Annotated in this window: 51 protein-coding genes and 1 tRNA gene (1 of these 52 cut by a window edge); 3 read left to right on the forward strand and 49 right to left on the reverse strand. The window is 64.0% G+C overall.

What is annotated here, in order from left to right:
• Window positions 1-142 precede the first annotated feature (142 nt).
• Window positions 143-982, forward strand: coding sequence for a class I SAM-dependent methyltransferase (locus JTF07_RS18775; RefSeq protein ID WP_198396260.1), 840 nt, complete (start codon window positions 143-145; stop codon window positions 980-982).
• Window positions 983-1244: 262 nt separating this feature from the next.
• Here JTF07_RS18775 and polA read toward each other — a convergent pair whose 3' ends face one another.
• The gene (gene polA, locus JTF07_RS18780) at window positions 1245-3911 is read right to left on the reverse strand and encodes a DNA polymerase I (protein WP_204235726.1); all 2667 of its coding nucleotides are present in this window, start codon (window positions 3909-3911) and stop codon (window positions 1245-1247) included.
• Between the two features lie 41 nt (window positions 3912-3952).
• Here polA and JTF07_RS18785 point away from each other — a divergent pair, with 41 nt between their 5' ends.
• Window positions 3953-4411, forward strand: coding sequence for a PaaI family thioesterase (locus tag JTF07_RS18785; RefSeq protein ID WP_204235727.1), 459 nt, complete (start codon window positions 3953-3955; stop codon window positions 4409-4411).
• 106 nt (window positions 4412-4517) lie between these two features.
• Here JTF07_RS18785 and JTF07_RS18790 read toward each other — a convergent pair whose 3' ends face one another.
• Window positions 4518-5138 (reverse strand): ANTAR domain-containing response regulator, encoded by a 621-nt coding sequence (locus JTF07_RS18790; RefSeq protein WP_374701013.1) that lies wholly within the window; start codon window positions 5136-5138, stop codon window positions 4518-4520.
• Window positions 5139-5298: 160 nt separating this feature from the next.
• Here JTF07_RS18790 and JTF07_RS18795 point away from each other — a divergent pair.
• A tRNA-Leu gene (locus JTF07_RS18795) sits at window positions 5299-5380 on the forward strand.
• A 212-nt stretch (window positions 5381-5592) separates the two neighbouring features.
• Here the strand turns inward: JTF07_RS18795 and JTF07_RS18800 are convergent.
• The 47 genes from JTF07_RS18800 to JTF07_RS21010 form a co-directional block, all read right to left on the reverse strand.
• Window positions 5593-6987, reverse strand: coding sequence for a dicarboxylate/amino acid:cation symporter (locus JTF07_RS18800; protein WP_204235728.1), 1395 nt, complete (start codon window positions 6985-6987; stop codon window positions 5593-5595).
• A gap of 249 nt (window positions 6988-7236) precedes the next feature.
• A complete protein-coding gene (gene pyk, locus JTF07_RS18805) occupies window positions 7237-8784 on the reverse strand; it encodes a pyruvate kinase (RefSeq protein WP_101618596.1) in 1548 nt (515 codons plus the stop codon).
• 123 nt (window positions 8785-8907) lie between these two features.
• Complete coding sequence (locus JTF07_RS18810) at window positions 8908-10362, reverse strand: glutamate synthase subunit beta (protein WP_101618595.1); 1455 nt, start codon at window positions 10360-10362, stop codon at window positions 8908-8910.
• Entirely contained in the window at window positions 10355-15055 is a 4701-nt protein-coding gene (gene gltB / locus JTF07_RS18815) for a glutamate synthase large subunit (RefSeq protein ID WP_204235729.1), read from the reverse strand. The genes JTF07_RS18810 and gltB overlap by 8 nt, the downstream gene beginning before the upstream one ends.
• A gap of 187 nt (window positions 15056-15242) precedes the next feature.
• Entirely contained in the window at window positions 15243-15548 is a 306-nt protein-coding gene (locus JTF07_RS18820; RefSeq protein WP_204235730.1) for a hypothetical protein, read from the reverse strand.
• Window positions 15545-16336: a tryptophan synthase subunit alpha gene (gene trpA, locus JTF07_RS18825; RefSeq protein ID WP_204235731.1), complete on the reverse strand. Its 792-nt coding sequence runs from the start codon at window positions 16334-16336 to the stop codon at window positions 15545-15547. Before trpA ends, JTF07_RS18820 begins: the two co-directional genes overlap by 4 nt.
• On the reverse strand, window positions 16333-17547 hold the full coding sequence (trpB, locus tag JTF07_RS18830; RefSeq protein WP_204235732.1) for a tryptophan synthase subunit beta: 1215 nt from the start codon (window positions 17545-17547) through the stop codon (window positions 16333-16335). The genes trpA and trpB overlap by 4 nt, the downstream gene beginning before the upstream one ends.
• 37 nt (window positions 17548-17584) lie before the next feature.
• Entirely contained in the window at window positions 17585-18388 is an 804-nt protein-coding gene (gene trpC / locus JTF07_RS18835) for an indole-3-glycerol phosphate synthase TrpC (protein WP_204235733.1), read from the reverse strand.
• Window positions 18385-18654 carry an HGxxPAAW family protein gene (locus JTF07_RS18840; RefSeq protein WP_143921771.1) on the reverse strand — a complete coding sequence of 90 codons (270 nt, stop codon included), beginning with the start codon at window positions 18652-18654 and terminating at the stop codon, window positions 18385-18387. Before JTF07_RS18840 ends, trpC begins: the two co-directional genes overlap by 4 nt.
• A 98-nt stretch (window positions 18655-18752) precedes the next feature.
• Window positions 18753-19280 carry a Trp biosynthesis-associated membrane protein gene (locus tag JTF07_RS18845; RefSeq protein ID WP_204235734.1) on the reverse strand — a complete coding sequence of 176 codons (528 nt, stop codon included), beginning with the start codon at window positions 19278-19280 and terminating at the stop codon, window positions 18753-18755.
• A 1-nt stretch (window position 19281) separates the two neighbouring features.
• Window positions 19282-20844: an anthranilate synthase component I gene (gene trpE, locus JTF07_RS18850; RefSeq protein ID WP_353844024.1), complete on the reverse strand. Its 1563-nt coding sequence runs from the start codon at window positions 20842-20844 to the stop codon at window positions 19282-19284.
• The gene (gene hisI, locus JTF07_RS18855) at window positions 20834-21205 is read right to left on the reverse strand and encodes a phosphoribosyl-AMP cyclohydrolase (protein ID WP_198396273.1); all 372 of its coding nucleotides are present in this window, start codon (window positions 21203-21205) and stop codon (window positions 20834-20836) included. The genes trpE and hisI overlap by 11 nt, the downstream gene beginning before the upstream one ends.
• The gene (hisF, locus tag JTF07_RS18860; protein WP_204235735.1) at window positions 21202-21966 is read right to left on the reverse strand and encodes an imidazole glycerol phosphate synthase subunit HisF; all 765 of its coding nucleotides are present in this window, start codon (window positions 21964-21966) and stop codon (window positions 21202-21204) included. Before hisF ends, hisI begins: the two co-directional genes overlap by 4 nt.
• Window positions 21967-21994: 28 nt before the next feature.
• Complete coding sequence (locus JTF07_RS18865) at window positions 21995-23497, reverse strand: carboxyl transferase domain-containing protein (protein ID WP_204235736.1); 1503 nt, start codon at window positions 23495-23497, stop codon at window positions 21995-21997.
• A 134-nt stretch (window positions 23498-23631) separates the two neighbouring features.
• Window positions 23632-24831: a CaiB/BaiF CoA transferase family protein gene (locus tag JTF07_RS18870; protein WP_204235737.1), complete on the reverse strand. Its 1200-nt coding sequence runs from the start codon at window positions 24829-24831 to the stop codon at window positions 23632-23634.
• 2 nt (window positions 24832-24833) lie between these two features.
• Entirely contained in the window at window positions 24834-25250 is a 417-nt protein-coding gene (locus JTF07_RS18875) for a PH domain-containing protein (protein WP_353844025.1), read from the reverse strand.
• A 25-nt stretch (window positions 25251-25275) separates the two neighbouring features.
• Window positions 25276-26115, reverse strand: coding sequence for an ATP phosphoribosyltransferase (gene hisG, locus JTF07_RS18880; RefSeq protein ID WP_143921779.1), 840 nt, complete (start codon window positions 26113-26115; stop codon window positions 25276-25278).
• 62 nt (window positions 26116-26177) lie between these two features.
• A complete protein-coding gene (locus JTF07_RS18885) occupies window positions 26178-26441 on the reverse strand; it encodes a phosphoribosyl-ATP diphosphatase (RefSeq protein ID WP_193095299.1) in 264 nt (87 codons plus the stop codon).
• An 80-nt stretch (window positions 26442-26521) separates the two neighbouring features.
• Window positions 26522-27187 carry a nicotinamide mononucleotide transporter family protein gene (locus tag JTF07_RS18890; protein WP_204235739.1) on the reverse strand — a complete coding sequence of 222 codons (666 nt, stop codon included), beginning with the start codon at window positions 27185-27187 and terminating at the stop codon, window positions 26522-26524.
• Between the two features lie 11 nt (window positions 27188-27198).
• On the reverse strand, window positions 27199-27861 hold the full coding sequence (gene rpe / locus JTF07_RS18895; RefSeq protein ID WP_204235740.1) for a ribulose-phosphate 3-epimerase: 663 nt from the start codon (window positions 27859-27861) through the stop codon (window positions 27199-27201).
• A gap of 1 nt (window position 27862) precedes the next feature.
• Complete coding sequence (locus JTF07_RS18900; protein ID WP_204235741.1) at window positions 27863-29347, reverse strand: RsmB/NOP family class I SAM-dependent RNA methyltransferase; 1485 nt, start codon at window positions 29345-29347, stop codon at window positions 27863-27865.
• Window positions 29348-29352: 5 nt separating this feature from the next.
• Window positions 29353-30312: a methionyl-tRNA formyltransferase gene (locus JTF07_RS21005; RefSeq protein ID WP_204235742.1), complete on the reverse strand. Its 960-nt coding sequence runs from the start codon at window positions 30310-30312 to the stop codon at window positions 29353-29355.
• Between the two features lie 54 nt (window positions 30313-30366).
• A complete protein-coding gene (locus tag JTF07_RS18910) occupies window positions 30367-32514 on the reverse strand; it encodes a primosomal protein N' family DNA-binding protein (protein WP_204235743.1) in 2148 nt (715 codons plus the stop codon).
• Window positions 32514-33716 carry a methionine adenosyltransferase gene (gene metK / locus JTF07_RS18915; protein ID WP_353844027.1) on the reverse strand — a complete coding sequence of 401 codons (1203 nt, stop codon included), beginning with the start codon at window positions 33714-33716 and terminating at the stop codon, window positions 32514-32516. The genes JTF07_RS18910 and metK overlap by 1 nt, the downstream gene beginning before the upstream one ends.
• Window positions 33713-34969, reverse strand: a complete 1257-nt coding sequence (coaBC, locus tag JTF07_RS18920) for a bifunctional phosphopantothenoylcysteine decarboxylase/phosphopantothenate--cysteine ligase CoaBC (RefSeq protein ID WP_204235745.1) — start codon at window positions 34967-34969, stop codon at window positions 33713-33715. Before coaBC ends, metK begins: the two co-directional genes overlap by 4 nt.
• Complete coding sequence (gene rpoZ, locus JTF07_RS18925) at window positions 34966-35298, reverse strand: DNA-directed RNA polymerase subunit omega (protein WP_204235746.1); 333 nt, start codon at window positions 35296-35298, stop codon at window positions 34966-34968. Before rpoZ ends, coaBC begins: the two co-directional genes overlap by 4 nt.
• Before the next feature lie 12 nt (window positions 35299-35310).
• Window positions 35311-35874 carry a guanylate kinase gene (gmk, locus tag JTF07_RS18930; RefSeq protein WP_204235747.1) on the reverse strand — a complete coding sequence of 188 codons (564 nt, stop codon included), beginning with the start codon at window positions 35872-35874 and terminating at the stop codon, window positions 35311-35313.
• A 19-nt stretch (window positions 35875-35893) separates the two neighbouring features.
• Entirely contained in the window at window positions 35894-36205 is a 312-nt protein-coding gene (mihF, locus tag JTF07_RS18935; protein ID WP_092108101.1) for an integration host factor, actinobacterial type, read from the reverse strand.
• Between the two features lie 244 nt (window positions 36206-36449).
• Window positions 36450-37307 (reverse strand): orotidine-5'-phosphate decarboxylase, encoded by an 858-nt coding sequence (gene pyrF / locus JTF07_RS18940; protein ID WP_204235910.1) that lies wholly within the window; start codon window positions 37305-37307, stop codon window positions 36450-36452.
• A complete protein-coding gene (gene carB, locus JTF07_RS18945; protein WP_204235748.1) occupies window positions 37307-40582 on the reverse strand; it encodes a carbamoyl-phosphate synthase large subunit in 3276 nt (1091 codons plus the stop codon). Before carB ends, pyrF begins: the two co-directional genes overlap by 1 nt.
• Before the next feature lie 9 nt (window positions 40583-40591).
• A complete protein-coding gene (gene carA / locus JTF07_RS18950; RefSeq protein ID WP_204235749.1) occupies window positions 40592-41743 on the reverse strand; it encodes a glutamine-hydrolyzing carbamoyl-phosphate synthase small subunit in 1152 nt (383 codons plus the stop codon).
• Window positions 41740-42234: a PH-like domain-containing protein gene (locus JTF07_RS18955; RefSeq protein WP_204235750.1), complete on the reverse strand. Its 495-nt coding sequence runs from the start codon at window positions 42232-42234 to the stop codon at window positions 41740-41742. The genes carA and JTF07_RS18955 overlap by 4 nt, the downstream gene beginning before the upstream one ends.
• On the reverse strand, window positions 42219-43538 hold the full coding sequence (locus JTF07_RS18960; protein ID WP_204235751.1) for a dihydroorotase: 1320 nt from the start codon (window positions 43536-43538) through the stop codon (window positions 42219-42221). The genes JTF07_RS18955 and JTF07_RS18960 overlap by 16 nt, the downstream gene beginning before the upstream one ends.
• A complete protein-coding gene (locus tag JTF07_RS18965; RefSeq protein WP_204235752.1) occupies window positions 43531-44511 on the reverse strand; it encodes an aspartate carbamoyltransferase catalytic subunit in 981 nt (326 codons plus the stop codon). Before JTF07_RS18965 ends, JTF07_RS18960 begins: the two co-directional genes overlap by 8 nt.
• The gene (pyrR, locus tag JTF07_RS18970) at window positions 44508-45059 is read right to left on the reverse strand and encodes a bifunctional pyr operon transcriptional regulator/uracil phosphoribosyltransferase PyrR (RefSeq protein WP_198396294.1); all 552 of its coding nucleotides are present in this window, start codon (window positions 45057-45059) and stop codon (window positions 44508-44510) included. The genes JTF07_RS18965 and pyrR overlap by 4 nt, the downstream gene beginning before the upstream one ends.
• A 110-nt stretch (window positions 45060-45169) precedes the next feature.
• On the reverse strand, window positions 45170-45577 hold the full coding sequence (gene nusB / locus JTF07_RS18975; protein ID WP_198396295.1) for a transcription antitermination factor NusB: 408 nt from the start codon (window positions 45575-45577) through the stop codon (window positions 45170-45172).
• Entirely contained in the window at window positions 45578-46138 is a 561-nt protein-coding gene (gene efp / locus JTF07_RS18980; protein ID WP_143921795.1) for an elongation factor P, read from the reverse strand.
• A 115-nt stretch (window positions 46139-46253) separates the two neighbouring features.
• A complete protein-coding gene (gene aroB, locus JTF07_RS18985; protein WP_204235753.1) occupies window positions 46254-47369 on the reverse strand; it encodes a 3-dehydroquinate synthase in 1116 nt (371 codons plus the stop codon).
• A 79-nt stretch (window positions 47370-47448) separates the two neighbouring features.
• Window positions 47449-48072 (reverse strand): shikimate kinase, encoded by a 624-nt coding sequence (locus JTF07_RS18990; protein WP_204235754.1) that lies wholly within the window; start codon window positions 48070-48072, stop codon window positions 47449-47451.
• A complete protein-coding gene (gene aroC, locus JTF07_RS18995; protein ID WP_204235755.1) occupies window positions 48069-49274 on the reverse strand; it encodes a chorismate synthase in 1206 nt (401 codons plus the stop codon). The genes JTF07_RS18990 and aroC overlap by 4 nt, the downstream gene beginning before the upstream one ends.
• Window positions 49275-49284: 10 nt before the next feature.
• Window positions 49285-50067: an A24 family peptidase gene (locus tag JTF07_RS19000; RefSeq protein ID WP_204235756.1), complete on the reverse strand. Its 783-nt coding sequence runs from the start codon at window positions 50065-50067 to the stop codon at window positions 49285-49287.
• A gap of 21 nt (window positions 50068-50088) precedes the next feature.
• Window positions 50089-51057: a shikimate dehydrogenase gene (locus JTF07_RS19005; protein WP_204235757.1), complete on the reverse strand. Its 969-nt coding sequence runs from the start codon at window positions 51055-51057 to the stop codon at window positions 50089-50091.
• A complete protein-coding gene (gene mltG / locus JTF07_RS19010) occupies window positions 51054-52196 on the reverse strand; it encodes an endolytic transglycosylase MltG (protein WP_204235758.1) in 1143 nt (380 codons plus the stop codon). Before mltG ends, JTF07_RS19005 begins: the two co-directional genes overlap by 4 nt.
• Window positions 52193-52669, reverse strand: a complete 477-nt coding sequence (ruvX, locus tag JTF07_RS19015; RefSeq protein WP_204235759.1) for a Holliday junction resolvase RuvX — start codon at window positions 52667-52669, stop codon at window positions 52193-52195. The genes mltG and ruvX overlap by 4 nt, the downstream gene beginning before the upstream one ends.
• Window positions 52666-55320, reverse strand: coding sequence for an alanine--tRNA ligase (gene alaS, locus JTF07_RS19020; protein WP_204235760.1), 2655 nt, complete (start codon window positions 55318-55320; stop codon window positions 52666-52668). Before alaS ends, ruvX begins: the two co-directional genes overlap by 4 nt.
• Window positions 55321-55495: 175 nt before the next feature.
• Window positions 55496-56095, reverse strand: a complete 600-nt coding sequence (rpsD, locus tag JTF07_RS19025; protein WP_186293019.1) for a 30S ribosomal protein S4 — start codon at window positions 56093-56095, stop codon at window positions 55496-55498.
• A gap of 324 nt (window positions 56096-56419) precedes the next feature.
• Window positions 56420-57671 carry the 3' portion of a cation:proton antiporter domain-containing protein gene (locus tag JTF07_RS21010; protein ID WP_353844030.1) on the reverse strand. Its footprint extends 362 nt past the window's final position, so 1252 of the gene's 1614 nt are visible here — the last part of the coding sequence; its start codon lies beyond the right edge, outside the window; its stop codon occupies window positions 56420-56422.

Here is a 57671-nt window from a genome sequence, read left to right on the forward strand (position 1 = left end):
CAGCCCGAGAACTGGATCCGGTCTCGATTACGATTTTGGACATGTATGCATACGCGCATACGGTTGTCAATACTAGCATCATCCATGGCGTGAATGCACGCCGAAGTCGGAAACAGAACATGGCGATCGCCACGGAGGAATGATGAGCGACGGAAGTTATCAGGCCGAGGTCATCAGCGGCGGCTATCTGCCCATCGATGAAGAGGCATCAGTCCGCGCCAACAGAGGCTATTGGGACAATTCTGCCGAGGATTACCTGGCCGAGCACGGCAGTGCGCTCGGCGATACGGATTTCATCTGGTGTCCGGAGGGAATCCGCGAATCCGATGTGAATCTGCTCGGCAATGTCGCTCGCAGGCAGATCCTCGAGGTCGGCTGCGGAGCCGGACAGTGCTCGCGCTGGCTGGCCGAGGAAGGCGCGATCGCAACCGGCGTCGACGTGTCCTCAGGCATGCTCGAGCAGGCCTCCAGGCTCCAGCGCGAACACCCGCTCAGCGATGATGCCACTCCCCCGACGTTCCTCCACGCCGATGCCCGACAGCTGCCGTTCGCGTCGAACAGCTTCGATGTCGGGTTCTCCTCCTACGGTGCGCTGCCCTTCGTGAAGGACGCCGATGTCGTCTTCTCCGAGGTCGCTCGTGTGCTTCGACCGGGCGGACGGTGGGCCTTCTCCACCACCCACCCGCTGCGCTGGATGTTTCCCGATGTGCCCGGCGAAGCGGGGCTGACCGTCGAGTACTCATACTTCGACCGCACGCCGTACGTGGAGATCTCAGCGGACGGGCAGCCGGTCTACGCCGAGCACCACCGGACCATGGGCGACTGGGTGAATCTGCTGGTCACGGCCGGCTTCACGATCGATTCGGTGACGGAGCCGGAATGGCCGGAGTCCAACCAGACCGCCTGGGGCGGCTGGTCTCCCCTACGCGGTTCGCTCATGCCCGGCACCGTCATCTTCTCCACCACTCTCAATAAGGACTGACTCCCGCACTGCGGCGCACCCGCCAGGGTCGCCGCGAACTGCAATGCGCAGCACAGCACCTCTTCACCTCATCGTCGACCTCAGTTCGCGCTGAACCCGCGTTCACTGTGCGATGACGGTCGCCCACACGAGCATTCTCGAACGTCATCGCACAATGAATTCCGGTTCACCTCCGCGTCAGGTTCACTTCCGCGTCAGGTTCACTTCCGCGTCCGGTTGAGTTTTGCGTCTGGTTCACTTCCGCGTGAGGTCGAGTTTTGCGTCAATGGGCTGCGTCGTGCCAGGAGACTCCGGTGCCGACGTTGACGTCGAGGGGCACGTCCAGTTCGAAGGCTGATCCCATCGCCTCGGTCACAATCGACGTTACGGAGTCGACCTCGTCAGGGTGGACGTCGACGATGATCTCGTCATGGACCTGGAGCAGGACGGTCGACTTGAGATCGCCGAGGCGGTCGCTGACCTTGAGCATCGCAATCTTCATGATGTCGGCGGCCGATCCCTGGATCGGGGCGTTGAGGGCCGCACGTTCGGCCATGTCCCGCAGCTGCCGCCGGTCGCTGTGCAGGGCCGGCAGGTATCGCCGGCGACCCATGATGGTCTCCGTGTAGCCGTTGGCTCGAGCCTGTTCGACGATCTCGTCGAGGTAGTCCTTGACCGCGCCGAAGCGCTCGAAGTACTGCTCCATGAGGTTCTTCGCCTCGTCCACACCGATCGCCAGCTGTCGGGACAGGCCATAGGCGGAGAGCCCATAGACCAGCCCGTAGGACATGGCCTTGACCTTCGACCGCATTGCGGAGTCCACGTCGTCGATGCCGACTCCGAAGACCTTCGAACCGACGTAGGAGTGCAGATCCTCGCCGTCCTTGAATGCCTGGATCAGTGCGGCATCGCCGGAAAGATGGGCCATGATGCGCATTTCGATCTGCGAATAGTCGGCTGTCAGGAGCCGAGAGTCTTCGATCTCCGGGTCGGAGATGAAGATCTCACGGATACGCCGCCCTGATTCTGTGCGGACCGGAATGTTCTGCAGATTCGGGTCGAGCGAGGACAGTCGGCCTGTCGCGGCGACGGTCTGCTGGTAGGTCGTGTGGATCCGACCGTCCTCGGCCACGGTCTTGAGCAGACCCACGACGGTCTGCTTGAGCTTCGTCGAATCACGGTAGGCCAGCAGATGCTGCAGGAACGGATGCTCGGTCTTGATGAACAGCTCCGCCAGCGCATCGGCGTCGGTGGTGTACCCGGTCTTCGTGCGTTTCGTTTTGGGCATGTCGAGTTCATCGAAGAGCACGGCCTGCAGCTGCTTGGGCGATCCGAGGTTGACCTCATGGCCGATCGCCTCATAGGCGAGCTTCGCGCTTTCCTCCGCCTGCTTGGTGAACTCATCGATGAGCCCGGACAGACCCGCTTCATCGACTGCGATGCCTGCCCGCTCCATCTTGGCCAGCACCGGAACCAACGGCAGTTCGATGTGGCGGTAGACCTGGCTCATGTTCGCTTCATCGATTGCCAGTGCCAGAATCTCGTGGACTTCAAGCAGCGCGGCAGCCCTATATCCGTGTGTCTGAGCGGCCTGGTCCGAGTCGAGGTCGAGTGCCAGCTGTCCGCTGTCACCTCCGGGCTCGCTCAGTTCGATTCCGGCACGCTCGAGCGCAATCTGCGGCAGCTCGTAGCTGCGTTGATCGGGCACCAGGAGGTAGGCGGCCAGAGCCGTGTCACCGGCGACGTCATCGACCTCGAGGCCCAGAGAGCGCCACGCCTTGATCTGCGTCTTCGCACTGTGCAGGATGAGGGTCTTCGTCCGCAGCGCAGAACTCAGATTCGCAACGGCTGTCTCCCCCGCCTCGGCGAGGTCGACGACCCAGGCTTCCTCCGGAGTGCCGGAAACAGCGAGGACTCGAACATCGCCGTGCCCGAGTTCGTACCGCGCGTCGGAATCAAGAGCGAGCACATCGGAATCAGCTATCTTCTCGAGAAGGCCGGGAACATCAAGAGTCTCAACGGAGACTTCGCGAGCGGGTCCGGCAGCTTCCTCTGGTACGGCTTCCTCACCGAAGATCGCACTCAGCCGCTTGCCGAGAGCCTGGAATTCGAGCTGGTCGAACAGGCTCGAAAGTTCACTCGGGTCACCCTCGCCCCATTTCAGGTCGGCGTAGGTCAGGCCCAGGTCCACATCGTCGAGGAGTCGATTGAGCCTGAAGTTGCGTTCGACCTCAGAGACGTGGTCGCGAAGCTTCTCACCGACTTTGCCTTTGATCGATTCGGCATTCTCAAGCACTCCGGGCAGGTCACCGTAAGACGTCAGCCACTTCGCCGCGGTCTTGTCACCGACCCCGGGCACTCCGGGAAGGTTGTCGGCCTTCTCCCCCACCAGAGCAGCGAGTCCACGGTAGTTCGCGGGAGTCACCGCGTACTTCTCCTCGATCGCGGCCGGGGTCATGCGATTGAGGTCGCTGACGCCGCGCTTGGGGTAGAGGATCGTCACGGACTCATTGGAGAGCTGGAACGAGTCCTTGTCTCCGGACATCACCTCGACGCTGGCTCCAGCTTCGGTGCCCATGCGGGCCATCGTCGCCAGCGCATCGTCGGCTTCGAAGCCCTCTTTGGTCACCACAGTGATCCCCATCGCGATGACGATGTCCTTGATCAGATCGATCTGGGGGTGGAACTCCGGTGGTGTCTTGGCACGTCCAGCCTTGTACTCCGGATACTCTTCGAGGCGGAACGTCTGACGGCCCAGGTCGAAGGCCACGGCCACATGACTGGGCGACTCGTCCCTGAGGACATTGATGAGCATCGAGATGAAGCCGTAGATGGCGTTCGTCGACTGGCCGGTGCTGGTGGCGAAGTTCTCCACCGGCAGGGCGTGGAATGCCCGGTAGGCCAGAGAGTGTCCATCGATGAGCAGGAGGGATTCGTTTACTTGAGTCACATGGCATAGCCTATCGTTCAAAACTGACATGAAGGAGAACGATGTTCAGACCGGACGCTTCACTGACTGCTGAGACCACCGGAGAGCAGTGCAGGCAGCTGCTCGGCCAGCTCAACGCCCCCGACGCAGTCGGTGATCTGGCGGCGAAGATGGGGATCGAGTTCACAGAGCTGACCCACGACCACGTCACGGGCACCGCACCGGTGGCGGGCAACACGCAGCCCATGGGCCTCTTCCACGGCGGCGGCCATGTCGTACTCGCCGAATCCCTGGCCTCGATGCATTCGTTCCTCATCTCCGGCGGCAAGAATGTCGTCGGCGTCGACCTCAATGCCACTCATCTGCGTGCGGCGAGGGACGGCACAGTGACCGGCCGCGCCGAGGTGCTCCACCAGGGACGCACGATCGTGTCTCACGAGGTGAAGATGACCGATGCCGCCGGTCGGCTCCTCTCAATCGTGCGAATCACGAACATGATCCTCAAAACCGAGCCCAAATGATCTGCAGGCCCGTGAGATCTGCAGGGCAATGACTGCATAATACGAAGGAGGCCGGCGAATCCTCATCGGATTCGTCGGCCTCAGTGTGTGTTGGGGTGAACGCTGGCTACTTGTCGGAGCCGATCTGCTTGAGAACGGTGTCCGCGACCTCACGCATGGTCAGACGACGATCCATCGAAGTCTTCTGAATCCAACGGAAGGCCTCGGGCTCGCTCAGACCCATCGAGGTCTGGAGCAGGCTCTTGGCGCGCTCGACGACCTTGCGGGTTTCGAAGCGTTCGGTCAGATCGGAGATCTCGCTCTCTAGTGAGCTGATCTCTGCATGACGCGACAAGGCGATCTCGAGGGCCGGAATGAGGTCCGCAGCGGTGAAGGGCTTGACCACGTAGGCCATTGCTCCCGCGTCACGAGCTCGCTCGACGAGCTCCTTCTGCGAAAAGGCCGTGAGCAGGACCACCGGAGCGATGCGCGCCTTGGCGATCCTCTCCGCAGCGGAGATTCCGTCGAGGATGGGCATCTTGATGTCCATCACGACGAGATCGGGGCGCAGCTCTTCGGCCAGGCGGATTGCGGATTCGCCGTCTGCGGCTTCGCCGACGACGTCGTATCCGACCTCGCGCAGCATCTCGACGATATCGAGACGAATCACGGCCTCGTCTTCCGCCACTACGACGCGGCGAACCGGCACGGACTCATCTGAAGTTGGTTGTTCGCTGTTTGAAAGCACGGCACCAGTCTAAACCAGGCCCACGCGCGCACCGACGTCGGTACCCAAGTTTCTTCTGTGATGGTAACCACCAGTGTGATGGTCGCCACCGCCGCCGATTGTGCAATCACAGAGAAGCTGTCGTAAACTCAACCCTGTCGCGGATTCGCTCCGCGGCCGAGCCGGATTGGCGGAATCGGTAGACGCGGTGCACTCAAAATGCATTGTCGAAAGACGTGTGGGTTCGAGTCCCACATCCGGTACTTACCCCCAGGCAGTCAGCGGACAGTCACTGGGCACGAAGCAGCAGTGAAGGGGCCGGCGAACTCATGTTCGCCGGCCCCTTCACTCACTCCGCGAGGAACTCATCGGCGTGGACTCGGCCGAGCGCGAAGCGCTCTGCGCCGCAACAGCTCAAAAGGCAGTTCCGGCCGACATCAGCGAAATGCTCATGCCGGCCAGATGCCCACCAGGGTCAGGAACGCGTTCCACTCGAGGGCTGTTCGAGTTCAGCCTCGTCGGAATCCCCGGCGCTCTCCTCTGCGACCTCATCGACCGGCACATAGCCGTCTACACGAACAGCATCGTAGCGGTCGACATCGAGGATGTCGTGACGCTTGGCCACAATGGCAGGGACAAGAGCCTGTCCCGAGACATTGAGCGCTGTGCGTCCCATGTCGACGATCGGCTCGATCGCCAGGAGCAGACCCACACCTTCAAGGGGCAGTCCGAGAGTGGACAGCGTGAGAGTCAGCATCACGGTGGCACCGGTCGTTCCGGCCGTTGCCGCCGAGCCGATGACGGAGACGAACACGATCAGGAAGTACTGCACGATCGTGAGATCGATTCCGAAGAACTGGGCCACGAAGACGGCGGCGATCGCCGGATAGATCGCGGCACAACCGTCCATCTTCGTTGTCGCCCCGAAGGGGACTGCGAAGGCGGCGTAGCTCTGCGGAACGCCGAAGTTGTCGGTGGCGACCTTCTGGGTCACGGGCATGGTGCCGATCGAGGACCGGGAGACGAAGCCCATCTGGGCGGCCGGCCACACGCCGGAGAAATACTGACGAGCTGAGAGGCCGTTGAGCTTAGCCAGCGTCGGATAGACGACGAAGAAGACGATCGCCAATCCCACGTACACAGCAACGACGAACCACAGCAGGGAACCCATGGTCGACCACCCGTAGGAGTTGACCGCATTGCCGATGAGGCCGAGGGTGCCGATCGGTGCGATGCGCACGATCCACCAGACCACCTTCTGCACGACAGCCAAGGCCGCTTCGACGAATTGGAGGAACGGTTCGGCGGCCTTGCCGACCTTGACCGCGGCGATGCCGATGGCACCGGAGACGATGATGAGCTGAAGGATGTTGAAGTCGACCTCGGAGACCAGGCCGCCGGCCTCATCGGGTGAGGTCGCAACCTCCAGGCCGAGGAAGTTCACGGGCACAAGACCGGTCAGGAAGCCGATCCAGCTGCCTTGCGAATCAGGGGCGGAACCGCTCAACGATGCGGCGTCCGCGTGCGTACCCGGCTGAATCACGACACCGAGGATGAGTCCGATGAGTACGGCGATGAGCGCGGTGAAGGCGAACCACAGAAGGGTGGAGACTGCGAGCCTGGCTGCATTCGTCACCTTGCGCAGATTGCCGATGCTGGCGATGATCGCGGTGATGACGAGGGGTACGACGGCCGCCTTGAGGAGGGTCACATAGGACGACCCGATGGTGTCCAAGGTCTGACCGAGCCAGTTGTCCTGACCCTCGCTGACCGGACCCCAGGATCGGGCGATCAGCCCGAGGACCACGCCCGCAATCAGGGCAATGGTGACCTGCACCCCGAATGATCGGCTCCACTTGGGCAATCTCATGCCATTCCTCTTCTTCGTCTGTCGGTTTCCGAATGATGCTCAACCCGAACGCCGCTCACTTCGAGCGAATCTCAGTTCAGGCAATGTTCAACTCACAGCACAACTGTTGAGCAATCTCAGAAATTCCGCAAGTCCGAGTGAAGTGGCTCTCACTGGCGCCAACCGCTCAGGTGGCTGCTCGCGCATATGTCATCGGGACATGACAACGGCGGCCACCCCATGAAGGGGCAGCCGCCGTTTCAGAGAGCCTCAGTGCCTCGGTGTGCCGTTCTCCTTGACGATCGGCACCTCATGAGTGACCGGCGTTTCGGAGACGATGCCGTACCCGGCCAAAGGATCTTCCTCATCGTCCGAGGAGTCTTCGTAAGCAGCAGCAACACCCTTGGCGGCATCACCCATCGTGTGGATGCGCAGAGCATTGGTCGACCCGGGGATTCCAGGAGGTGACCCGGCCACAAGGATGGACTGATCACCCTCGTGGGCTGTTCCGTCCGCGAGCAGCACGGCATCGACCTGTCTGGCCATCTGATCCGTGTGCCGCACAGTCTTGACCAGGTAGGGGCGCACACCCCAGGTCAGTGCCAGCTGGTGGCGAACCTGAGCATCGGGGGTGAAGCCGAGGATCGGCCAGGCGGGACGCAGACGCGACATCCGGCGTACGGAGTCACCCGTCTGGGAGAAGGTGCACAGCAGATCGATGTCGAGCTGTTCAGCAATCTGAACCGCTGCGGCCGTCACAGCCCCACCTTTGGTGTGAGGAACTGTGCCCAGCTGCGGGATCCGTTCCATGCCGTGTTCCTCGGTCGACTCGATGATGCGGCTCATGGTCCTGATCGCTTCGACCCAGTAGTCGCCCACTGAAGTCTCACCGGAGAGCATCAGAGCATCGGCTCCATCGAGGACGGCGTTGGCGCAGTCGCTCGCCTCGGCGCGAGTGGGCCTGGCCGCATCGATCATGGTCTCGAGCATCTGAGTGGCCACGATCACGGGCTTAGCCTGCTGACGGGCGATCTCAACCGCACGCTTCTGCACGATCGGAACCTGCTCCAGGGGCAGTTCCACACCGAGGTCGCCGCGGGCGACCATGATTCCATCGAAGGCATCGATGACCGCATCGAGCTGATCGACGGCCTGCGGCTTCTCCAGCTTGGCGATGACGGGTGCGGAGATGCCGACCTCGTCCATGACTGCCCTGACATCATCCATGTCCTCGGGACTGCGGACGAAGGACAGCGCCACCCAGTCGAAGCCGAGTTTGAGGCCCCACTTGAGGTCCTCGATGTCCTTCTCCGACAGCGCCGGCACGGAGACCGGAACACCGGGAAGGTTGATGCCCTTGTGGTTCGAGATCGTTCCACCGATCTCCACCTCGGTGACGACATCGGTGTCGGTGACCTCGGTGGCACGCAGACGCAGGCGCCCATCGTCGATGAGCAGCGGATCGCCGACGGACACATCGCTCGGCAGAGTCGACAGTGTGGTGCTCACGACCTCGGCGGTGCCGGCGATGTCGCGGTTAGTGATCGTGAAGGCTGCGCCTTCGACCAGCTCTTCCTTGCCGTTGGCGAAATTGCCGACCCTGATCTTCGGGCCCTGCAGATCGAGCAGCAACGCGACGGCGCGGCCGGTGTCGAGCGCGGCCTGGCGCACCCAGGCGAATTTCTCTTCGTGTTCTTCCCGCTTGCCGTGGCTGAGATTGAATCTGGCCACGTCGACGCCTTCGTCGACGAGCGCGCGGATCTCTTCATAGGAGTTCTGATTCGGACCTAATGTTGCGACTATCTTTGCACGCCTCATGCACACCACCCTACCTGTACCGTGGCGGGCGATCCGAACCGCCCGCCACGTCTGTTCGTCGGAGGAGAGTCACGCACACCGATGTGCGGACTTCTCATTAATTGACACAGATCATCTTAACATTTAAAACGATCTGTCGTGTGGTCCGACGGGTTCAGGCAGCCGAGTCGAGCCCGTGAGGAAACGATCGACCTCGGCCGCGACCGACCGTCCCTCGGCGATCGCCCATACGATGAGCGACTGACCACGCCCAGCGTCACCGGCGATGAACACTCCGGGAGTCGAACCGAGATAGGTCTCGTCGCGAGCGAAGGCGCCGCTGTCGCTGACGTCGAGGCCGAGAGCGTCGGATTCCGGCCCAGAGAAGCCGAGGGCCAGGAGCACGAGGTCGGCATCCAGGCGGTGCTCGGTGCCAGGAGTCGGCACACGGCGACCGTCGACGAACTGAGTCTCTGCCACATCGATCCCGACCACCCGGCCTTCCTCGTCTCCGGCGAACCCTGTCGTCGATGCGAGGTAGCGCCGCGTGCCGCCCTCCTCATGAGAGGACTGGACTTCGAAGATGCGCGGGACGGTGGGCCAGGGATCTGCCTCGCTGCGGTCGATGGGCGGCTGAGCTCCGATCGCCAGCGTCGTGACCGAGGCTGCAGTCTGCCGCAGGGCCGTTCCCAGACAGTCCGCACCCGTGTCGCCACCGCCGATGATGACCACGTGCTTTCCCTGAGCGTCGATGTGGCTCTCCACTCCACCGGGTCCAGGGCGCTCCCCCGCCTGCACACGATTCGAGGGCACCAGATAGTCCATCGCAAATTCGACTCCGCGAAGCTCGCGGCCGGCGATGGTCATATCACGGGGCACTGTGGCACCCGTGCACACGATGACGGCATCGAAGCTCGACTGCAGGTCCTCAAGGCTGATGTCCCTGCCGATCTCGACCGACGTCTTGAACCGGGTGCCTTCTGCGCGCATCTGATCGAGACGACGGTCGATGTGCTGCTTCTCGAGCTTGAAATCCGGGATCCCGTAGCGCAGCAGTCCGCCGAGGCGGTCGTCGCGTTCGTGGACGACGACGGTATGCCCAGCCCGTGTCAGCTGCTGGGCTGCGGCGAGTCCGGTCGGACCGGAGCCGATGACGGCAACGGTCTGCCCGGTGATCCGTTCAGGAATCACCGGCTGGATGAGTCCGGCGGCGAAGCCCTGGTCGACGATCGAGACCTCCACCTGCTTGATCGTCACTGCAGGCTGATTGATCCCGAGGACGCAGGCATTCTCACACGGTGCCGGGCACGCGCGACCGGTGAATTCCGGGAAGTTGTTCGTTGCATGCAGAAGTTCGACGGCCCGCGGAAGCTCACCGCGATACATCGCATCGTTGAACTCCGGAATCAGATTGCCCAGGGGGCAGCCCTGATGGCAGAAAGGAACGCCGCAGTCCATGCACCGCGATGCCTGCCTGCGCAGCTGCTCCGGATCGCCTGCTTCGTAGACCTCGCGGTAGTCCATGAGTCGGATGGGAACCGGGCGCCGCCGTGGCAGCTCGCGCTGGTCGGTGGTGAGGAATCCATGTGGATCAGCCATTGGCGACCTCCAGAATCTTGTGCCAGGCGTCGTCCGAATCCGCGGACTGACCTGCCGCGATGAACTCTTCCTGAACGTCTTTGACCATCGCATAGGCGACGGGAATGATCTTTGTGAAGCGGGAGAGGACGTCCTCTCCTCGGCGCAGTCCGTCAAGCAGCTGGGCAGCCAGGGGCGAGCCCGTCCACTGAACATGTTCACCCAACAGGCGCTGGAGGACCTCCATATCGGAGATTCCCACCCCGGTGAACCGGAATACGCCGGCAGCGCGTTCCTTGGGGTTGAGCTTGGCGGGGTTGAAGTCCAGGACGTAGGCAGTGCCGCCCGACATACCGGCGGCGAAGTTGCGTCCGGTGCTGCCGAGGATCACAGCGAGGCCTCCGGTCATGTATTCGAGCCCGTGGTCACCGATCCCTTCGACCACTGCTTCGGCGCCCGAATTGCGCACCATGAACCGCTCCCCCACCTGGCCGGAGACGAACAGCTTGCCGGCGGTCGCGCCGTAGCCCAGCACGTTGCCGGCGATGACGTTGTGCTCGGGTCTGGTCGGGTTCTCCTCGTGCGGATGCACGCTGATGGTCCCGCCCGAGAGCCCCTTGCCGACGTAGTCGTTGGCGTCGCCGTGCAGGTCGATGGTGACTCCGCGAGGCAGGAAGGCACCGAGTGACTGCCCGGCCGTGCCGTGCAGGTCGAGCCTGATCGTGTGCTCGGGCAGGCCCACTTCGGCATGGGCGAGCGTGACATTGTGCCCCAGCAGGGTGCCGACGCTGCGGTCCGTGTTCTCGATCGCCGAGGTGATCGTGACCGTGGCCCCGGACTCGATCGACTCCCCGGCCTCGGCCAGCAGACGCAGGTCCAGCTCCCCGGCGAAGTCGCGGTTGACCTCAGTGGTGCGTTTGCGCGGCACTGCGGTGTTGCCATGGACGTCCTCGGGCACGGTGAGGATCGCGGCCAGATCGAGGTCGAGGCCTGAGGCCTCGGCACGCTTCTCATCGATGCGCAGCCTCTCGACAGCACCGATCGCCTCGTCGAGTGAGCGCAAGCCCAGCTGCGCAAGGTAGCCGCGGACCTCCTCGGCGATGAAGGTGAAGAAGTTCACGACGTGATCGGCCTGGCCATGGAAGCGTTCGCGCAGCTTCGGGTTCTGAGTCGCGACACCGACAGGACATGTGTCCTTGTGGCACACACGCATCATGATGCAGCCGGAGACCACGAGTGCCGTGGTCGCGAATCCGAACTCCTCACCACCCAGCAGGGCGGCGATGATGACGTCGCGGCCGGTCTTGAGCTGGCCGTCGACCTGCACGCTGACCTTCTCTCGCAGACCGTTGAGCACCAGGGTCTGCTGGGCTTCGGCCAAGCCGAGTTCCCAGGGGGTGCCGGCATGCTTGAGGGAGTTCAGCGGGCTGGCCCCGGTGCCTCCGTCGTGACCGGAGACGAGGACGACGTCCGCTCCGGCCTTGGCCACCCCTGCGGCCACCGTGCCGACGCCGATCCCGGACACGAGTTTCACGTGCACGCGGGCCCTGGCATTGGCGCGACCGAGATCGTGGATGAGCTGAGCAAGGTCCTCGATCGAATAGATGTCGTGATGCGGCGGCGGAGAGATCAGCCCCACTCCGGGAGTGGCATGTCTGGTCTTCGCGATCCACGGGTAGACCTTCGCCCCGGGCAGCTGTCCGCCCTCTCCCGGCTTCGCGCCCTGAGCCATCTTGATCTGCAGGTCGTCGGCCTCGGTGAGGTAATGGCTGGTGACCCCGAAACGTCCGCTGGCGATCTGCTTGACAGCCGATCGGCGTTCGGGATCGACGAGACGTTCGGTGTCCTCTCCACCTTCACCGGTGTTCGACCTTCCGCCGATGCGGTTCATCGCGATGGCCAGAGTCTCGTGTGCCTCTTGGGACAGTGAGCCGTAGCTCATGGCACCTGTCGAGAAGCGCTTCATGATCTCGCTGGCCGGCTCCACCTCGGCGATGTCGATCGGACCCGATTCCGTGGGCACGAGGTCGAACAGTCCGCGCAGAGTCATGAGCTCACGTGACTGCTCGTCGACGGCGTGGGTGTACTGCTCGAAGATGTCGAAGCGACCTGTGGCAGTGGAGTGCTGGAGCTTGAAGATCGTCTCCGGGTTGAACAGGTGGCCCGGACCTTCCCGCCGCCACTGATATTCGCCTCCGACCAGCAGATTCCGGTGCGAGGGCCGTGGATGGTCATCACGGTAGGCGTCGGCATGCCGAGCACTTGATTCCGCGGTGATCTCAATGATTCCCTTGCCCCCGAGCTGGTGCGGGGTGGAGGTGAAGAACTCGTCGATGAAGTCGTCCGAAAGCCCGAGGGACTCGAAGGTCTGGGCTCCGTGGTAGGACTGGACAGTCGAGATCCCCATCTTCGACATGATCTTCAGCAGCCCCTTGTTCAGTGCCGTGAGCACATTCTCCACGGCCGCAGATTCGCTGATGCCGCGGATCCTGTCTGAGCGCACGAGCGCTTCGGCGGTCTCCATGGCGAGGTACGGGTTGACGGCGGAGGCACCGAATGCGACCAGAGTGGCGACATGGTGGACCTCACGGACATCGCCGGCTTCGACGATGATGGACACCCGCGTCCGCGAACGCTGCCGCACCAGGTGGTGGTGAAGGGCCGAAGTCATCAGCAGCGACGGAATCGGAGCAAGATCAGCTGTCGAGTCCCGATCGCTGAGGATGATGAACACTGCTCCGGCCTCGACGGCCGCGCTGGCTTCCCGACACAGCGCCTCGAGACGCTTTGCCATGGCATCAGGCCCGGCATTCACCGAATACAGGCCGGCCAGCGTCACACTGGGTCGTCCATTGTCGACGCCGAGGTGGTGGCCCTGGACGTACGAGATCGCCGTCAGTTCGTCGTTGTCGATGACCGGCTGATCGAGCAGGATATGCGCGGAGTCCGGCTCGGAGAACTGCAGCAGGTTGCCTTCGCGCCCGATGCCCGAGGACATGCTGGTGACGATGTCTTCGCGGATTGAGTCCAGCGGCGGGTTCGTCACCTGAGCGAAGTTCTGATGGAAGTAGTCGAAGAGCAGCCTCGGTCGTTTGCTCAAGGCCGCGATCGCCGTGTCCGTACCCATGGCTCCCAGGGGCTCTGCCCCGGTCTCGGCCATCGGCGAGATGAGGATACGCAGCTCCTCCTCGGTGTAGCCGAAGGTTCGCTGACGCCTGCGCACCGATGACTGCGGGTGAGTGACGTGGATCCGAGTGGGCAGATCCGCGAGTCGACGCGAACAGCTCTTGACCCACTCTTCATAGGGATGCTCAGTGGCGAGCTGATTCTTGATCTCCGTGTCGGAGATGATCCGTTCGGACTCGGTGTCGACGAGGAACATGCGTCCAGGCGTCAGCCGACCGCGAGCAACGATGTCCGCTTCGGGCAGGTCGACGACGCCGATCTCACTGGCCAGGACCACGGTGTCGGAGGTCATGACATAGCGCGCAGGACGCAGGCCGTTGCGATCGAGGACCGCCCCTGCCAGCTTCCCGTCGGTGAATCCCACGCAGGCGGGTCCGTCCCACGGCTCCATCAGCAGCGAATGATACTCATAGAACGCCTTGCGTGACTCTCCCATGCCGGGGTTGTTCTCCCAAGCCTCCGGGATCATCATCAGCATCGCCTGCGGCAGCGACCTGCCCGAGGCAACCATGAGTTCGAGCACCGAATTGAATGACGCCGAGTCCGAGGCGCCGGGCGGCACGATCGGGCACAATCTGTCCAAGCTCGTCGAGGTGCCGGGCACCGGGGAGACGAGCAGGTCCGAGGCCAGCTTCGATTCCCTGGCCTGCATCCAGTTGCGGTTGCCGCGCACCGTGTTGATCTCTCCGTTGTGGGCGATCGTGCCGAAGGGCTGCGCCAGCTGCCAGGACGGGAACGTGTTCGTCGAGAAGCGAGAATGCACGAGCGCGATCCGAGAGGTCAGCCGTTCGTCGAGCAGTTCCGTGTAGAAGGCGGAGAGCTGGCCCGTTGAGAGCATGCCCTTATAGGTGATGGTGCCCGGGTTGAGAGAAGGGCAGTAGAGACCCGCATGGTCGAGGCGCTTCCTCACGATGTAGGACCGGCGGCTCAGATCCTGTGGGTCCCGGGAGGGATACCGCTCGTCGATGGCGAGGAAGAGCTGGCGCATGCGCGGCATCGTGGTGCGTGCGGTCTCGCCCAGCACGCTCGCGTCGTGGGGCACGTCGCGGAAGGCAAGGACCTTCAGTCCCTCTTCGGCGGCGATCCGCTTGACGAGCTCGTCCTGATCCTCGTGCGAATCGTTCCTGCCCTCTGTGACCGGAGCATCCCTGTCGTCCGTGGGGAAAGCCACGTCGGGGATGAGATCCTGTCGGTAGTCCTGGGCGAAGAAGCCGATGCCTGCGGCGTAGCTGCCCGGCTCCGGAAGTTCGACGCCGTCAGCACCGAGCACCTCGGCGAAATAGTCGTGGGGTATCTGCAGGGTGATCCCGGCACCATCCCCTGTGCCTTCATCGGAGCCGATGCCGCCTCGGTGTTCGAGTTTGCGCAGTGCGGTCAGAGCCTGTTCGACGACCTCATGGTCTGCCGGGCCACGGTAGCGGACGATGAGCGCCAGCCCACATGCGTCGTGCTCGAGTGCGGGATCGTAGAGTCCGGCACGAACTGGTTGACGCGGAGCTTTCGGGGTCGTTGAGTGTTCACTGTACATCGCTGCCTTCACGGGGTGTAGGAGTTTACGTTAAAGACGGCGCTGTCCCTAGCTGTTTTCGCGGTGCCCTTCGAAGATCGTCCTCAGACACAATTGTGACGTGGTTCTCACAGTCGGTAACCCAACATACACCATGTGGTGCATCCGAATGAAATAGAAAAAGGATCGTAAAACGAACCTAAAAGTCTCAGTCGTCGGACTTTGAACCGCTCTCGCCCCGAGTTCTCCGCTTCACATCCGGGGTGATCGAGATCGCAGAGGTGACCGCTCCGAAGTATCCGAAGCCGTGTCCCCCGAAGCCTTCGCCGCCCTTCTTCGAGGTGCCTTCGGCTGCTCGGGCGAACTTTCGGGCACGGCGAGCGAGGACGAAGACGACGATTCCGACGATGAGGAGGACGACACCGAGGGCGAGCACCCAAAGGGCCCACCCGGGGATCGTGGCAGAACCGAGCTGCAGTGCGTCATTCGATGCGAGCAGTTGAGCCCGACTCATGCACAGCCCTCGGCGAGTTCAGCGGCCAAGCTGGCGATTCCGCTGACTCCGCCGCTGTCGAGAGCGCGCACGAGTGCCGAGCCGACGATCACGCCGTCAGCGTATTCGGCGACCTCTGCAGCCTGTTCGCGCGTCGAGACGCCGAGCCCGACGCAGGCGTGCGGCGCTCCGGCGTCCTTGAGCCGAGATACGAGCTCACGAGCGTGGTTGTCGACCTCGGAGCGAACGCCGGTCACGCCCATCGTCGAGGCGGCATAGACGAATCCGCGGCTCGCATCAACAATGGTGGCCAGTCGTTCGGGTGTCGATGAAGGGGCAGCGAGGAAAATGCGGTCCAGATCGAATTCGTCCGAAGCGCTCACCCATTCGGATGCCTCATCGGGGATGAGATCCGGGGTGATGATGCCTCCGCCGCCGGCAGAGTCCAGGTCACGGGCGAAGGCCGAGACACCGTACTGCAGCACGATGTTCCAATAGCTCATCACCACGGCGGTCCCCCCGGCCTCAGCGACAGCCGAGACCGCAGAGAAGATGTCGGAGGTGCGCACACCGGCGGCAAGTCCCTGCTCGGCGGCACGTTGGATGACGGGTCCGTCCATTCCCGGATCCGAGTAGGGCATGCCGACCTCGATGATGTCGACTCCGGACTTCACCAGTTCGACCATGGCCTCGATGGAACCCGCGACAGAGGGGAAGCCGACCGGAAGGTATCCGATCAGGGCAGCCTTGCGGCCTGCCTGAGCGACTGCATCCAGAGTGGTACCGGTTCTGGGTCCTGAGCTCGTCATACCTGCACAGCTCCTTCGTCGAAGTAGTTGAACCATTTGGCCGCGGTCGTCATGTCCTTGTCGCCGCGTCCTGAGAGGTTGACGAGCAGGACCGCCTCGCTGCCGAGTTCCCGTCCGATGCGCATAGCACCGGCCAGGGCGTGGGCGGATTCGATCGCGGGGATGATGCCCTCGGACCGCGACAGCAGCTGCATGGCCTCCATCGCCTCTTCATCGACGACAGGCTCGTAGGTGACGCGCTGAATATCGTGGAGGTGGGAATGCTCGGGGCCGACCGATGGGTAGTCGAGTCCAGCTGAGATCGAGTGGGACCCCTGTGTCTGGCCGTCCTCGTTCTGGAGGATATAGGTCGCCGAGCCATGCAGGACTCCGGGGCGCCCACCGGAGAAGCGGGCGGCGTGACGGCCACTGTCGACGCCGTCTCCTCCGGCTTCGAAGCCGAAGATCTTCACCTCAGGATCGGCGAGGAAAGCGGCGAAGAGACCCATAGCGTTCGACCCGCCGCCGACACACGCGCAGACCGCGTCGGGCAGACGACCGACGGCATTCTGGATCTGTTCGCGAGCTTCGACGCCGATGATGTCCTGGAAGGACCGGACCATGGCCGGGAACGGGTGCGGGCCGGCGACTGTGCCGATGATGTAGTGCGTGTTCTCTACGTTGGCGACCCAGTCGCGCATCGCTTCGTTCATCGCGTCTTTGAGCGTCTTGGTGCCGTTGGACACCGAGTTGACCTTGGCTCCCAGCAGTCGCATCCGAGCAACGTTGAGCGCCTGCCGCTGGGTGTCTTCCTCACCCATGTAGACCTCGCACTCCATATCCAGGAGGGCGGCGGCCGTGGCTGCGGCAACACCGTGCTGTCCGGCTCCGGTTTCGGCGATGACACGGGTCTTGCCCATGCGTTTGGCCAACAGAGCCTGACCCACGGCGTTGTTGATCTTATGGCTGCCGGTGTGGTTGAGGTCCTCGCGTTTGAGGAAGACCCTCGCCCCACCGCAGTGCGCGGCAAACCTGGTGGCCTCGGTGAGAAGGCTGGGACGGCCGATGTAGTTCTGCTGCAGGTCGAGCAGCTGCTGCGTGAACTCCGGGTCGACCTGGGATTTTCGCCATGTCTCCTCGATCTCGTCGAGTGCGGGGATCAGCGCTTCGGGGAAGAACCTGCCTCCGTACGAACCGAAGTAGGGTCCGTTCTCCTGGCTCAAATCGGTCATTGCCGTCCTTCGTGGTTCGAAATGGTGGTCGGGTGGATCAAGACTGACGACTGGTCGCCGCCCGGCGCTCCTGCCCGGTCGAGGTGAACGCGGCCACGGCTGACTCGGCGTCGCCGCCGGTGACGAGTGCTTCACCCACGAGCACGAGATCGGCGCCGGCTCCGGCGTAGGCCTCGACATCATCGGGACCGATGACTCCGGACTCTGCGATGAGTGTGCAGTCCGCCGGTGCCAGATCGGCCAAGGGAGCGAAACGGCTCGTATCGACGCTGAGGTCCTTGAGGTTGCGGGTGTTGATGCCGATCAGAGGGGCCTTCAGTTCGGCCGCGATCGCCAGCTCATCAGCGTTGTGGGTCTCCACCAGGGCCGTCATCCCGAGTTCGTGGGCGAGAGCATGGAACTCGTGGAGCTGTTCGACGTCGAGCGCTGCGACGATGAGGAGGACGAGATCAGCACCGTGGGCGCGGGCCTCATGGAATTGGTACTCCTCGACCATGAAGTCCTTGCGCAGGACGGGAACGTCAACTGCTGCGCGGACGGAGTCGAGGTCCGCCAGGCTTCCTGAGAAGCGACGCCCTTCGGTGAGGACGCTGATCGCCCGTGCTCCCCCAGCGGCATAGAGGCCGGCCAGGGTCCCAGGATCCGGGATGTGGGCGAGGTCTCCGCGGGAGGGAGATCGTCGTTTCACCTCGGCGATGACACCGAAGTCTGCTTCGAGATCGAACGCACGCGCAGGCTGGGCCGCGCGTGCACGGTCGATGACGTCTGCCAGCGGTGTCTGCCTCCGGCGTTCGGCGAGATCCTCGCGTACTCCGGCGACGATATCGTCGAGAACTGTCATTTCTTCTTCGGCTTGTTTCCCAGGCCGACGGCACGCAGGATGATGCCGGCGATGAGGCCGAGCACGACGACGCCGATGCCGACGTAGGTGATGGTCGCGGTGTGGATCGTGAACCCGACGCAGCCGATCGTGACGCCGATGAGCATCACGATGACACCGGTCCAACCGGCCACGGAGTTTCCGTGTCCCGGGTCGGCGATTGCTGCATAGTCGATCGTCGATTTGTCGAGATCGGTTGCGCCGTTACGAGCGACGGTTTGCGACATGGTGCTCCTTAGAGATGCAGGCGTGGCACGCGTGAAAACTTGTTGCATCCATTGTGACACGCTTCGAGTTTGGTCGAGACACCGACCCGGTCACGAGGTCATTTCGATTCCTCGTCGTCCCCACCAGCGGTGGGATCGGGGTCGTCCCCACGGGAGAGGGCGTCCCAGGTCGCTGCCGAATCGAATTCGTCGCCTCCGGCTTCCGCCGTCCTGGCGTACCGGTTCGAATTAGCCCATCTCGCCGAGGCGAAGGCGATGGAGACGATGACGATGAGCGCGATGGCTGCCGCAAACAGGGCCACGATCGGCCAGGCGGTGGCCCCGGGGGATGAAACCGCCTGCAGTGCGGTCATGCCGTAGCCGACGGCGGCCAGAGAGGCGAAGCCGAGAACGACGACACGTCCGATCTTGCCCAACATGGCTGAAAGCAGCCCGGTGACGGCGATGATTGCGACACAGGCGGTCGCAACCGGCGATGCCTGAGAGCTTGCGTCCTCCGTGACATCGGCCACACCTGCAGGCCCCAGTGAGTCACCGGGGACACCGGCCTGCCAGGAGGCAAGGCTGATTGCCCACAGGGCACCGGCCAGGATGAGGACGAGGAGCACTCCGCGTGATTTCGTCATCTCAGCCGCGCTCTCTGCCCAAGGACCCGAGCCTGTCCACCGCGCCGGCTGCTGCCGCGGCTCCCAGGACTGCGGCCGCCTTGTTCTGAGATTCCTGATATTCGGCTTCGGGGACCGAATCGGCGACGAGCCCACCGCCGGCATAGACGCTCATGACCGAGTCGCGCAGGACTCCGGTGCGGATGGCGATCGCCAGGTCGAGGTCGCCGGTGAACGACATGTAGCCGACGACGCCTCCGTATATTCCGCGGCCGATGGTTTCGAGCTCGTCGATGACCTGCAGAGCGCGGGGTTTCGGCGCTCCGGAGAGCGTGCCCGCCGGGAACGTGGCACGCAGCACGTCGACGGCTGTGTGTCCTGGTGCGAGCTCTCCGCGTACGGTCGAGGAGATGTGCATGATGTGGCTGTAGCGCACGATGTCCATGAACTCGCTGACATCGACTGTGCCCGCCCGACAGACCTTTGCGAGGTCGTTGCGGGCAAGATCGACGAGCATGAGGTGTTCGGCACGTTCCTTCTCGTCGCTGATGAGGTCTCTGGCCAGCGCGGAGTCCTCTTCGGTCGTCGCTCCTCGAGGTCGCGAGCCGGCGATCGGGTGGGTGACGACGTCACCGGAGCGGACCGTGACGAGAGCTTCCGGGGACGAGCCGATGATGCTGGCAGGCTGTCCCTGGTCGTCATGGAGGTTGAGCAGGTACATGAATGGGCTGGGGTTCGAATGGCGCAGCATCCGATAGACGGTCAGCGGATCGGCCGTGCAGTCGGTGTCGAAACGTTGGCCGAGGACAACTTGGAAGATCTCCCCATCGACGATCTCACGTTTGGCCTGTTCGACGTTGTCGAGGTAGACCTGCGGATCGGTGCGCGTCGACACCTCGGGTTTGACGAAGTGCGTGCTCAGGATCTCGGCGTCGCTGGACCTGCTGATCCTCGACAGCATCGCCTCGATCCGATCGACGCCTGCGTGGTAGGCATCGTCGATGCCGGCATCGGCACCATTGACATTGAATACGTTGGCCACGAGGGTGAGCGTTCCGGAGTAGTGGTCATAGACCGCGATGTCGCCGGGGATCATCAGCTGCACGGTCGGCAGATGGTGTTCGTTGGCCCGGGCGGGGCCGAGCCTCTCGAACTGCCGCACGATGTCCCAGCCGAAGTATCCGACGAAGCTTGAGACCATCGGCGGAAGAGCCGACTCGGTCGCGTCGACGGCGAGCAGCTCGAGGGTCGCCGTGACCGCGTCCAAAACGCTGCCGTCGGTCGGGATCCCCACCGGAGGTGTGCCTTCCCACCGAAAGCTCTCGCCCTCGGAGATCAGGGTGGCGACAGGTGCGGAGCCGATGAATGAGTAGCGCGCCCAGGCTCCGGACACGGCCGACTCGAAGAGGAAGCTGCCAGGACCGCCGTCCGTGAGTTTGCGATACAGGCTCAGCGGGGTCTCGGAGTCGGCGAGGACTTCCGCGTGGACTGGCACCAAGCGGTGATCGGCGCCCGAAGCGCGGAACTCATCGAGGCTGGGCCGAATCGTCAGCCCGGTGTCGGTCGTGCGAGTGTCAGTTGGCACTGATAGTCCTTCCGGTGAAGCACGTCGGGGTCAGAGTGTGGCAGGCGGGCCCGGTCTGTTCGACCTCCATGAGCAGAGCGTCCGCATCGCAGTCGAGGCTCAGGGAAGCCACCTTCTGAGTGTGTCCGGAGGTCTCGCCTTTGACCCAGTATTCCTGCCGCGACCGTGACCAGTACACTGCGGCACCGCTGCTCAGCGTGCGCTCGATGGCTTCGGTGTCCATCCAGGCCATCATGAGGACCTCACGGGTGGTGACCTCTTGGACAATGACGGGAATGAGCCCGTCTGCGTTGACCGTGATCAGTTCGCGCCAGTTCTCCGGGGTGGCGTCGATCTGGGCGGCAGAATCGTGTGTGCTCATCGGACTTCGATCCCTTCCCTGCGCAGTGCGTCCTTGACTTCGGCGATGCTCAGTGTCCCGAAGTGGAAGACACTCGCGGCCAGCAGGGCGTCGGCCCCGGCGGCCACGGCCGGAGCGAAGTGCTCGACTCGTCCGGCACCTCCGGACGCGATCAGCGGAACGTCGACGGCGGCCCGCGCGGCGGCGATGAGTTCGAGATCGAAACCGTCACGGGTGCCGTCAGCGTCGATGGAGTTGAGGAGGATCTCACCGACGCCGCGCCCGGCCGCCTCGGTGATCCAGTCGATCGCGCAGCGACCGGTTCCCTCACGTCCACCGCGGGTGGTGACTTCGAAGCCGGAGGGCGTCTGTGTCCCCTGCGCGCGTCGGGCGTCGAGAGACAAGACGAGGACCTGATTGCCGAAGTGGTGGGCGATATCGCTGATGAGCTGGGGGTTCGCGACTGCGGAGGTATTGACGGAGACCTTGTCCGCACCATCGCGCAGGAGGCGGTCGACGTCGGCGACGGCGCGGATGCCGCCGCCGACGGTCAGCGGAATGAAGACCTCTTCGGCACAGGCCCGGACGATATCGTGAACGGTCTCGCGATCACCGCTGCTCGCGGTGACATCGAGGAAGGTCAGCTCGTCCGCACCGGATTCCCCATAGCGTCGGGCCAATTCGACCGGATCGCCGGCATCCTTGAGGTCCGCGAACTTCACGCCTTTGACGACACGCCCTTCGTCGACGTCGAGGCACGGAATGACTCTGATGGCAACCATGTGACTCTCCTAGATTCTTTGTCGACGTTCAGATTCCGAGGGTGCGATACCGTTCCATCCGGCGCGCCAAGCGCCGGTCGGATGGTTCACGCATGAGCTCGATGAGTTCGTACTCCAGTGTCGCACCCACCCGGGACACGAAGTCCAGCGGCTCCTCACTCGCATCTGGATGTTCGGCGATGATGCGGTCGACGACTCCCGTCGCCATGAGCATGGGTGCATGCACACCTTGGCTCTGGGCCATCTCCGGCGCGCGGTCGGTCGTCCGGTGCACGATCGCCGAGGCGCCTTCCGGGGGCAGGGGCGAAAGCCACCCGTTTTCGGCGCTGAGCACTCGATCCGCGGGGATCAGTGCGAGCGCTCCCCCGCCTGACCCCTCACCGAGGATGAGCGACACCGAGGGCGCATCGAGGTTAGCGAGGTCGGCGAGGCTGCGGGCGATCTCGCCGGCGATTCCGCCCTCTTCGGCAGATTTCGACAGTGCAGCACCAGGGGTATCGATGACGGTCACCAGCGGCAGGTCGAGTTCGGCCGCCAAGCGCATTCCGCGCCTGGCCTCTCGCAGCGCCGCTGGCCCGAGAGGTGCCCGGGAATCCTGGCGGAAACGATCCTGACCGAGAACGATGCACGGGGCGGAGCCGAACTTCGCCAGCGCCAACAGTAGCCCTGGGTCCTTCTCACCTTGTCCGGTGCCGTTGAGAGGCAGCACGGTGTTGGCCGCGGTGCGCAGCAGGTCGCGAACTCCGGGACGATCGGCGTTGCGGGAACGGGTGATCGCATCCCATGCGTCGGAGTCCGGGTCGACGATCTCCGGGCGTGTGTCCGGGTCGGCGACGCGGGGCGGAATCTCCTTGGCGCCCATGAGCACGTCGAGGACTCGGGCGAGCGTGGTCTGGATCCGTTCGGGGCTGATCACTGCGTCGATGATCCCGTGCTTGTGCAGGTTCTCCCCCGTCTGCACGTTCTCAGGGAACTTCTCTCCGTAGATGGCCTCAAAGACTCGCGGGCCGAGGAAGCCGATGAGTGATCCAGCCTCGGCGACGGTGACATGGCCCATCGAACCCCAAGAGGCGAACACGCCGCCTGTGGTGGGATGGCGCAGGTACACGAGGTAGGGCAGGGCGGCCCGACGATGGGCCATCACGGCGTTGGTGATCTTGACCATCGACAGGAACGCGATCGTGCCCTCCTGCATCCTGGTCCCGCCCGAGGCAGGTCCGGCCAGCAGCGGCAGTCCTTCGAGCGTGGCGCTTTCGATCGCGTCGACGAGCCGCTGAGCCGCGGCGACGCCGATCGAACCGGCCAGGAACCGGAATTCCCCAGCGACGATGGCGACGCGCCTGCCCTCGATCATGCCCTCTCCGGTGATGATGGCCTCGTCGACTCCGGATTTCTCCCCGGCGGCGGCGAGTTCGGCCGCGTATTCCTCGGAGATGCCCCCGGCGGGCCTGATCGGGGTCGTATCCCAGGACACGAAGGATCCGTCATCGACGACGATGTCGACGAGTTCATGTGCATTCAACCGTGCCACGTGCTTATCTCCTGCTTCAGATGTGTCTGACCAACGGTAAATCCGACGAACGGTCAAGCGGTGATGGGCCACCAGCTGCGGATTGCCTCCACCTGCGGATCAGGGGGTGCAACTGGTGGCCAGGGTCCTCAGAGTCACGAATCGAGCCAGGACACGATCGCCTCGGCGTCCTCATTCAGCAGAGGCGGTGCATCGTGAGCGGTCCTCGTGGTTTCGACCTCGACCTCGCCGTCGGCGTCGAAGAACCGCAGCGGGGGTCCTGGCAGGTCGATGTCGCCGAGAACAGGATGGTCGACGGAGACCTTGAGGCCCTGGCTCAGTGCCTGGTCCCACGAGTAGACCTCTTCGAGGGTGCGCACGGTGCCGGAGGGAATTCCTGCGTCTGCGAGTCTGGCGAGCAGCTCGTCCGATCCGTAGGCTGCGAATCTGCTTTCGATGAGTTCGATCACGGCCGGACGGTTCGAGACACGAGCGGAATTGTCGCCCATGCCCTCGGTCGCCGGGTCGATGTCGAATGCGGCGCAGAACTTCTGCCACAGGTTCTCGTTGCCCACGGAGATCTGCACGGCACCTTCGCGGCAGTTGAAGAGTCCGTAGGGAGAGAGGGAGGGATGGTGGTTGCCACCGGGCTCGGGGTTCTGCCCGGCCACCGTGGCACGCGTGCCCTGAAAAGCGTGGACTCCGACCATGCCGGCGATGAGCGAGGTCCGCACGACCTTGCCCTTGCCCGTGCGCTCTCGTTCGAGCAGGGCGGCGAGCACGCCGTAGGATCCGTAGATGCCTGCGAGGAGGTCGGCGATCGGAACGCCGACACGCTGCATGTCGTCGGGCCCGGATCCTGTCAGCGACATGAGTCCGGCCTCGCCCTGGGCGATCTGGTCGTACCCTGCGCGCGAGGACTCGGGTCCGTCGTGGCCGAAGCCGGTGATCGAGAGGAGCACGAGGCGGGGGTTGATCTCCATGCACACGGCGGTGGAGAAACCGAGTCGATCGAGGACGCCGGAGCGGAAGTTCTCGATGAGCACATCGGCGCGCGAGATCAGTTCCCGCAGCGTCTCCTTGCCGGTGTCAGACTTGAGATCGAGGGCGATGGATTCCTTGTTGCGGTTGCAGGAGAAGAAGTAGGTGGCCTGAGGATCGTCCTCGGGACCGACGAACGGAGGACCCCAGGACCGGGAGTCATCCCCCTTGCCCGGGTTCTCGACCTTGATCACTCGGGCACCGAGGTCACCGAACATCATTCCCGCATGAGGGCCGGCCAATGCGCGGGAGAGATCGATGACCGTGTATCCGGTCAGTGGGCCTTCGACCCCTGTGATTGTGTCGTTCGACATTCCTATTCCTCCTTGAAGTGGGTCCATCTAGCGATGAGCATACGCAATCGCTGACATTCCTCGTGGGCTCGGGGCCCGTCCGCGTGCTGGATCGCCATCACGGCGTATGTGGTTCCGTCGGTCAGATCGAGGGTGGGCCATGGGTCGTCGCCCTCAGGTGAGAAGGCGACGCCGAGGATCTGCCCCCACGCGAAGGTGCGTGTCCTGACCATGTTCTTCACGACCAGGCCGGATTCGCTGGGCCGGGCCTGGATGTCGGCGACGCGCAGCAGGGCGGCAGCGAAGATGATCCCGAGCAGGTTCATCCAGACCATGTCGAGCGGGGTCCAGGGGTCCCAGTCCACGACGAGCAGTGCGACGGAGAGCACCGCGAAGCCGATGAACACCACCACGGCGCCGACGATGCTGATGATGCGCACCTGGCGGGGTCGAAAGACACGGAACTCAGATTCGGCAGGCGCCAATGTTCGTCACCAGAATCGCACGGGCACCGACAGCGTAGAGACGGTCCATGACATTGTTGACCTCTTTGGATTCGACCATGACGCGCGCGGCCACCCAGCCCGTCTCCTGCAGCGGGGAGATCGTGGGTGATTCGAGGCCGGGCGTGAGTCCGAGTGCTTGGGGCAGAAGGCGCTCTTCGATGTTGTAGTCGACGAGAACGTACTGCCGGGCCACCATCACGGATTCCAGACGGCGACGCAGTACCTCGATCGACTCGGCTGCTCCCTCGCGCTGGACGAGGACGGCCTCGGATTCCAGCAGGGGCTCGCCGAACGTCTCGAGTCCCGCGGCGCGCAGGGTGCTGCCGGTCTCGACCACGTCGGCGATGGCGTCAGCGACGCCGAGTTGGATGGAGACTTCGATCGCACCGTCGAGCTGAACGGTCTTCGCATCGATTCCCCTGGCCTGCAGATCGGCGTCGACGAGGTTCGGGAAGCTGGTGGCGATGCGTGCGCCCTCCAGCTGGGTCGGCGAGGAGTAGGAACCGGTGACTCCGGCGTAGAAGAAGCGGGAGGCTCCGAATCCGAGTCCGATGACTTCCTGGGCTTCGGCCTTCGACTCAAGCAGCAGGTCGCGGCCGGTGATGCCGGCGTCGAGGATTCCCGACCCGACGTAGACGGCGATGTCGCGCGGACGCAGGTAGAAGAATTCGACGTCGTTGACTTCATCCTGATGGACAAGGGTCTTGCTTCCCCGACGGGTGGAGTATCCGGCCTCGCTGAGCATCTCGGAGGCGGCTTCGGACAGTGCGCCCTTATTCGGCACGGCTACACGCAGCATGGTGTCCTTTTGTGTTTCATCGTCAACGGTTGTGTGGGGTTCGGCTGTGCCGGCGTGGAAGGCTACAGATGCGAGTTGACGTCGTCGAGGCTGAGATCCTTGGCGACCATGAGCACCTGCAGGTGATAGAGCAGCTGAGAGATCTCCTCGGCGAGCTCGTCCTTGGTCTCATACTCTGCCGCCATCCAGACCTCTGCGGCTTCTTCGACGACCTTCTTACCGATCGCATGGACTCCGGCATCGAGTTCGGCCACGGTCTTCGAGCCTTCCGGGCGATCGAGGGATTTCTGCAGGAGTTCGGCGTAGAGCGAGTCAAAGGTCTTCACGAATCCAGCCTAATACATCGCGGCCGCCGCGCTCACACGGGGTCTCGGCCAGCGGGACGCTCTCACCCGTCGCAGCAGCCTCAGTTCTCAGTGCTGCGGTTGATGTCCGTGGCACCCCGATGCGGCGCGGAGATCGTCTGGCGTGATCGCTTCGACCAGTCGATGAAGCCGATGACGACCATGACGAGGAAGATGAGGTACACGGCCCCGGAGAACACGAGTCCTCCGGCCACTGCCAAGGGGATCCCGACGAGGTCGACGGCCAGCCAGACGAACCAGAACTCGACGATCGCCCGCCCCTGGGCATACATCGCCACGAGTGATCCGATGAAGATGTAGGCGTCCGGATAGGGATTCCAGGACCACCCTCCGAGGGCGAGGACGTAGCCGAACACCGCGGTGCCCAGCAGGAGGGCGCCGATGAGGAGCAGTCGCTCCTTCCAGGTCGCCCAGCGGACGAGGACCTCGCCGGAGGCCTCCCTGGACTTCTTCCACTGCGTCCAGCCCCATACTGCGGCCACGATGATGACGACCTGGCGGGAGGCGTTGCCGCCGAGTCCCGCGGAGATGCTCGCGGCGAAGAGGAGGATGGAGCCCAGGATCTGGACCGGCCAGGACAGGATGTTCCGGCGCAGTGCGAGGACCACCGTGGCCAGAGCACAGATGTTGCCGAACAGGTCGGAGTACGGCACCGGTTTGCCAAGCAGTTCGAATGCCGGGGTGTTCAGCCAGTCGAGCAGTTCCATATCGGCTCTCTTCAGTGCACGTGGGATGCTGCGAGTTCACGCAGCCCTGAGATCGCGGTGGCAGCGTCCTCGGCACCGTAGACGGCAGAACCGGCCACGAGCACATCGGCACCGGCGTCGACGACGCGTTCGATCGTCGATGTGGAGACTCCCCCGTCGACCTGCAGCTTGATCTCAAGCCCGGAGGCCGAGATCGCCTCACGGGTTCGACGGATCTTGGGCAGGCACACATCGAGAAACTTCTGCCCGCCGAAGCCGGGTTCGACGGTCATGATGAGGATCTGGTCGAACTCGCCGAGGAGGTCGACGAAGGGTTCGATCGGGGTCGCCGGCTTGAGTGCGAGGCTGGCCTTGGCCCCCAGCTTCCGGATCTCCCGGGCCAGGCGCACGGGAGCGTCGGCAGCCTCGGCGTGGAAGGTCACCGAGGCGCAGCCGAGTTCGGCATAGACCGGAGCGTGTCGGTCCGCTTCGGCGATCATCAGGTGGGCGTCGAGCGGGATCGGGCTGATCGCCTGGATCCGTTCGACCACGGGAGGCCCGAATGTGAGGTTCGGGACGAAATGGTTGTCCATCACGTCGATGTGCGCCATATCTGCCGTGCTGATCTTCGCCAGTTCACCACGCAGGTCCGAGAAATCGGAGCTGAGGATGCTGGGATTGATCTCGATCGCCATTTCAGTTCGCCTTCCGCATCAGGGCCAAGAACATTCCATCGGTGTTGTGGACGTGGGGCCACAGCTGAGCGTACCGTCCCGCTCCCCGGCTCACCGAGGTGAACCCTGCGGCATCGGCGCCTGTGACCTCGGCGAGGACCGCCGGGGCGTCGAGGATTTCGATGTCGGTGCCACGGAGGACATCGTCGACGACGAGCACTGTCTCCGCGTAGTGGGGAGAGCAGGTGGAGTAGGCGACGACTCCGCCCGGAGCGCAGGTGTCCAAGGCCGCCCGCAGCAGTTCTCGCTGCAGTCCGGCCAGGGCGTTGATGTCCTCGGGGCGACGGCGGTAGCGAGCTTCGGGACGGCGGCGCAGGGCGCCGAGGCCCGAGCAGGGGACGTCGACGAGGACCTTCGCATACGGGCCCGTGGCGTCGCGAGCGTCTTGGACGCGGGCGGTGACATTGTCGAGTGCCTGAGTGGAGGACCGCACGAGTTCGACCCGGTGTTCACTTGAGTCGAAGGCGTCGAGTGTGGTCCCCTGCTGCTTCGCAATCGCTGCCAGGACTGCGGCCTTGCCGCCGGGTCCGGCGCACAGGTCTGCCCAAGTGCCCGCCGGTGCGTGAACCTGTGCCAGTGCCAAGGCCACCAGCGCGGAGCCCTCGTCCTGCACCCGGGCCCGGCCGGCGGCGACGGCGTCGACGTTCTTGGGCACAGCGGTGTCGAGGGTGACGCCGATGGGTGAGAACTCGGTCGGTGTTCCGGGCAGTTCGCTGCGGTCGATGAGTCCGGGCAGGGCGGAGACGCTGACCTTCGCGGCCGCGTTGTCGGCTTCGAGGAGTGCCTGCAGTTCAGAAGCTTCCCGTCCGTGGCCTTTCAGCGCCTGTGTCATAGCCCGGACGATCCATTCGGGATGCGAGTATTCGATGGCCTGTTCGCCGACTGCTGTGGCTCCGGCGGTGACACGGCGCAGCCATTCGGCGCGGTCGACCTCGGAGATCCGACGCAGGACGGCGTTGACGAACCCGGACGTCTTGGGTGCGTAGGACTTGATGACGGCGACAGTCTCCGACAGTGCCGCATGGTCAGGCACGCGCATGGACAGGATCTGGTGGGCGCCGAGGCGCATGCCTGCCAGCGGCTCGGGGTCGATGGTGTCGAGGGACCGGTTCGCCGCCTTGGCGATGATCGCATCGTAGAACTCCTGTTGGCGCAGAGCACCATAGGTGAGTTCAGTCGTGAACGCCGCGCCCTGGTGGTCCATATGCGTGCGGGCGAGCTTGGCAGGCAGGAGCAGGTTCGCGTAGGAGTCCTTCGTCTCAACGTCGACGAGGACCTCCCACGCGATGCGCCGCGGCAGGTTCTTCGCCTGTCTCGACTCTCGTTCACCTGAGGGTCTGCCGCCTGACAACTTGCCGGAGGCAGGCCCGTTGCCCGTCGGCTTCCTCACTGCTGCGGGCGTGTTCCTCGGCGGTCTCTTCCGCGGCATGCGCTCATCTGCTGGCATCTGTCTCATGCTCCTTGCTCGGGGACTGCCACCGGCTCGGCGCTGGTTTCAGTGGGATCGAATCGGATGTCACCACGGCCGCGGAGGAAATCCACGGCAGCCATCCGTGCCTTGCCGAAGGGTTGGATCTCTGCGACGTGGACCCATCCGTCGCCGCAGCCGAGGACGGCGGTCTTCTGCCAAGTGGTCAGCAATCCGACCGCTGGAGGAGTTGTGACGTCGGGAGCGGGTGTGAGTCCGAAGAGTTTGGTCCGCTTCCCGTCGACGTTCGCCCATGGGCCGGGGCTGGGGCTGACTCCCCGGGAGCGGTCGATGATCGCCCGGGCGGAATCGGAGAAGTCGAGATGGGCGTCATCGATGCCGATCTTGTCCGCGTGGCTCGGATCCCCTGACTGCGGGGTCATCACTGCGGTTCCGTCCGCGAGGTCGTCGAAGGCGGCGACCAGCTCGGCCGCGCCTCGGTGGGCGTAGTCGTCGAGGGCGGTGGCGACATCGGGATGGTCCAGAGGCAGTTCGAGGCTGCGCAGGACGGGGCCGGAGTCCATGCCCTCGTCGATCTTGAACACGCTGACTCCGCTGGTGCTCTGGCCCGCGATGAGGGCCCGTTGGACCGGTGCCGCTCCACGATGGGCCGGCAGGAGCGAGAAGTGGAGGTTGAACCAGCCGAGCTCGGCGGTCGACAGCGCCGCCGGGCCGGCGATGGCCCCATAGGCGACCACGGCCACGGCATCGACGTCGAGGGCGCGGAGTTCGGCGATGACCTCGCCGCGGAGTCGACTGGCCTCGATGACGTCGAGGCCGAGTTCGAGGGCTCGCGCCTTGACCGGTGAGGGGGTGAGGACGCGTTTGCGCCCCACCGGTGCATCGGGTCGGGTGAGGACGGCACGGATGCGGTGTCGGGATTCGACGAGGGCCTCGAGGGCTGGCACTGCGGCATCCGGAGTTCCGGCGAAGACGATATCCACTTGAGGAATTCTACTTGTTCGCACAGCAGTCGCAGAGTCGGGGCGCCATCGCGCTCACAGCGACCGCGGATCGTCGATGCGGACGCGTACCTGGGGAAGCTTCTTCGCAGACCGGGAGGCGATCTGCTGAGCCAGTGCTTCGCCGACCGCCTCGCCTGCTGCGATCGGATAGGCTGCGACGGCTTTCTGGTCATCACCGTCGGAGTCCCGGATGAGTTCGGTGAGGTCTGGAACGGCCGCGATGACGGCGTCGATGTCGGTGCCGGCACCGGTGAGTTCGACGATGCGGCGGTAGGGCGGAAAGCCGAGCTCGAAGCGATCGCCGAGAGCTCTGGACATCGTGGTCACCGGGTCGAAGGTGGTCACCGTGTTCCGGATCGTCTCATCGGTGTCGCCGAGGTAGACGACTCCCCCAGCTGTGCGTGACCTCACGAGGACTGCCGCCCGCAGTCGTCTGCTGACTCCTTCATCGGTCGAGCGCATCCACGGCCCCGGCCACAGCGAGTCGAGCAGGATCGCACAGGCGTAGCCACCGAGAGCATAGGGTTCAGCGCCGGTGGTGGCGACGACGATACGTGGGCTGTCGTCGACGGCGACAGGAATGTCATCGCCGCCGGATTCGAGGATCTCGATTCCCGGCATGGCCTTGCGCAGCTCCTCGACGGTCCGACCCCTGCCGCGCACGATCGAGCGCACCTGATTCGAGCGGCAGCGCCCGCAGGAGAACGTATCGGAGTGGTAGCCGCAGGAGCGACAGGCGAAGGGCCCGACTTCGGACTGAGTGGTCAGTGCGGCCGCGCATTGAGGGCAGCGAGCGACCTCTTGGCATCTTGCGCAGGCGAACACCGGGTAGTACCCGGCACGCGGGACCTGGACGAGGACGGGTCCGACCGCGTTCGCGTCCTTGGCCCCGGGGCGCAGTGCACCGCGCATCAGCTGCCAGGCGCGTGAGGGGATCCGCTGCCAGGCGAAGGGGTCACGCTCCTCGTCGGGGACGTAGACGCGGGGGGCACCCTCACGGCGTTCGGGGCCGGTGGGCGTGGCGTCGCGAAGCCACCCGACCTCGACCAGGCGCTGGATCTCCGCGCTGCGATCGGTGGAGACGAACAGCAGTCCGGTGGTGTCGATGGTCGATCTCAGCAGGCACACTTCTCTGGCGTGCGGGTATGGTGCGTGCTGGTCGAGGTAGTTCGGGTTCGAGTCGTCGAAGCAGATGATGAGGCCCAGACCTGCGATCGGGGCGAAGGCGGCCGCTCTGGTGCCGATCGTCACTCGCGTGTGCCCCAGCAGGCCACGCAGCCAGGCTGTCCATCTCTGCTCCGGTGACTGGTCTGCACTCACGACCGAGTAGGAGGGGACGTCCGGGCTGGCGTCGAGTGCCGCCGAGAGGACCGCGAGCTCACGGTGATCAGGCACCAGCCACAGCACCGCCTCCCCTGCAGCCAGTGTCGCTCGGGCAGCCTCCAGCCCGGCGGTGATCCAACTCAGTCCCGGCGTAGGGCCGGGAACGCAGGTCAGTGCCATCCGCGGATGCTCGGCGGCAGGGAAGTCGTCTTCTCGCTCGTGCCGAGACTCGTTGACCACCCATTCGCCGAGGCGGTCAATCGTGTCCGCTGTCGTCGCAGGCGAGTTGTCTGCAGTCGCTTTCTCGGAGCCAGCCGTCGTGCCCACGGCCGTCGCCTCCGTGTCCTCGGCAGCCGCCGCCGTGCCCTCGGTCGCTGTACTCGCGTTGTCACCTTCTGACGGTGCGCTGCGACTGCGCTCATTCTGCTGCAGCGTCTTCTCAGCCTTGAGCACAGCCTTCTCGGCGCGTGCATGGCGCGGCGGGATCGCCAGACGCAGGACATCGGAGAGGGTTCCCGCGTACCGGCGAGCAGTGGCATCAGCGAGACGCAGCAGTTCGGGGGTGAGAACGACGACGGGACTGGTGATGCGCTCGATCGTGGCAAGCGGGCCGATGTGGTCGGACTTCTCGACCCGTTCGAGGAGGAAGCCGTCGCGCAGTCTGCCGGCGAATCTGACCCTGACTCGCACACCAGGGCGGGCCGTGTCGGCGAACTTCTCCGGAACTGCGTAGTCGAAGGCACGGGCCAGGTGCGGCACAGGGTGATCGATGAGCACGTGGGCCACGGGGTCTTCCGCTGCCAGCGGCACCTGCCCGATGGCTGAGGTGCCGGTGTCGATCGGAAGAGGTTCGTCCATCAAGCCGAGGAGACTGCGCGCAGCAGATCGTCGGCGCGGTCCGTGACCTCCCAGGTGAAGTCGGGGAGCTCACGGCCGAAGTGGCCGTAGGTCGATGTCTGAGAGTAGATCGGGCGCAGGAGATTGAGGTCCTGGATGATCATGGCAGGTCGCAGGTCGAAGACTTCGCGAATGGCCCGCGAGATCGCGTGTGGGTCGACCTTCTCGGTGCCGAAGGTTTCAACGTAGAGGCCCATCGGGTCGACACGGCCGATCGCATAGGACACCTGCACCTCGGCGCGGTCGGCGAGCCCGGCGGCCACAACGTTCTTCGCGACCCAGCGCATGGCGTAGGCGGCTGAGCGGTCGACCTTCGAGGGGTCCTTGCCGGAGAAGGCGCCACCGCCGTGACGCGAGTATCCGCCGTACGTATCAACGATGATCTTGCGGCCCGTCAGCCCTGCGTCGCCCATCGGCCCGCCGGTGACGAAGGGTCCGGCCGGGTTGATGTGGATGTTCGCATGGCTGTCATCGAGACCGGAGCCTGCGATGACCGGATCGATGACGAAGTCTTTGATCTCGGAGTGCAGCTGTGCCTGATCGACGTGGCCCGCGTGCTGTGTCGACACGACGATGTTCTCGATCGACACGGCTTCGTTGCCGTCGTAGCCCAGTGTCAGCTGGGTTTTGCCGTCGGGACGCAGATAGTCCAATGCACCGGTCTTGCGCACCTCGGAGAGCTTCTCCGCCATGCGTGAGGCGAGGTGGATGGGCACGGGCATGAGGACGTCGGTGGCGTTGTCGGCATAGCCGAACATGAGGCCCTGGTCGCCGGCGCCGAGGCTCGAACCGTGGTCGGATTCCACTGCTTCGCGGAAGTCCAGTGGGTTCGTCACTCCGGAATGGATGTCGGTGGACTGGCTGCCGATGGACACGGAGACGCCGCAGGAGTGACCATCGAATCCGGTGTCGGAGGAGTCATAGCCGATTCCGGTGATGAGCCGGCGCACGATGCCGGCGACGTCGGCATAGGCTGCGGTATTGACCTCGCCGGCGACGTGGACGAGACCGGTGGTGACCATCGTCTCTACGGCGACCTTGGCGTTCGGGTCCTGACCCAGCAGATCGTCGAGGACGGCATCACTGATCTGGTCACAGATCTTGTCGGGATGGCCCTCGGTGACGGATTCGGACGAGAAGAAGCGCAGATTTGATTGACTCACGCCGTCGATTCTACGCATTCCCAACGGCTCGCGAGAGCCTCGATGACCTTTTCCGAAACATCGTCCTTGCTGCCGGTGAATTCCGGGCCGGCGACAACGTCGTCACCGTCGGCGCTCAGTATCTGGACGGCATTGTCGTCGTGGCCGAAGGCCCTGTCGTCAGAGACATTGTTGAAGACGAGGAGGTCGACGCCCTTGCGACGGAACTTCGCCTTCGCATAGTCCATCGCACTGTGATGAGAATCTCCGGTCTCGGCGGCGAATCCGATGATGAGCTGGTGGTCGCGACGTGATTCGACGAGTCCCCTGAGCACATCCGGGTTCTGGACCAGGGTCAGAGTCATGCCCTCATCACCCGACTTCTTCATCTTCGAATCGGTGCGCTCGGCTGGACGGTAGTCGGCAACGGCGGCGGCCATGATGATGGCATCAGCATCAGCCTGAGCTGCCTGCATCTGGGTCTGGAGTTCAAGCGTGGACTCGACTGAGGTGATCCGGACGCTGTGCGGCAATGCCGAGAGCAGACCCGAGTCGATGTTGGCCGAGACCAGGTCGACGTGGGCTCCGGCGGCGGCAGCGGCACGTGCCAGCGCAATGCCCTGCTTGCCTGAGGAGCGGTTCCCGAGGAATCGAACGGGATCGAGCGGTTCCCTGGTCCCGCCGGCACTGATGGCGAGGCGTCTGCCGTTCAGCGACCCGACTGTCTTCGACACTGGACCGGTCTGTGCTGATCGGGCGGCGGCCAGCGCGAAGTCGACGATCGTGTCGGGTTCGGGCAGACGACCGGGACCGGAGTCCGGGCCCGTCAGACGCCCCACGGCAGGTTCGAGGACATGGATGCCCCGATGCTTCAAGGTCGCGATGTTCGCGACGGTGGCGGGGTTCTGCCACATCTCGGTGTGCATGGCGGGGGCAACGACCACCTCGGCGGTCGTCGTGAGGACCGTGGCGGTCAACAGGTCATCAGCGATGCCTGCGGCCAGTTTGGCCAGAGTATTGGCGGTGGCCGGGGCGATGATGACGAGTTCGGCGTCCTGCCCGATGCGGACATGGTTGACCGATTCGACCTCGTCGAAGACATCGGTGGTCACAGTCTGTGAGGACAGCGCCTCGAAGGTGGCCGCACCGACGAAGTTCAGTGCACTGGCGGTGGGCACGACCTTGACGCTGTGCCCGAGTTCCCGGAGTCGCCGAATGACATGGCACGCCTTGTAAGCGGCGATTCCACCGGCGACGCCGAGTACGGTTCTCACTGGTCGCTGAAGTCCAGTGCGCCGTCGTTGCTGACAGCCGGCTGTGCAGGCTCTTGGGTGAGCGCACCGAAGTCGGCTTCGGTGACTTCGCGGGCCACGATCTTGCCTTCGTTGATCTCGCGGAGCGCGATCGACAGTGGCTTCTCATGGGTGCCCGGGGTCACCAGCGGACCGACGTTCTCGAGCAGGCCCTCTTGGAGCTGGGCGTAGTAGGAGTTGATCTGTCGGGCTCGCTGAGCCGCAATCGACACCAGTTCGTACTTCGAGCTGGTCACGGCCAGCAGATCATCAATCGGTGGATTGGTGATGCCTTCAGGTTGTGCAGGCAATGAATGTCCAATCTAATCGGTAGTGGGTATACCCATCAATGATATGAGTTCTTCGGCCGCAGTGCGAACGTGGTCATTGACGATCGTGACATCGAACTCGGATTCGGCCTGCAATTCCTGCTTGGCCGTGGTCAGTCGACGCTCCTGTTCGACTGCTGTCTCCGTTCCGCGGCCGGTGAGTCTCGACACGAGTTCCTCCCAGCTGGGCGGAGACAGGAAGACGTACAGCGCGTCGGGCATCTTGTCCTTGACCTGGCGTGCGCCCTGCAGATCGATCTCCAGCAGGGAAGGTATCCCCTGGCTCAGCTTCTCCTGGACCTGGGCCGAAGGAGTGCCGTATCGGTGGCGACCGTGGACGACCGCGTACTCGAGCAGCTCACCGCCAGCGATGAGCGAGTCGAATTCGTCATCGCTGATGAAGTGATAATGAACACCATCGATTTCGCCGGGTCGCCGCGGCCGCGTGGTGGCGGAGACGGAGAACCAGACCTCGGGATGATGATCTCTGATGTACGCGCTGATGGTGCCTTTTCCGACCGCGGTAGGTCCCGCGAGAACGGTCAGTCGATTATTCACAGATCTATTGTTCACACATTCAGGAGTATTTCTCCAACAGGGCATTTTTCTGGTGTACGCCCAGGCCCTTGATCCGACGTGACGATGCGATGCCCACGTCGTCCATGGCCGCTTCCGCGCGTCGGTCGCCGACGCCGGGCAGTGATCTCAGCAGATCGACGACGCGCATCTTCGCGAGTGCCTCGTCTGCGCCGGCCTTCTTCAGCACAGCTGCGAGATCGGTTTGACCATTCTTCAGCGCTGTCTTGACCTCGGCTCGCGCCTGACGCGCTTTGAAGGCCTTGTCCAGAGCGGCTGAACGCTGTTGCGGGGTCAAAGGTTCGAGTGCCACATTATCTCCTCTGTCACCATGAACGGGCAGGTAGGGAAGTTGTTTCAGTCTAAAACAAAAACCCTCGTGAGAGGCATAAAGCGCAAAAGAAAACTCAAGTGTCTGCAGAACCGGCCGAACCGGGCCCGTCCCGTCCTACCACAGACGACGTCCGCCGACCGGTGCCGACCATGCGGCGCACGACTTGCGCAGGGCGCCGAAACCGGCGGCCTGCGCAAGTGATGAGAGGTGAGCTGCCCGGGTCTCAGCCCACTTGCGTCAGGGTCTCGTTGAGCGAGCGTGCCGCTGCGCGCACGCCGTCTGCCCCGGCGCTGAGCACAGCGCGTGAGGTGGTGGCCAGAATCTGGTTGGCGGCGATCGCATCGGTGCCGAAGACGTCGATGAGCTCACTGATGCCAGCTCCCTGAGCACCGACTCCCGGTGCCAGGATCGGCCCTTTGCACGCAGACGGGTCGAATCCGAGCTCACGGGCGCCGGATCCGATCGTCGCTCCGACCACCAGGCCGAAGCGCCCGAGACCCTGTGCGGACTCAGCCGAGTTGCGCGCAGCCACCTGACCCACGATCGTCCCGGCAACGGAGTCTCCGAAGCCGTCGATGGACTCTCCGCACGTGGCGTGCTGAACCTCTGCACCTTCAGGATTCGAGGTCAGCGCGAGGACGAAGACTCCCCGATCATGAGCATTCGCGAGGTCGAAGGCCGGATCCAGTGCCCCGAATCCGAGGTACGGAGATACAGTGATCGAATCGGCGGCCAGCGCCGAGGCGGGATCGAGGTAGGCGCGTGCGTAGGCTCCCATGGTCGATCCGATGTCCCCGCGTTTGATGTCGAGGACACTGATGAGATCGTGTTCCCTGCAGGCTGCGAGGGTCTCTTCGAGAACGGCGACTCCGGCCGAACCGTACTGCTCGTAGAAGGCTGACTGTGGTTTGACCGCAGCCACGTTCCCGGCCAGCTCGGTCACCGTGCGCAGTGAGAATTCGCGCAGCCCGTCCGCTGTGCGCGGCAGTCCCCAGGCCTCAAGGAGATGGTCGTGGGGGTCGATGCCCACACACAGCGGTCCGTGCTCGTCCATGGCCGCCTGCAGGCGGGCGCCGAACATCACGCGTTCCAGTCCTGCAGGCTGCGGACCTTGAAGGTCTTGTCACGAACGACCTCGAGTGAGGTGACTGCGGCAGCGAACTCGGCGAGCGTGGTGATCAGCGGCACGGAGTGTGCGGTCGCCGAGGCACGGATCTCGTAGCCGTCTGCCCGTTCCTGGCGTCCGGATGGGACGTTGATGACCATGTCGATCGTGCCGGCGGCCAGGTAGTCGAGGATCGTGCGATCCTCGGCATCGGCCTCGAAGTGCTTGTGCACCTGTGTGGTCTTGATGCCGTACCGGGACAGGACTGCGGCCGTTCCGGTGGTGGCGACCACGTCGAATCCCATGTCGACGAGTTCCTTGACCGGCAGGACCATCGCCCTTTTGTCCCGGTCGGCAACCGAGACGAACACCGTGCCGGAGGTCGGAAGCTTGATCGATGCTCCCAGCAGACCCTTCGCGAAGGCTGTCGGGAAGTCGTGGTCGATGCCCATGACCTCACCGGTCGAGCGCATCTCCGGTCCGAGGATCGAATCGACGACCTTGCCCTCGACGGTCCTGAATCGACGGAACGGGAGGACCGCTTCCTTGACCGCGATCGGGTGGTCCAAGGACAGTCGCGAACCGTCGCCGGTCTCCGGGAGCATGCCTCCGCGCATATCGGCGATGGTGCGTCCGACCGCGATCAGCGCGGCGGCCTTCGCCAACTGTGTAGAGGTGGCCTTCGAGACGAAGGGCACGGTCCGGGAGGCACGTGGGTTGGCTTCGATGACGTGGAGGACGTCGGCGGTGATGGCGAACTGGATGTTGAGCAGCCCGCGCACGTTCGTGCCTTCGGCGATTGCCGCGGTGGCGCTGCGGACACGGTCCAGCACGTCTTCGCCCAGGGTCAGTGAGGGCAGCACGCAGGCGGAGTCACCAGAGTGGATTCCGGCTTCCTCGATGTGCTCCATGATGCCGCCGATGTAGATGTCGGTGCCGTCGTAGAGGGCATCGACATCGATTTCGATGGCGTCCTCGAGGAAGCGGTCGACGAGGACGGGACGGTCCACGGAGATCTCCGTGGCAGTGGCCATGTAGTCCACGAGCTGAGTGCGGTCGTAGACGATCTGCATGCCGCGGCCGCCGAGCACATATGAGGGGCGGACGAGGACCGGGTAGCCGATCTCCTCGGCGATCGTCTCGGCCTCTGCGTAGGTCACGGCGGTGCCGTGCTTCGGAGCGGTGAGACCGGCGCGGTCGAGGACGGCGCCGAATTCCCCGCGGTCCTCGGCCAGGTCGATGGCTTCGGGCTGGGTGCCGAGGACCGGCACTCCTGCGGCCTTGAGCTTGTCGGCCAGGCCCAGCGGGGTCTGGCCGCCCAGGGTGCAGACGACGCCGAGTACGGGACCGGCGGCCACCTCGGCGTGATAGACCTCCATCACGTCCTCGAAGGTCAGAGGTTCGAAGTAGAGGCGATCAGCGGTGTCGTAGTCCGTGGACACGGTCTCCGGGTTGCAGTTGACCATGATCGTTTCGAAGCCGGCCTCGGAGATGGCCATCGTCGCGTGCACGCATGAGTAGTCGAACTCGATGCCCTGGCCGATCCGGTTCGGTCCCGAACCGAGGATGATCACGGCAGGCTTCTCGCGCGGGGCGACCTCGGTCTCCTCGTCATAGCTCGAGTAGTGGTACGGGGTGTGTGCGGCGAACTCACCGGCGCAGGTGTCGACGGTCTTGAACACGGGACGGATCCGCAGGGCCTGCCGGACACCGGTGACGACACCGGTGTCCATGCTGCGCAGCGACGCGATCTGCTCATCGGAGAAGCCGTGGTTCTTCGCAACCCGCAGCACCTGGGCATCGAGTTCGTCTGCTGAGGAGATGAACTCGGCGACCTCATTGATCAGTTCGATCTGGTCGAGGAACCAGGGATCGATCTCGCAGGCCTCGAAGACCTCGGCATTGCTCAGGCCAGCGGCCAATCCGCGCTGAACGGAATGGATGCGGTCGGCTGTCGCGTGCGAAATCGACTCGAGGACGGATTCTCTGACATCCTCGTCGCCGATGTCGGGAAGATCGGACCACGAGAACGAGGCATCCCGCTGCTCCATCGACCGCATGGCCTTCTGCAGTGCGGTGGTGAAGTTGCGGCCCAGCGCCATGACCTCGCCCACGGATTTCATGGTCGTGGTCAGCGTGGGATCCGCTGCGGGGAACTTCTCGAACGTGAACCGTGGGATCTTGACCACGACGTAGTCGAGTGTCGGTTCGAAGCTGGCCGGTGTGACCTTCGTGATGTCGTTGGGGATCTCGTCGAGCGAGTAGCCCACGGCCAGCTTGGCGGCCATCTTGGCGATCGGGAAGCCTGTGGCCTTCGAGGCCAGTGCCGAGGACCGTGAGACTCTGGGGTTCATTTCGATGACGACGATGCGGCCGGTCTTCGGATCCACTGCGTACTGGATGTTGCAGCCGCCGGTGGCGACTCCGACGGCGCGGATGACGTCGATGCCGATATCGCGCATCTTCTGATATTCGCGGTCGGTCAGGGTCAGCGATGGGGCCACTGTGATCGAGTCGCCGGTGTGGACGCCGACGGGGTCGACGTTCTCGATCGAGCAGATGACGACCACGTTGTCCTTGTGGTCGCGCATGAGTTCGAGTTCGTATTCCTTCCAGCCGAGGATCGACTCCTCGAGGAGCACCTCGTGGGTGATGGAGTCGCCCAAGCCGGCGCCGGCGATGCGCCGGAGGTCGCTCTCGTCATAGGCCATGCCGGAACCCAGTCCGCCCATGGTGAACGAGGGGCGCACGACGACGGGATAGTTGAGCTCTTCGGCCCCGGCCAGTGCCTCGTCGATGGTGTGGCAGATGACGGATTTCGCCGACTCGGCGCCGCATTCCTCAACGATGGTCTTGAACTTCTGTCGGTCCTCGCCGCGCTGGATGGCGTCGACGTCGGCGCCGATGAGCTCGACCCCGTACTTCTCGAGGGTGCCGGCATCGTGCAGTGCGATCGCCGCATTCAGCGCTGTCTGACCACCCAGCGTCGGCAGGATCGCGTCGGGGCGCTCCTTGTCGATGATCGATTCGATGATGTCGGGATCGATCGGCTCGACGTAGGTGGCGTCGGCGACGTCGGGGTCGGTCATGATCGTCGCGGGATTCGAGTTGATGAGGATGACCCGCAGGCCCTCTTCGCGCAGCACACGGCAGGCTTGGGTGCCCGAGTAGTCGAATTCACAGGCCTGACCGATGACGATCGGTCCGGAGCCGATGACGAGGACGGATGTGAGATCTTGTCTGAGTGGCATGGGTTCTCCTTAGGCCTGTGCGACCTGGGAAGCGGACATGAGGTCGATGAAGCGATCGAACAGGTAGCTCGAATCGTGGGGCCCGGCTGCGGCCTCTGGATGGAATTGGACGGAGAACGCGGGAAGGTCGAGGCACTGGAGGCCTTCGACCACGTCATCGTTGAGGCACACGTGTGAGACGGCGACACGGCCGAAACTCTCATCGTGCGGTGCCTGCGTCTCACCGTCCACAGGCGCGTCGACGGCGAAGCCGTGGTTCTGAGAGGTGATCTCGACTTTGTCTGTGGTGCGATCCATGACGGGGACGTTGATGCCGCGATGACCGAAGGGCAGTTTGTAGGTGCCGAAGCCCAGCGCTCGGCCCAGCAGCTGATTGCCGAAGCAGATGCCGAAGAACGGGATCTTCGCGCCGAGGACCTCCCGCAGGAGCGCGACCTGGTCATCGGCAGTCGCTGGGTCCCCGGGACCATTGGAGAAGAAGACTCCATCGACGCCCAATTCCTTGATCTCGGCGAAGTTCGTCGTGGCGGGCAGAACGTGGACGTCGATGCCGCGTTCGCTCAGGCGTTGAGGGGTCATCGACTTGATGCCCAGGTCCAGGGCTGCGACGCTGAACTTCTTCTGGCCCACTGCGGGGATGAGCTGGGGCTCGGTGATCGAGACCTCTTCGGCCAGTTTCGCTCCAGCCATATGCGGTGAGGCCTGGACCTTGGCAAGCAGCTCATTGTCGTCGGCCTCGGCGGCGGGACCGGAGAAGATTCCCATGCGCATGGCGCCGGCTTCGCGCAGGTGCAGGGTCAGGGCGCGGGTGTCGACGTCGCTGATGCCCACGATGCCCGATTCTTCGAGGCGGGTGGACAGGTCTCCGATGGAGCGCCAGTTCGAGGACACGCGCGACGCATCACGGACGACGTATCCGGCGACCCAGATCTTCGCCGATTCGTCATCATCATCGGTGATTCCCGTGTTGCCGATGTGCGGCGCGGTCTGGATCACGATCTGACGGTGATAGGACGGGTCGGTCAGGGTCTCCTGATAACCGGACATTGCGGTGACGAAGACCGCTTCGCCCAGGGTCTCTCCGATGGCGCCGTGGGCGGAGCCTCGGAACGTGCGTCCGTCTTCGAGGACGAGGACGGCAGGGGTGGTGGACAGTCTCATTGTGCCTCTTCGATCATTTCGCGGATGCGGTCGACGGTGGGGGTTGTACTGGCGGCGTAGCGCGCGCGGAAGCCGGTATCGACGAGGGTCTCCCCCAGTCGCCAGGTGATGCGCACGATGCCGCCGCGTTCGACGAATTTGCCGATCATGCCGGCGGTGGTGTCGACGGAGACGATATCGCGCCTGGGGATGAGGAAGTCCTCACGTCCCGCGAGGTCCATGACCACGCCGCCGTCGGTGATGACGATCTCTCCCGTGGTGCGGATGCCGAGACCATGGACGGCGACTCGTTCGAGCGGATGTCCAGCCAGGGTCGTCGACACATATGACCCTTCAACGGGGTCCGCGACGGGTTTGATTCCCATGTGTGGCTTCGCCGGCTGCGGCACCACTGTCTGGCTCTTCTTTCGTCGGCTCCACCCCCAGGTGATCGCGAGGATCAGGAGGAGGAAGACGACTGCGATGATGATGACGCTTACTGGTCTGTCCATGATGCTCCTGCCGGGTGGGGTGTGCTGAGTTCTCCGCCCGAGAACACCCGGTGGCCGTAGAAGAACGTGTCGGTGATCGAGGTGGAGACCTCAAGTCCGGCAAAGGGGTTGTTGCGCCCCTTCGTCGCATGGTCGGCGGGCACGATCGTGTGCGTGGAGTTCGGGTCGATGAGCACGATGTTGGCACTCGAGCCGCTCTCGAGACTGCCGTGTCCTGTTGCTCCGGTGATGCGTGCCGGTGTTGCCGACATCACGCGGGCGAGGTCGCGGTAGTCGAAGTCGTAGTCGGACATCGCCTCGACGACGATGGCCAGCGCTGTCTCCATGCCGACCATGCCCATGGCCGCAGCCGTCCATTCGCTGCATTTGTGTTCGGCTGTGTGCGGAGCGTGGTCGGTGCCGATGACGTCGATCGTGCCGTCGGCCAGCGCTTCGCGCAGTGCGGTGACATCGGCTTCGGTCCGCAGCGGCGGATTCACCTTGTAGACGGGGTCGAAGCTGCGGACGAGTTCGTCGGTGAGCATCAGGTGGTGCGGGGTGACCTCAGCGGTGATCTCGACTCCTCGGGACTTCGCCCAGCGGATGATGTCGACGCTGCCCTTGGTCGATACATGGCAGATGTGCAGCCGCGAGCCCACGTGTTCGGCCAGGAGCACGTCGCGGGCGATGATCGATTCCTCGGCGACGGCCGGCCAGCCGGGCAGTCCCAGCTCAGCAGAGACGACGCCCTCGTTCATCTGCGCACCCTCGGTCAGTCGCGGCTCCTGGGCGTGCTGGGCGATGACTCCGTCGAAGGTCTTGACGTACTCAAGGGCCCGCCGCATGAGCAGCGGGTCTGAGACGCAGATGCCGTCGTCGGAGAAGATCCGAACTCGAGCCGCCGAGCGGGCCATGGCTCCGATCTCGGCGAGGTTCTGTCCCTCCAGTCCGATGGTCACGGCTCCGATGGGCACGACTTCGGTGTAGCCGGCTGTCCGACCGAGGCGGTGGACCTGTTCGACGACGCCTGCGGTGTCTGCGACGGGGGCGGTGTTCGCCATCGCATGAACGCAGGTGAAGCCGCCCGAGGCGGCCGCGCGCGACCCGCTCAGGATCGTTTCCGCGTCTTCTTTGCCCGGTTCCCGCAGGTGTGTGTGCATGTCGACGAGGCCGGGCAGGGCGATGAGCCCGTCGGCGTTCACGAGTTCCACATCGCTGCCGTCGGGGTCGAGCAGATCGGGGTCGACGATCGTCGAATCCTTGATCGCAATATCGGCGATTCCCTGGCCCAGCACGTTCGCACCGCGGATCAGATAGTCAGTCATTGGTTTCCTCCTGGCCTGTCAAGAGGCGGTACAGGACCGCCATTCGTACGCTCACTCCGTTCTCGACCTGGTCGAGGATGAGGGCGCGCGGTGAGTCGGCGGCTGCCGCTGAGATCTCGAAGCCGCGGTTCATCGGCCCCGGGTGCATGATGAATGTCTCCTTGGGCAGTCCGGCCAGCCGGGCTGCGGAGAGTCCCCACAGTCGTGCGTATTCGCGTTCGTTGGGGAAGAACGATTCGTGCATGCGCTCGTGCTGGACGCGCAGCATCATCACGGCCGCGAATTCCTCGGAGTGCAGCGCCTCGTCGAGGTCGTAGTGCAGAGTCACGGGCCAGGTTTCAACACCCCATGGAAGCAGCGTCGGGGGTGCGATGAGGTGAACTTCGGCGCCGAGGTTAGCCAGCAGGTGGACGTTGGACCGGGCTACACGGGAGTGCAGGACGTCACCGACGATGGCGACTTTTGCGCCGTCGAGTCCTCGACCCCGTGGCCCGTCCTTGACGGCCCCTGAAGCGCAGAATCCGCCGAGGGCACGACGCAGGGTGAAGGCATCGAGCAGCGCCTGTGTGGGGTGTTCGTGAGTGCCATCGCCGGCGTTGACGACGGGGACGTCGATCCAGCCGGTGTGGGCCAGGCGATGCGGAGTGCCCGATCCGGGATGCCGAACGACGAGTGCATCGGCGCCCATGGCCGAAATGGTCTGGATGGTGTCCTGCAGGCTTTCGCCCTTGGACACGGACGAACCTTTGGCGGAGAAATTGAGGACGTCGGCCGAGAGTCTTTTGGCCGCTGCTTCGAACGACAGTCGGGTGCGCGTCGAATCCTCGAAGAACAGATTGACCACGGTGCGCCCGCGCAGCACAGGCAGCTTCTTGACCTCGCGTTCGGAGACCTGGGCCATCTCCTCGGCGATGTCGAGGATCGAGATGGCGTCTTCGCGGCTCAGCGAAACGGTGTCGAGGAGGTGCTTCATTCGCGGCCTCCCGAGATCGTGACGCCGTCGTCGCCGTCGATCTCCGCCAGGGAGACGTTGACGCGTTCGCTGCTTGAGGTGGGCAGGTTCTTGCCGACGTGGTCGGCCCGGATCGGCAGGTCACGGTGGCCCCGGTCGACGAGGACGGCGAGCCGGACCTTGGACGGACGACCCAGATCGGAGAGCGCATCGAGTGCAGCTCTGATCGTGCGGCCGGAGAAGAGCACATCGTCGACGAGGACGACGGTCTTGGCATCGATGCCCTCGGCGGGGATCGTGGTGGGTTCTGGGGCGCGGTAGGCACCGCTGCGCAGATCGTCACGGTACATCGTGATGTCGAGGCTTCCGACGAGTTCGCTCGCCATCTCCGGACGCCCGGAGATCGAGGCGATCTGTTCGGCCAGTCGAGTGGCCAAGGGCACCCCGCGGCGTGGGATGCCGAGCAGAACGAGGTCGTCGCTGCCCTTGTTGGACTCGATGATCTCGTGGGCTATACGGGTCATTGCCCGCTTCATATCTGGGGCATCGAGCACTGTTCGCTGTGTCATGCTTCCCCTTCTCCGCCTCTCCGGACGGTGGTTAAAGGAGTGGTTCGATTCGATTGTAGACCTCGGATGAGTGAGGTCGGTGCGCGGGTCCGGATTCCGGACCCGCGGACTCAGATCAGGGTGGGCTTGACATCCAGGACACGTGAGAGCAGCCCCGAGATGAAGCCTGGTGAGTCGTCCGTTGAGAACTGTTTGGCCAGCGAGACGGCTTCGTCGATGGCTGCCTTGTCAGGCACCTCATCGTTGAAGAGGATCTCCCAGGTTCCGATCTGGAGCAGGGCCAGGTCGACGGCCGGCATCCGCTCCAAGGTCCAGCCTTCCGCATAGGTGGCGATGATCTCGTCGATCTCGTCACGATGGCTCGTGACTCCTTCGACGATCTCCACCGCGTACGCCTTCATCGGATAGTCGGGGTCGTTGGACCGCATGGTCACGATCTGATCGGTGTCGAGGCGACGCTGTCCTGCCTCGAACATGAGTTCCAAGGCCCGACGGCGGGCCCGCGTTCGTGCTGACACTTACTTGACGCGACCCAGGTAGTCGCCGTTGCGGGTGTCCACCTTGACCTTGGTGCCCTCTTCGAGGAACAGGGGCACCTGAATGTCGTAGCCGGTCTCCAGCGTCGCAGGCTTGGATCCACCGGTCGAGCGGTCGCCCTGAAGTCCCGGTTCCGTGTGGGTGATCAGCAGCTCGACCGAAGGCGGCAGCTCCACGGAGAGCGCGGTGCCCTCGTGGAAGGAGATCTGCAGGTTCTGGTTCTCAAGCATGTAGTTGGCGGCATCGCCGACGAGGTCGGGAGAGACGCTGACCTGGTCGTAGTCCTCGGCGTCCATGAAGACGTAGTCGGTGCCGTCATGGTAGAGGTACTGCATATCACGACGGTCGACATTGGCTGTCTCGACCTTGGTCCCGGCGTTGAAGGTCTTGTCGATGATCTTGCCGGAGATGACGTTCTTGAGCTTGGTGCGGACGAATGCCGGACCTTTGCCGGGCTTGACGTGCTGGAACTCCAGCACCTGCCACAGCTGCTTGTCGATATTGAGCACAAGGCCGTTCTTCAGGTCGTTGGTTGAAGCCACTAATTCGTCCTTCTTCGTGTCAGTCTTGGCCACCGCGAGGTGATGTGGTGTGTCTGGCAGTTTCGCCAAACAGCAATTCTAGCAAGCTCGGGTAGCAGCTGCCATTTCGGGCCGCTCAGCCCAGATCAGTGCCGAGCATGATGCGGGGCGAATCCTCGCCGATCTCCTGGTAGGCCGTGTGGAGAAGTGAGACGTCCGGGATCTCCACCGTCGCGGGTGCACCCACCTCACTCAGCAGCACCATGCGCAGCATCGAGCCGCGCGCCTTCTTGTCTCGCTTCATCGTGTCCAGGAGCTGCGGCCAGACATCGGCACGGTAGGCGATGGGCAGTCCCAGCTTGGTCAGCAGCTCACGATGGAGGTCGACGGTCTCCGGCGAGAGGCTCTTGACCATCGCCGCCACCTCCGCTGCGAAGACCATGCCCACGGACACCGCGGCGCCGTGGCGCCACTGATAGCGCTCTTTGTGCTCGATGGCGTGGGCGAGGGTGTGGCCGTAGTTGAGGATCTCGCGGCGTCCGGACTCCTTGAAGTCGTCTGCGACGACCTCGGCCTTGACGGCGATGGCACGTTCGATGAGCTCGCGCAGGACGGGACCATCCACCTCGGCGATCTCGGCCTTCGAGTGCCTGCTCACCAGATCGAGGATCGCGGGATCAGCGATGAAGCCGGTCTTGACCACCTCGGCGAGGCCGGTGAAGAGCTCGTTCTCCGGCAGCGTCTGCAGGGTGTCGAGGTCCACGAGGACGCCCGAGGGCGCGTGGAAGGAACCGACGAGATTCTTGCCTTCAGCGGTGTTGATTCCGGTCTTGCCGCCGATGGCAGCATCGACCATTCCGAGGACGGTGGTGGGAATGTGGATGACGGAGATTCCGCGCAGCCAGGTTGCTGCGACGAAGCCGCCGAGGTCGGACACGGCTCCTCCGCCGACAGTGATGATGGCATCAGTGCGGGTGAAGTCGCTCTGGCCGAGGACCTGCCAGCAGAACGCGGCGACCTGCACATGTTTGGCTTCCTCCGCGTCGGGGATCTCGGCCACAATCGCATCGAGACCGGTTGCGCGCAGGTCATCACGGACCGTCTCCCCTGTCGTCCGCAGAGCCCGCGGATGGATGACGAGCACCTTCTCGACGCGGGGACCGAGGAGCTCGGGAAGTTCGCCCAGGAGACCTTGGCCCACGAGAACCGGATAGTTCCCGCCGGCTTCGACATTGATGCGTGTGAGACTCATTGGTGCACTTTCCCCTTTGCTGCCTCCGGGCATGACATGACCGCGGTGGCTGAACTCTGAACCGGTTGCGACCTCAAGCCTAACTCTCCGGGTCGCGGCCCGAATACTTGGCATACTCCTCCGCACGCTGCAGACCAGTGAGGACGTCGACGACGCGGTTGACGATGGTCGAGGGATGCGAATTCGAGGCATGGACGCGGAACGTGGCGACCTGATCGTAGAGAGGTTCACGCTCGTTCACGAGCGCCAACCAGTTCTCCACCGGGGTTCCCGCACCGCGCAGCAGTGGCCTGTGCGGGGAGTTCAGCCGAGTCACGACGGTGTCGACATCGATGTCGATGTGCACGACCTTGATCGCGGGATGGCCCAGCTGGGCGCGGGTGCCCGGGTTGAGGATCGCTCCCCCGCCCAGGGAGACGATGCCTGGACGGTCGAGCAGGCGACGCAGGGCGCGCCGGACGACCTCGCGTTCGATCCTCCGAAAATGGTCCTCACCGCGCTCGACGAAGATCTCTGCGATGACGCCGTATTTCTCGACGATGTTCGCATCCGTGTCGATGAGCGGCAGATCGAGTCGATCAGCCAGGAGACGACCGATCGTGGATTTGCCGGCGGCAGGCGGTCCAGTCAGGACGATGCGCGACTGCGAGGCCGGGACCGGTTCCAGCGGTGGAACCGGTTTCGGGTGCGGGCGTTGAGTCATCGGCCGATGCGGAGGTTCTCCGGAATGGCGCCCACGTAGGCATCCAGGTTCCGCTTGGTCTCGGCCACGGAGTCTCCGCCGAACTTCTCCACCACTGCCTCGGCGAGAACGAGAGCCACCATCGCTTCGGCCACGACACCGGAGGCCGGAACCGCGCACACGTCGGAGCGCTGGTGGTTGGCCTTGGCAGGTTCACCGGTGACGACGTCGACGGTGGCCAGAGCGCGTGGGACCGTAGCGATGGGCTTCATGCCTGCCCGGACTCGCAGCGGTCCGCCTGTCGACATTCCGCCCTCGGTGCCGCCTGCGCGGTTGCTGACGCGTCGGATACCCTCCTCACCCACGGCGAGTTCATCGTGGGCTGCGGAGCCGGGGCGCCTGGTCGTGAGGAAGCCGTCGCCGACCTCGACGCCCTTGATCGCCTGAATGCCCATCAGGGCCCCGGCAAGTCGAGAGTCCAGCCGACGGTCCCAGTGGACGTGCGAGCCCAGACCGGGCGGCAGATCATAGGCAAGGACCTCGACGACTCCGCCGAGGGTGTCGCCGGCCTTCTTCGCAGCATCGATCTGCTCAACCATGCGAGCGGAGAGTTCCGGGTCGAAGCAGCGCACCGGATCGGCGTCGAGTGCGTCGACGTCCGTTGCCGACGGCAATGCTGGTTCGGTCCCAGTCTCTGTGGATTCCGCAGCCGTGCCGATTGCCACGGTATGGGAGACGAGCGTGATGCCGAGTTCGCCCAGGAAGTTCGCGGCGATGGTGCCCAACGCCACACGCATTGCCGTTTCTCGAGCCGAGGCACGTTCGAGGATCGGTCGAGCCTCATCGAATCCGTACTTCTGCATGCCGACGATATCGGCATGACCGGGTCGCGGTCGTGTCAGCGGAGCGTTCCGAGCCTGACCGGCCAGTTCGTCCTCGTCGATCGGATCGGGGCTCATCACGGTCTCCCATTTGGGCCATTCCGTGTTCCCGACCTCGACGGCCACGGGTGACCCCAGTGTCTGCCCGTGTCGCACTCCGCCGAGGAGGCGAACCTCGTCGGCTTCGAACTTCATCCGCGCTCCGCGGCCGTAGCCCAATCTGCGTCGAGCTAAGCTCGCGCGGATGTCTTCCCTGGTGATAGGAACGTGGGCGGGAAGCCCCTCAATGATCCCAGTCAGCGCTTCGCCGTGGGATTCGCCTGCAGTCAGCCATCTCAACATTCAACCGATTCTACAAAAGGATTGGGCCAAGCACCGACCCGAACCACATTCCGGATAGCATTGCCGGTCCGAACGGTATCGTCGTCGCCTTCAGGCTGCGTTTCACAGCGGCTGCCAGGAGAGCTGCGATGCCGGCGATGAGCATCATGATGATGAAGACGAGTGCCGGTGCCCAAGGTGAGAACAGTGTGGGCACACCGAAGACGACGAACGCGAGTTTGACGTCGCCGAGTCCCATCGTGCGCGCGTGCATCACCCGTCCGCTCAGGTAAAGGACGCCGAAGAACAGGGCCCCGGCGCCACCGGCGATGAGGCCGAGACCCCAGATTGCGGACTCCCCCAGCAGCTGCCCGAGAACGAAGGTGAGAAGTTCGATTCCGATGAGCGGATACACGATCCGATCCGGCAGCCGATGGACGACGATGTCGACGACAGCCAGGTACGGGGTGGCCGCGGCGACTGCACCCAGGCTCAGGGCCAGCAGAAGCCTGTCGACGGACCCGATGTCCGCACTGTGACCGGCGTCTGACAGTGAGCCGGCCTCGGACATCGAACCGAAGCCGGGTGCCGCGCCGGCGTCGGGGAAGAGCAGTGCGGCCGCAGCTGCCAGGACGATGCCGAGGATCACTAAGTGCAGAGGGCGGTACAGACGAGTCTTCGCGAGCACGGCTGCGTGGTCGTCATCGGCTGGCCACCACGAGTCGCTGCGGGCCAGGAGAATGCCGAGACCAGCACTGACGACGGCGCTGACTCCGATCGGCCACCCGTGGAGAACTCCGATGTCCACCCTCACCCGCCCTTTCCGTCCTTCTGGTCAGTCGCCTGCCGGCCCAGGTTGGTCTTCGAGTGCGCGGTACATGGCTGCTGTGATCACGGCGCGCCGCTCAGCGTTCTGCGTGGGGTCCCGAGTGAGGCCGGGCTCGGCGTCCGATGCTTCGGCCGCGGCGATGAACATCTCCGACTGAGCAACGGCCTGCTCGACGAGCATCACCGTGCCCTCTACCGGGATGAGGCCGTGGGATTCGGCTGCTCGAAGGAAGCCGGACTCCGCGGCGTAGGCGACGTCGAGGGCCACTCCGCCGCGGAAACCGGGAGACCACTGCAGTTCGGGGAGAGCCTCGGCGGGGAGAGTCGAGATGACCACGGCGGAGGGCTCGATCTGCCTCAGTGGCGCAGTGGACGCCGACACTCCGAGCTGTTTGCTGAGATCGAGGACCCGAGCGGCCCGATCAGGGTTTCTGACGAGGAATTCGACCGTGCTGATGCCCAGTTCGCTGCAGGCCAGCAGCGCCGAAGCCGCGGTCGCCCCTGCACCCAGGATGGTCGCCCTGTCAGCACCATCACCGTCGGCGGTGTTCACACCTGCAGTCGCGCCGAGACCGACGGCCGTGGCTGATATCGCGGCGGTGACAGCTGCTTCCCGACTGGTGTTGAGCCCGGGAGTCAGCGCGCGCACGATGCCCTGCACGTCGGTGTTGGCAACCGACGTCGCCACACCTCGGCGAACCAGTGTGTTCGCCACTCCGGTCAGCCTGGCTGTGTCATCGAGGCCCCACCCAGAGGTAAGCGCGAGTTCGACGAGCCGTTCCTTCAAAGGCATCGTCAGCGAGAATCCGATCTGGCGTCGGTGAGCTGCCAGGAAGGATTCGAGATCCTCCGCGCCGAGGTCGAAGCTGGCGTATTCGCCGCCTTCGAGGCCCAGGGCCTGAAATGCAGCACGATGAAGCAGCGGCGATTTGGAATGGGCGATCGGGCGACCGAGCACCGCAGCCGAGATCCTCATTTGTCGCCGTTGGCCTCTCCGTGCTCCCTGAGCCATTTCCGATAGATTTCGACATTCTTCCGATGTTCGTCATAGGTGTCGGCGAACTTGGTCTCCCCGGTGTCCGGGTTCGTGGCCACGAAGAACTGCCAATCACCTTCGGTGGGATTGAGCGCGGCATCGACTGCTCCGGCGCTGGGCGAATTGATCGGTCCCGGTGGCAGCCCCTTCTTCTTGTACGTGTTGTACGGACTGTCGGACTCGCGCTCCTCCTTCGTCGTCGTCAGGTCACTGCGGGCACCGTGGATATAGGCCACCGTCGCATCGGACTGGAGCAGTTCGCCGGTCCTCGAATCCTCTGAGATGCGGTTGAGGAAGACCTGCGCCACCTTCTTCCGGACCTCTTCGTCACCGGGTGATTCGATTTCGACGAGGCTCGCCAGGGTCATGATCCGATTCGCGTCGTCGAGATCGATGTCAGCGTTCTCGATCTCAAGCTTCGTCTTCTTGACCATCTCGGACACGATGTCCTCGGCCGTTCTATCCTGGTTCAGCTCGTAGGTTGCCGGATACAGGTACCCTTCCAGGCTGGGGGCGTCGACGTCGAGGCCGTAATCCTTCGGAGTCTTGTCATCAATGGCTTTGTCGACTGCTTCGGCCTTCATTCCCGACTCGACCATCGTCGACTTGATCTGGTCGATCTTGCGGCCCTCGGCGATCGTGATCTTGGGAGGTTTGATCGGATTGACGATCGCTTCCACAGCTGATTTGGAACTCATCTTCTCGCGCAGAATGATCGGCCCGGCCTGGATTGTGATATCGCGTCGCTCGACCTCATCGAGGAACGGCTCGGAGTTCATGATCACCCCGGCTTCGACGAGTTGATTGGCCACGGACCGAGCAGAGGCTCCGGGCGGGATCTCGATCGTGACCTCGCTGGTGCCCGCGCCCTCGTAGTCGCCTTTGGGACCGAACAGGTCATTGAAGACTCCACCTGCGGCTCTGACACCGAAGAATCCTCCGATGCCGAAGACGAGCACGCAGACGACGACGATGGCCGTCGTCCGACGCCTGCGCAGCATTCGGCGGCGCTTCTTTGCTCTGAGGTCGGACCTGGTCAGCCCTTCGTCTTCCGAGAACTCACCTGGGAACGGGCTCATAGCTCACTCTCCTCGTCGGGCATTGCTCGACCGGCTGGCTCACCGGTGTTGTGTTCGAATTCGAGGGCATTCTGCAAAATGATCACGGCGGCCTGGGCGTCGACGATCTCACGACGTTGACGTGAGTTCTTCCCTGCGGCGGCGAGAGCATGGTGAGCCTCGACCGTGGTGAAGCGCTCATCGACGAGGCGGATGGGCGTCGACGTGGCGAGGCTGATTCGCCTGGCGAACTCAAGTGCGGTCGCCGCAGCCGCCCGCGCCGCTCCGTCGAGGGATTTCGGGTCGCCGATGAGCAGTTCGATCGGTTCGTATTCGTCGATGATCTCCCGCAGCGCTCTCAGCGCAGCAGGCTCGTCGGTCCTCCGCACCACTGTCAGCGGCGTCGCGAGGATGCCGTCGGGGTCACTGCTGGCGACCCCGACCCGCACCGAACCGATGTCGAGGCCGATACGTCGGCCCCGGCGGAAACTCACTGGAGAGCTGCCTTGACCGCTGTGATGGCAGAGGGGATCGCGGAGACATCGCTGCCGCCGCCCTGAGCGAGGTCGGGTTTGCCTCCTCCTCCGCCGCCGAGTTCACCGCAGGCCAGTGACACGAGCTTGCCGGCCTGCTGCCCCTCATCGCGTGAGGCAGCGGTCGTGGCAACCACGACTACGGGTTTTCCGTTGCTCGTTCCGATGCCGAGGACCACGGCGGAACGATCCGCGACTCGACCGCGCAGGTCGGTGACGACTGTGCGGATGTCTCCTGCATTCGAGACCTCGCCGAGTTCGGCGACGACGAACAGCGTCGATCCCACGGTTTCGGCGTTGTCGAGGAACTTTCCGGCTGAGGCCAGGAGCTGCTGGGAGTTCAGGCGAGCGATCTCCTTCTCCGCATCCTTGAGCTTGGTCATCAGATCTCCGACGCGCTCGCGCACATCGGTTCCCGGCACCTTGAGCATGTCGGACAGGGAGGAGACGATGCTGCGTTCGGCGGCCAGCGAGCGGAAGGCGTCCATGCCGACGGCGGCTTCGATGCGACGTACGCCTGAGCCCACGGAGGCTTCGGAGAGCACGGAGATCGGCCCGACCTCGGACGAGGCACCGACGTGGGTGCCTCCGCAGAGTTCGCGGGAGAAGGGTCCGCCGATGTCGACGACGCGCACGATGTTCGGGTACTTCTCGCCGAAGAGCGCCATCGCACCGGACTTCCTGGCGTCCTCGAACGGCAGGAACTCGGTCCCGACCTCATAGTTCGAACGAACGGCGAGGTTGGCGACATCTTCGATCTCCGCCCGCATCTGCGCACTCGGGGCTTCGGGGAATGAGTAGTCGAAGCGCATGTAGCCTGGCTGATTCATCGAGCCGGCCTGGACAGCGTGAGTGCCGAGGATCTCGCGCAGCGCGGCGTGGACCAGATGAGTGGCGGTATGCGCTTGTGAACCCTGGAACCGGTGGTCGCGGTCGACGACGGCAAGGACCTCGGCCCCGACATGGATCTCACCGTCGATGACTTCGACCCTGTGCGCGGGGAGCCCCTTGATGGGATTCTGCACGTCGAGGACGCGGGCGGTGAAGCCATGGCCCTTGATGAGGCCGATATCGGCGCGTTGTCCGCCCGCCTCGGCGTAGAACGGAGTCAGGTCGAGGATGAGGTCAGCCGACTGTCCCGGCGTCAGAACTTCCTGGGCGAGCCCGTCGACGACGATTCCACGCACCCGGGAGTCGGCCTCGAGGCGGTCGTACCCGACGAACTCGGAGGCACCGTCTTCGAGCAGTGCAGAGTAGGCGGAGAGGTCGGCATGTCCGCCGCCCTTCTTCGCCTTCGCGTCGGCCTTGGCTCGGGTCCGCTGCTGACTCATGAGGGCGCGGAAGCCCTCTTCGTCGACGTGGAAGCCCTGCTCGGAAGCCATTTCCAGCGTCAGGTCGATGGGGAATCCGTGGGTGTCGTGCAGAGCGAATGCGACGTCGCCGCTGATGGTCTTGTCCGACTCGGGCAGGGAGGCCGCAGCGTTCTGGAACAGCAGCGTGCCCGACTCCAGGGTCCGCAGGAAGGCCTTCTCCTCGGCGTAGGCGATGCGGGAGATGCGATCGAAATCTGTCTCCAGCTCAGGGTAGGAGAGCTTCATCGATTCCATGGACACCGGCAGCAGCTCCGGCAGGACCTCGCTGGTCACGCCGAGGAGGCGCATCGCACGTACGGCACGCCGGAGGAGGCGACGGAGGATGTAGCCGCGGCCTTCGTTGCCGGGGCGGACACCGTCGCCGATGATGATCAGGGAGGAGCGAACGTGGTCGGCCACGACGCGCATCTGCACGTCGGCCTCGTGATCGGCACCATAGCTGTGGCCGGAGAGACGGCTGGCGGCCTCGATGACGGGGAAGACTTCGTCGATTTCGTACATGTTCTCGACGCCTTGGAGCAGGAAGGCGACACGCTCGAGGCCCATGCCGGTGTCGATGTTCTTCGCGGGAAGGTCGCCGGCGATGTCGAAATCGACCTTCGACCGGACCTCGCTGAGTTCGAATTCCATGAACACGAGGTTCCAGATCTCGATGTACCGATCTTCATCGGCCACAGGACCGCCTTCGACACCGTAGTCCGGACCACGGTCGAAGTAGATCTCGGAGCAGTAGCCGCCGGGGCCGGGCTGACCGGTGTGCCAGAAGTTGTCCTCGTTGTCGCGCGGCTGGATGCGCTCTCGTGGAATCGAGGTCTCTTCGAGCCACAGGTCGATGGTCTCGATATCGTCCTCATGGACTGTTGCCCACAAGCGGTTCTCGTCGAAGCCGAGACCGCCGTCGTCCACGGGGTTCGTCAGCAGTCCCCAGGCGAAGCGGATGGCTTCGCGCTTGAAGTAGTCGCCGAAGGAGAAGTTGCCATTCATCTGGAAGAAGGTGCCGTGGCGGGTGGTCTTTCCGACCTCTTCGATGTCGCCGGTGCGCACGCATTTCTGCACGCTGGTGGCGCGATTGAATGGGGCAGGCTCCCGACCGGAGAGATACGGGATGAACTGAACCATACCCGCGATGTTGAACAGGATCGATGGATCCGAGCTGATCACCGACGCTGAGGGGACGACTGTGTGTCCATTCGCTTCGAAGTAGTCCAACCAGCGCTGTTTGATCTCTGCCGTCTTCATCCAAGGCCTTTCACATGTTGCGTGTGCACTCTTGCACTCATCAGTGATTAGTTTAGTGGCTCATCCGCATTATGCGAGGTGCCGACGCTGCGCGCCGTCGACTTGCGTATGAATGCACAACTGCCCGGAACTCGACGTTCCGGGCAGTTGATGCCGTGCGATCCCTCTGGGGTGATCAGCGCGAGTAGTGCTCGACGACCAGCTGAACATCAACGGTCACAGGAACCTCTTCGCGCTTAGGGCGACGAAGCAGGGTGGTCTGCAGACCTTCGAGGTTGACATTGAGGTAGCCGGGAACTGCAGGGAGAACATCCTTGTGTCCACCGGCTGCTGCGACCTGGAACGGATCCATCGATGCGCTGCGCTCGTGAACCTGGATGGTCTGTCCTTCCTTCACGCGGAACGAAGGACGATCGACGCGCTGGCCGTCAACGGTGATGTGACGGTGCACGACGAACTGACGCGCCTGGGCGATGGTCCGGGCGAAGCCCGAACGCAGCACCAGTGCGTCGAGACGCATTTCGAGGAGCTCGACCATGGTCTCACCGGTCAGACCGGAGAGGCGGCTGGATTCCTTGTAGATCTTGAGCATCTGAGCTTCGCGGATGCCGTACTGGGCGCGAAGACGCTGCTTCTCCTTGAGACGGACCGAGTAGTCGCTGTCATTGCGACGACGTGCACGGCCGTGCTCGCCTGGAGGATACGGGCGACGCTCGAAGTACTTCTCCGCTTTCGGAGTCAGCGGCATGCCGAGGGCGCGCGAGACGCGCGTCATCCGGCGGTTACGTGCTGGTGCTGGCACTGTATTACCTTTCATCAATATGGTGTGTCTCGACCGGCCATGGGTTCTCGCCCAAGTCGACACGGTTGTTTCCCTGGATGGGAAAGAGGGATTGAGCGTCGAGATCCGCTCGCACCGACCGCCTTTAGGGTGCAGGCACAACAGCAACCAATCTTAGCGGATTCCACTCCCCCGGCGCAAAGCGACAGGACGGGGACACGAGCGAGGTGCTGCGGCGCAGCCGCTGGGTTGATCACAGGGCAGAAAGGATTTTTTCTGCCCGGCAGGTTCTGCTGCTCGGGCACCGGTGCGGTCGGCTCAGGTTCCGGTGCGGTCGGCTCCGCTGTCGGGCCTTCGCTTGGTGGGCAACCGCATTGCCGCATCGGCAACTTCGGCTCCCGAACCACCATAGATGTTGATGACGGTGTGGACTCCTGCCGCGGTGAGGGCGTCGGCCTGGTCCTGACGCTGGACCACTGCGGCGATGGCACCATCGAAACCGGCTATTCTCAGCTGCTCGAGTGCGAAGGTGTTCGAATCGTGGATCGCCATAGCCAGAATCACGGTCCGGGCTGTTCCTCCGACGACGATGCGATGCCAGAACTCGTGGTCTGTGGCATCGCCTTCCAGGACGTTGAACTTCTCTCCTTTGAGATCCTCCACCACCAGATGATCGTTGTCGACACCGATGACGGACAGACCCCCTCGGTCGACCAATCGTTCATAGGCACCGCGTCCGATGCGGCCCATGCCCAGCACCACCACCTCGGCGGTACCTGTGTCGATCGGGCGATCCGGAGGTCGCAGTTTCGCCTCATTCTCATCGGGCAGGACCTCATCGAGCCTGCCCACGATCTGCAGACTGTAGGAGTTGGTCAATGAGGAGACGATCATTGAGATCGCGACGGCCACAGCAGTCACTGTCAGCCAGCTGTCCTCGAACACTCCGTTGGCTGTCCCGACCGCCACCACGATGAGCGCGAATTCGGAGAAGTTGCTCAAGGCGAGACTGGTGCGGATGCTGGTCCTGTTGCGCAGGCCGAAGAGTCGACCCATCAGAAAGAAGCTGAGGAAGTTGAAGGGGATGAGAATCACACACAGGACGAGTGCCATGCCCAGGTCGGCCCAGGTCGGGATCGCCTGGAGTCCGATAACGACGAAGAAGGCGACGAGAAAGAGCTCCTTGACGCTGAACAGGGACTTCGACAACTCGGTGGATCTGGGATGGCCGGCGAAGAGCAGACCCATCACCAAGGCCCCCAGGTCACCATGGATGCCCACGGACTCGAAGGCCACGTATCCCGGGCCCAGCGCCATGACCACGCCGAAGAGCACCAGCAGTTCGCCTCGTCCCACTCGGTTGAGAAGGCGGCGCAGCACCCATGCTGCGGGGATCAGGAGAACGAGCGCGAAGGCCCACAGACTCGGTGGCTCCTCACCTGCAACGGTGATGAAGGCAACAGCGGCGATGTCTTGGATGACGAGGATGGCGATGGCGATCTGACCGTAGTACGAACCGTCGTCGGAACGGTCTTCGAGGACCTTGACCACGAGAACCGTTGAGGAGAAC

Source organism: Brevibacterium sp. RIT 803, from assembly GCF_016892625.1.
Classification (GTDB): domain Bacteria; phylum Actinomycetota; class Actinomycetes; order Actinomycetales; family Brevibacteriaceae; genus Brevibacterium.

Excerpts from the sequence above, each read along its gene's own strand:
- JTF07_RS18775 (WP_198396260.1), top strand. The coding sequence starts at position 143 with ATGAGCGACGGAAGTTATCAGGCCGAGGTCATCAGCGGCGGCTATCTG.
- JTF07_RS18785 (WP_204235727.1), top strand. The coding sequence starts at position 3,953 with ATGTTCAGACCGGACGCTTCACTGACTGCTGAGACCACCGGAGAGCAG.
- JTF07_RS18800 (WP_204235728.1), bottom strand. The coding sequence starts at position 6,987 with ATGAGATTGCCCAAGTGGAGCCGATCATTCGGGGTGCAGGTCACCATT.
- pyk (WP_101618596.1), bottom strand. The coding sequence starts at position 8,784 with ATGAGGCGTGCAAAGATAGTCGCAACATTAGGTCCGAATCAGAACTCC.
- JTF07_RS18810 (WP_101618595.1), bottom strand. The coding sequence starts at position 10,362 with ATGGCTGATCCACATGGATTCCTCACCACCGACCAGCGCGAGCTGCCA.
- gltB (WP_204235729.1), bottom strand. The coding sequence starts at position 15,055 with ATGTACAGTGAACACTCAACGACCCCGAAAGCTCCGCGTCAACCAGTT.
- JTF07_RS18820 (WP_204235730.1), bottom strand. The coding sequence starts at position 15,548 with ATGAGTCGGGCTCAACTGCTCGCATCGAATGACGCACTGCAGCTCGGT.
- trpA (WP_204235731.1), bottom strand. The coding sequence starts at position 16,336 with ATGACGAGCTCAGGACCCAGAACCGGTACCACTCTGGATGCAGTCGCT.
- trpB (WP_204235732.1), bottom strand. The coding sequence starts at position 17,547 with ATGACCGATTTGAGCCAGGAGAACGGACCCTACTTCGGTTCGTACGGA.
- trpC (WP_204235733.1), bottom strand. The coding sequence starts at position 18,388 with ATGACAGTTCTCGACGATATCGTCGCCGGAGTACGCGAGGATCTCGCC.
- JTF07_RS18840 (WP_143921771.1), bottom strand. The coding sequence starts at position 18,654 with ATGTCGCAAACCGTCGCTCGTAACGGCGCAACCGATCTCGACAAATCG.
- JTF07_RS18845 (WP_204235734.1), bottom strand. The coding sequence starts at position 19,280 with ATGACGAAATCACGCGGAGTGCTCCTCGTCCTCATCCTGGCCGGTGCC.
- hisI (WP_198396273.1), bottom strand. The coding sequence starts at position 21,205 with ATGAGCACACACGATTCTGCCGCCCAGATCGACGCCACCCCGGAGAAC.
- hisF (WP_204235735.1), bottom strand. The coding sequence starts at position 21,966 with ATGGTTGCCATCAGAGTCATTCCGTGCCTCGACGTCGACGAAGGGCGT.
- JTF07_RS18870 (WP_204235737.1), bottom strand. The coding sequence starts at position 24,831 with ATGTCGAACGACACAATCACAGGGGTCGAAGGCCCACTGACCGGATAC.
- hisG (WP_143921779.1), bottom strand. The coding sequence starts at position 26,115 with ATGCTGCGTGTAGCCGTGCCGAATAAGGGCGCACTGTCCGAAGCCGCC.
- JTF07_RS18890 (WP_204235739.1), bottom strand. The coding sequence starts at position 27,187 with ATGGAACTGCTCGACTGGCTGAACACCCCGGCATTCGAACTGCTTGGC.
- rpe (WP_204235740.1), bottom strand. The coding sequence starts at position 27,861 with ATGGCGATCGAGATCAATCCCAGCATCCTCAGCTCCGATTTCTCGGAC.
- JTF07_RS18900 (WP_204235741.1), bottom strand. The coding sequence starts at position 29,347 with ATGCCAGCAGATGAGCGCATGCCGCGGAAGAGACCGCCGAGGAACACG.
- JTF07_RS18910 (WP_204235743.1), bottom strand. The coding sequence starts at position 32,514 with ATGGACGAACCTCTTCCGATCGACACCGGCACCTCAGCCATCGGGCAG.
- pyrF (WP_204235910.1), bottom strand. The coding sequence starts at position 37,307 with ATGTTCGGCGCCCGCCTGCAGGCGGCCATGGACGAGCACGGACCGCTG.
- carB (WP_204235748.1), bottom strand. The coding sequence starts at position 40,582 with ATGCCACTCAGACAAGATCTCACATCCGTCCTCGTCATCGGCTCCGGA.
- carA (WP_204235749.1), bottom strand. The coding sequence starts at position 41,743 with ATGAGACTGTCCACCACCCCTGCCGTCCTCGTCCTCGAAGACGGACGC.
- JTF07_RS18955 (WP_204235750.1), bottom strand. The coding sequence starts at position 42,234 with ATGGACAGACCAGTAAGCGTCATCATCATCGCAGTCGTCTTCCTCCTC.
- JTF07_RS18960 (WP_204235751.1), bottom strand. The coding sequence starts at position 43,538 with ATGACTGACTATCTGATCCGCGGTGCGAACGTGCTGGGCCAGGGAATC.
- JTF07_RS18965 (WP_204235752.1), bottom strand. The coding sequence starts at position 44,511 with ATGAAGCACCTCCTCGACACCGTTTCGCTGAGCCGCGAAGACGCCATC.
- pyrR (WP_198396294.1), bottom strand. The coding sequence starts at position 45,059 with ATGACACAGCGAACAGTGCTCGATGCCCCAGATATGAAGCGGGCAATG.
- aroB (WP_204235753.1), bottom strand. The coding sequence starts at position 47,369 with ATGAGTCTCACACGCATCAATGTCGAAGCCGGCGGGAACTATCCGGTT.
- JTF07_RS18990 (WP_204235754.1), bottom strand. The coding sequence starts at position 48,072 with ATGACTCAACGCCCGCACCCGAAACCGGTTCCACCGCTGGAACCGGTC.
- aroC (WP_204235755.1), bottom strand. The coding sequence starts at position 49,274 with ATGTTGAGATGGCTGACTGCAGGCGAATCCCACGGCGAAGCGCTGACT.
- JTF07_RS19005 (WP_204235757.1), bottom strand. The coding sequence starts at position 51,057 with ATGAGGATCTCGGCTGCGGTGCTCGGTCGCCCGATCGCCCATTCCAAA.
- mltG (WP_204235758.1), bottom strand. The coding sequence starts at position 52,196 with ATGAGCCCGTTCCCAGGTGAGTTCTCGGAAGACGAAGGGCTGACCAGG.
- alaS (WP_204235760.1), bottom strand. The coding sequence starts at position 55,320 with ATGAAGACGGCAGAGATCAAACAGCGCTGGTTGGACTACTTCGAAGCG.
- rpsD (WP_186293019.1), bottom strand. The coding sequence starts at position 56,095 with ATGACGCGCGTCTCGCGCGCCCTCGGCATGCCGCTGACTCCGAAAGCG.